Source organism: Sphingomonas sp. GM_Shp_1, assembly GCF_026540895.1.
In the GTDB taxonomy this organism is placed as follows: domain Bacteria; phylum Pseudomonadota; class Alphaproteobacteria; order Sphingomonadales; family Sphingomonadaceae; genus Sphingomonas.
On sequence record NZ_JALNUR010000004.1, the window covers coordinates 113,951 to 170,380 of the forward strand.

At 65.3% G+C, this 56,430-nt stretch carries 54 protein-coding genes (2 of these 54 only partly in view); 33 read left to right on the forward strand and 21 right to left on the reverse strand.

The window, feature by feature from the left end; translation table 11 throughout:
* Positions 1-156, reverse strand: the 5' end (the start) of a protein-coding gene (locus OXQ33_RS03925; protein ID WP_267433378.1) for an ATP-binding protein. Its footprint begins 912 nt before the window's first position; the window shows 156 of its 1,068 coding nt (coding positions 1-156); the start codon lies at positions 154-156; the stop codon falls past the left edge of the window.
* Positions 140-1,141 (reverse strand): tRNA dihydrouridine synthase DusB, encoded by a 1,002-nt coding sequence (gene dusB, locus OXQ33_RS03930; protein WP_267433467.1) that lies wholly within the window; start codon positions 1,139-1,141, stop codon positions 140-142. Before dusB ends, OXQ33_RS03925 begins: the two co-directional genes overlap by 17 nt.
* Positions 1,142-1,233: 92 nt before the next feature.
* On the opposite strand from dusB, the gene OXQ33_RS03935 reads away from it, so the two are divergent.
* Genes OXQ33_RS03935 through OXQ33_RS03945 form a run of 3 tightly spaced genes read left to right on the forward strand, consistent with a single transcriptional unit; the run spans position 1,234 to position 3,433 of the window.
* Positions 1,234-2,406 carry a bifunctional 2-C-methyl-D-erythritol 4-phosphate cytidylyltransferase/2-C-methyl-D-erythritol 2,4-cyclodiphosphate synthase gene (locus OXQ33_RS03935; RefSeq protein ID WP_267433379.1) on the forward strand — a complete coding sequence of 391 codons (1,173 nt, stop codon included), beginning with the start codon at positions 1,234-1,236 and terminating at the stop codon, positions 2,404-2,406.
* Positions 2,403-2,933, forward strand: a complete 531-nt coding sequence (locus OXQ33_RS03940) for a hypothetical protein (RefSeq protein ID WP_267433380.1) — start codon at positions 2,403-2,405, stop codon at positions 2,931-2,933. The genes OXQ33_RS03935 and OXQ33_RS03940 overlap by 4 nt, the downstream gene beginning before the upstream one ends.
* Positions 2,933-3,433: a CinA family protein gene (locus OXQ33_RS03945; RefSeq protein WP_267433381.1), complete on the forward strand. Its 501-nt coding sequence runs from the start codon at positions 2,933-2,935 to the stop codon at positions 3,431-3,433. Before OXQ33_RS03940 ends, OXQ33_RS03945 begins: the two co-directional genes overlap by 1 nt.
* On the opposite strand, the gene OXQ33_RS03950 is transcribed toward OXQ33_RS03945, so the two are convergent.
* A complete protein-coding gene (locus tag OXQ33_RS03950; protein ID WP_267433382.1) occupies positions 3,394-3,852 on the reverse strand; it encodes a type II toxin-antitoxin system RatA family toxin in 459 nt (152 codons plus the stop codon). The genes OXQ33_RS03945 and OXQ33_RS03950 overlap by 40 nt on opposite strands.
* Positions 3,852-4,775 carry a lipoyl synthase gene (gene lipA / locus OXQ33_RS03955; RefSeq protein WP_230480649.1) on the reverse strand — a complete coding sequence of 308 codons (924 nt, stop codon included), beginning with the start codon at positions 4,773-4,775 and terminating at the stop codon, positions 3,852-3,854. Before lipA ends, OXQ33_RS03950 begins: the two co-directional genes overlap by 1 nt.
* A 154-nt stretch (positions 4,776-4,929) precedes the next feature.
* Between lipA and OXQ33_RS03960 the strand changes: the two genes are divergently transcribed.
* Positions 4,930-5,580 carry a carbonic anhydrase gene (locus OXQ33_RS03960; RefSeq protein ID WP_267433383.1) on the forward strand — a complete coding sequence of 217 codons (651 nt, stop codon included), beginning with the start codon at positions 4,930-4,932 and terminating at the stop codon, positions 5,578-5,580.
* A 94-nt stretch (positions 5,581-5,674) separates the two neighbouring features.
* Here OXQ33_RS03960 and aspS read toward each other — a convergent pair whose 3' ends face one another.
* Complete coding sequence (aspS, locus tag OXQ33_RS03965; protein ID WP_267433468.1) at positions 5,675-7,489, reverse strand: aspartate--tRNA ligase; 1,815 nt, start codon at positions 7,487-7,489, stop codon at positions 5,675-5,677.
* Positions 7,490-7,625: 136 nt separating this feature from the next.
* On the opposite strand from aspS, the gene rnd reads away from it, so the two are divergent.
* Positions 7,626-8,804, forward strand: a complete 1,179-nt coding sequence (gene rnd, locus OXQ33_RS03970) for a ribonuclease D (RefSeq protein ID WP_267433469.1) — start codon at positions 7,626-7,628, stop codon at positions 8,802-8,804.
* 68 nt (positions 8,805-8,872) lie between these two features.
* Positions 8,873-9,088 carry an I78 family peptidase inhibitor gene (locus OXQ33_RS03975; protein ID WP_267433384.1) on the forward strand — a complete coding sequence of 72 codons (216 nt, stop codon included), beginning with the start codon at positions 8,873-8,875 and terminating at the stop codon, positions 9,086-9,088.
* Here the strand turns inward: OXQ33_RS03975 and OXQ33_RS03980 are convergent.
* Genes OXQ33_RS03980 through OXQ33_RS03995 form a run of 4 tightly spaced genes read right to left on the reverse strand, consistent with a single transcriptional unit; the run spans position 9,075 to position 14,615 of the window.
* Positions 9,075-10,547: a Ppx/GppA family phosphatase gene (locus OXQ33_RS03980; RefSeq protein ID WP_267433385.1), complete on the reverse strand. Its 1,473-nt coding sequence runs from the start codon at positions 10,545-10,547 to the stop codon at positions 9,075-9,077. The genes OXQ33_RS03975 and OXQ33_RS03980 overlap by 14 nt on opposite strands.
* Positions 10,548-10,564: 17 nt before the next feature.
* Entirely contained in the window at positions 10,565-12,706 is a 2,142-nt protein-coding gene (locus OXQ33_RS03985) for an RNA degradosome polyphosphate kinase (RefSeq protein ID WP_267433470.1), read from the reverse strand.
* Between the two features lie 44 nt (positions 12,707-12,750).
* The gene (locus OXQ33_RS03990) at positions 12,751-13,359 is read right to left on the reverse strand and encodes a chromosomal replication initiator DnaA (RefSeq protein ID WP_267433386.1); all 609 of its coding nucleotides are present in this window, start codon (positions 13,357-13,359) and stop codon (positions 12,751-12,753) included.
* Positions 13,356-14,615 carry a heavy-metal-associated domain-containing protein gene (locus OXQ33_RS03995; protein WP_267433387.1) on the reverse strand — a complete coding sequence of 420 codons (1,260 nt, stop codon included), beginning with the start codon at positions 14,613-14,615 and terminating at the stop codon, positions 13,356-13,358. Before OXQ33_RS03995 ends, OXQ33_RS03990 begins: the two co-directional genes overlap by 4 nt.
* Before the next feature lie 59 nt (positions 14,616-14,674).
* Between OXQ33_RS03995 and purM the strand changes: the two genes are divergently transcribed.
* The 4 genes from purM to OXQ33_RS04015 are packed head-to-tail and all read left to right on the forward strand — an operon-like array spanning position 14,675 to position 17,271.
* Entirely contained in the window at positions 14,675-15,808 is a 1,134-nt protein-coding gene (purM, locus tag OXQ33_RS04000) for a phosphoribosylformylglycinamidine cyclo-ligase (RefSeq protein ID WP_267433388.1), read from the forward strand.
* Entirely contained in the window at positions 15,798-16,391 is a 594-nt protein-coding gene (purN, locus tag OXQ33_RS04005) for a phosphoribosylglycinamide formyltransferase (protein WP_267433389.1), read from the forward strand. Before purM ends, purN begins: the two co-directional genes overlap by 11 nt.
* Positions 16,388-16,675, forward strand: coding sequence for an MmcQ/YjbR family DNA-binding protein (locus OXQ33_RS04010; protein ID WP_267433390.1), 288 nt, complete (start codon positions 16,388-16,390; stop codon positions 16,673-16,675). Before purN ends, OXQ33_RS04010 begins: the two co-directional genes overlap by 4 nt.
* Positions 16,672-17,271, forward strand: a complete 600-nt coding sequence (locus OXQ33_RS04015; RefSeq protein WP_267433391.1) for a hypothetical protein — start codon at positions 16,672-16,674, stop codon at positions 17,269-17,271. Before OXQ33_RS04010 ends, OXQ33_RS04015 begins: the two co-directional genes overlap by 4 nt.
* Before the next feature lie 4 nt (positions 17,272-17,275).
* Here OXQ33_RS04015 and OXQ33_RS04020 read toward each other — a convergent pair whose 3' ends face one another.
* From OXQ33_RS04020 to OXQ33_RS04030, 3 genes are all read right to left on the reverse strand, one after another.
* Positions 17,276-17,794, reverse strand: coding sequence for a GNAT family N-acetyltransferase (locus OXQ33_RS04020; protein ID WP_267433392.1), 519 nt, complete (start codon positions 17,792-17,794; stop codon positions 17,276-17,278).
* Positions 17,794-18,216, reverse strand: a complete 423-nt coding sequence (ndk, locus tag OXQ33_RS04025; RefSeq protein ID WP_042482585.1) for a nucleoside-diphosphate kinase — start codon at positions 18,214-18,216, stop codon at positions 17,794-17,796. Before ndk ends, OXQ33_RS04020 begins: the two co-directional genes overlap by 1 nt.
* A gap of 216 nt (positions 18,217-18,432) precedes the next feature.
* A complete protein-coding gene (locus OXQ33_RS04030) occupies positions 18,433-20,559 on the reverse strand; it encodes an AAA family ATPase (protein ID WP_267433393.1) in 2,127 nt (708 codons plus the stop codon).
* Between the two features lie 394 nt (positions 20,560-20,953).
* Between OXQ33_RS04030 and OXQ33_RS04035 the strand changes: the two genes are divergently transcribed.
* The 7 genes from OXQ33_RS04035 to OXQ33_RS04065 all read left to right on the forward strand — a co-directional run bounded on the left by OXQ33_RS04035 (position 20,954) and on the right by OXQ33_RS04065 (position 26,514).
* Positions 20,954-21,352: a glucuronosyltransferase gene (locus tag OXQ33_RS04035; RefSeq protein WP_267433394.1), complete on the forward strand. Its 399-nt coding sequence runs from the start codon at positions 20,954-20,956 to the stop codon at positions 21,350-21,352.
* Positions 21,349-21,834, forward strand: coding sequence for a glycosyltransferase (locus tag OXQ33_RS04040; RefSeq protein ID WP_267433395.1), 486 nt, complete (start codon positions 21,349-21,351; stop codon positions 21,832-21,834). The genes OXQ33_RS04035 and OXQ33_RS04040 overlap by 4 nt, the downstream gene beginning before the upstream one ends.
* Positions 21,835-21,854: 20 nt before the next feature.
* Positions 21,855-22,922: an endo-1,4-beta-xylanase gene (locus OXQ33_RS04045; protein ID WP_267433396.1), complete on the forward strand. Its 1,068-nt coding sequence runs from the start codon at positions 21,855-21,857 to the stop codon at positions 22,920-22,922.
* Positions 22,919-24,085: a glycosyltransferase gene (locus OXQ33_RS04050; protein WP_267433397.1), complete on the forward strand. Its 1,167-nt coding sequence runs from the start codon at positions 22,919-22,921 to the stop codon at positions 24,083-24,085. The genes OXQ33_RS04045 and OXQ33_RS04050 overlap by 4 nt, the downstream gene beginning before the upstream one ends.
* A gap of 2 nt (positions 24,086-24,087) precedes the next feature.
* Positions 24,088-24,573 (forward strand): DapH/DapD/GlmU-related protein, encoded by a 486-nt coding sequence (locus tag OXQ33_RS17430; RefSeq protein WP_346015336.1) that lies wholly within the window; start codon positions 24,088-24,090, stop codon positions 24,571-24,573.
* A 100-nt stretch (positions 24,574-24,673) separates the two neighbouring features.
* Positions 24,674-25,564 (forward strand): glycosyltransferase family A protein, encoded by an 891-nt coding sequence (locus tag OXQ33_RS04060; RefSeq protein ID WP_267433398.1) that lies wholly within the window; start codon positions 24,674-24,676, stop codon positions 25,562-25,564.
* Between the two features lie 5 nt (positions 25,565-25,569).
* Entirely contained in the window at positions 25,570-26,514 is a 945-nt protein-coding gene (locus tag OXQ33_RS04065) for a glycosyltransferase family A protein (RefSeq protein WP_267433399.1), read from the forward strand.
* Positions 26,515-26,887: 373 nt separating this feature from the next.
* On the opposite strand, the gene OXQ33_RS04070 is transcribed toward OXQ33_RS04065, so the two are convergent.
* Positions 26,888-28,072 (reverse strand): sugar transferase, encoded by a 1,185-nt coding sequence (locus OXQ33_RS04070; RefSeq protein WP_267433400.1) that lies wholly within the window; start codon positions 28,070-28,072, stop codon positions 26,888-26,890.
* A 600-nt stretch (positions 28,073-28,672) separates the two neighbouring features.
* On the opposite strand from OXQ33_RS04070, the gene OXQ33_RS04075 reads away from it, so the two are divergent.
* The 8 genes from OXQ33_RS04075 to OXQ33_RS04110 all read left to right on the forward strand — a co-directional run bounded on the left by OXQ33_RS04075 (position 28,673) and on the right by OXQ33_RS04110 (position 37,188).
* Positions 28,673-29,839, forward strand: a complete 1,167-nt coding sequence (locus OXQ33_RS04075; protein WP_267433401.1) for a nucleotide sugar dehydrogenase — start codon at positions 28,673-28,675, stop codon at positions 29,837-29,839.
* Positions 29,840-30,037: 198 nt separating this feature from the next.
* Positions 30,038-32,128, forward strand: a complete 2,091-nt coding sequence (locus OXQ33_RS04080; protein ID WP_267433402.1) for a TonB-dependent siderophore receptor — start codon at positions 30,038-30,040, stop codon at positions 32,126-32,128.
* Between the two features lie 173 nt (positions 32,129-32,301).
* Positions 32,302-33,075, forward strand: a complete 774-nt coding sequence (locus tag OXQ33_RS04085) for an SDR family oxidoreductase (protein ID WP_267433403.1) — start codon at positions 32,302-32,304, stop codon at positions 33,073-33,075.
* On the forward strand, positions 33,072-33,413 hold the full coding sequence (locus tag OXQ33_RS04090) for a hypothetical protein (RefSeq protein ID WP_267433404.1): 342 nt from the start codon (positions 33,072-33,074) through the stop codon (positions 33,411-33,413). The genes OXQ33_RS04085 and OXQ33_RS04090 overlap by 4 nt, the downstream gene beginning before the upstream one ends.
* A complete protein-coding gene (locus OXQ33_RS04095) occupies positions 33,410-33,979 on the forward strand; it encodes a transcriptional regulator (protein WP_267433405.1) in 570 nt (189 codons plus the stop codon). Before OXQ33_RS04090 ends, OXQ33_RS04095 begins: the two co-directional genes overlap by 4 nt.
* 94 nt (positions 33,980-34,073) lie before the next feature.
* Positions 34,074-35,657, forward strand: coding sequence for a Na+/H+ antiporter (locus OXQ33_RS04100; protein WP_267433406.1), 1,584 nt, complete (start codon positions 34,074-34,076; stop codon positions 35,655-35,657).
* Between the two features lie 64 nt (positions 35,658-35,721).
* Entirely contained in the window at positions 35,722-36,342 is a 621-nt protein-coding gene (locus OXQ33_RS04105) for an NAD(P)H-dependent oxidoreductase (RefSeq protein ID WP_267433407.1), read from the forward strand.
* Positions 36,343-36,378: 36 nt separating this feature from the next.
* On the forward strand, positions 36,379-37,188 hold the full coding sequence (locus tag OXQ33_RS04110; RefSeq protein WP_267433408.1) for a transporter: 810 nt from the start codon (positions 36,379-36,381) through the stop codon (positions 37,186-37,188).
* Between the two features lies 1 nt (position 37,189).
* Here OXQ33_RS04110 and OXQ33_RS04115 read toward each other — a convergent pair whose 3' ends face one another.
* A complete protein-coding gene (locus tag OXQ33_RS04115) occupies positions 37,190-37,867 on the reverse strand; it encodes an anti-sigma factor (RefSeq protein ID WP_267433409.1) in 678 nt (225 codons plus the stop codon).
* Positions 37,857-38,429, reverse strand: coding sequence for a sigma-70 family RNA polymerase sigma factor (locus OXQ33_RS04120; RefSeq protein WP_267433410.1), 573 nt, complete (start codon positions 38,427-38,429; stop codon positions 37,857-37,859). Before OXQ33_RS04120 ends, OXQ33_RS04115 begins: the two co-directional genes overlap by 11 nt.
* Before the next feature lie 62 nt (positions 38,430-38,491).
* Between OXQ33_RS04120 and OXQ33_RS04125 the strand changes: the two genes are divergently transcribed.
* Positions 38,492-39,412 (forward strand): Gfo/Idh/MocA family oxidoreductase, encoded by a 921-nt coding sequence (locus tag OXQ33_RS04125; protein ID WP_267433411.1) that lies wholly within the window; start codon positions 38,492-38,494, stop codon positions 39,410-39,412.
* Here OXQ33_RS04125 and OXQ33_RS04130 read toward each other — a convergent pair.
* On the reverse strand, positions 39,398-39,778 hold the full coding sequence (locus OXQ33_RS04130) for a helix-turn-helix domain-containing protein (protein WP_267433412.1): 381 nt from the start codon (positions 39,776-39,778) through the stop codon (positions 39,398-39,400). The two genes, OXQ33_RS04125 and OXQ33_RS04130, sit on opposite strands and share 15 nt — an antisense overlap.
* A gap of 91 nt (positions 39,779-39,869) precedes the next feature.
* On the opposite strand from OXQ33_RS04130, the gene OXQ33_RS04135 reads away from it, so the two are divergent.
* A complete protein-coding gene (locus tag OXQ33_RS04135) occupies positions 39,870-40,931 on the forward strand; it encodes an SDR family oxidoreductase (protein ID WP_267433413.1) in 1,062 nt (353 codons plus the stop codon).
* A gap of 116 nt (positions 40,932-41,047) precedes the next feature.
* Positions 41,048-43,231: a catalase gene (locus OXQ33_RS04140; RefSeq protein WP_267433414.1), complete on the forward strand. Its 2,184-nt coding sequence runs from the start codon at positions 41,048-41,050 to the stop codon at positions 43,229-43,231.
* A gap of 49 nt (positions 43,232-43,280) precedes the next feature.
* Here OXQ33_RS04140 and OXQ33_RS04145 read toward each other — a convergent pair whose 3' ends face one another.
* The 3 genes from OXQ33_RS04145 to OXQ33_RS04155 are packed head-to-tail and all read right to left on the reverse strand — an operon-like array spanning position 43,281 to position 45,958.
* Positions 43,281-44,597 carry an MFS transporter gene (locus tag OXQ33_RS04145; RefSeq protein WP_267433415.1) on the reverse strand — a complete coding sequence of 439 codons (1,317 nt, stop codon included), beginning with the start codon at positions 44,595-44,597 and terminating at the stop codon, positions 43,281-43,283.
* 1 nt (position 44,598) lies between these two features.
* Positions 44,599-45,810 (reverse strand): D-mannonate dehydratase ManD, encoded by a 1,212-nt coding sequence (gene manD / locus OXQ33_RS04150; protein ID WP_267433416.1) that lies wholly within the window; start codon positions 45,808-45,810, stop codon positions 44,599-44,601.
* Between the two features lie 10 nt (positions 45,811-45,820).
* Complete coding sequence (locus OXQ33_RS04155; protein WP_267433417.1) at positions 45,821-45,958, reverse strand: hypothetical protein; 138 nt, start codon at positions 45,956-45,958, stop codon at positions 45,821-45,823.
* Between the two features lie 115 nt (positions 45,959-46,073).
* On the opposite strand from OXQ33_RS04155, the gene OXQ33_RS04160 reads away from it, so the two are divergent.
* Complete coding sequence (locus tag OXQ33_RS04160) at positions 46,074-48,167, forward strand: alpha-glucuronidase family glycosyl hydrolase (protein ID WP_267433418.1); 2,094 nt, start codon at positions 46,074-46,076, stop codon at positions 48,165-48,167.
* 526 nt (positions 48,168-48,693) lie between these two features.
* Positions 48,694-51,840 (forward strand): TonB-dependent receptor, encoded by a 3,147-nt coding sequence (locus tag OXQ33_RS04165; RefSeq protein WP_267433419.1) that lies wholly within the window; start codon positions 48,694-48,696, stop codon positions 51,838-51,840.
* A gap of 52 nt (positions 51,841-51,892) precedes the next feature.
* On the opposite strand, the gene OXQ33_RS04170 is transcribed toward OXQ33_RS04165, so the two are convergent.
* Complete coding sequence (locus tag OXQ33_RS04170; protein WP_267433471.1) at positions 51,893-53,470, reverse strand: amidase; 1,578 nt, start codon at positions 53,468-53,470, stop codon at positions 51,893-51,895.
* A gap of 216 nt (positions 53,471-53,686) precedes the next feature.
* Here OXQ33_RS04170 and OXQ33_RS04175 point away from each other — a divergent pair, with 216 nt between their 5' ends.
* The 3 genes from OXQ33_RS04175 to OXQ33_RS04185 are packed head-to-tail and all read left to right on the forward strand — an operon-like array spanning position 53,687 to position 56,371.
* On the forward strand, positions 53,687-54,556 hold the full coding sequence (locus OXQ33_RS04175) for a CDP-alcohol phosphatidyltransferase family protein (protein WP_267433420.1): 870 nt from the start codon (positions 53,687-53,689) through the stop codon (positions 54,554-54,556).
* Positions 54,553-55,644, forward strand: a complete 1,092-nt coding sequence (locus tag OXQ33_RS04180; RefSeq protein ID WP_267433421.1) for an inositol-3-phosphate synthase — start codon at positions 54,553-54,555, stop codon at positions 55,642-55,644. The genes OXQ33_RS04175 and OXQ33_RS04180 overlap by 4 nt, the downstream gene beginning before the upstream one ends.
* Position 55,645: 1 nt before the next feature.
* The gene (locus OXQ33_RS04185; RefSeq protein WP_267433422.1) at positions 55,646-56,371 is read left to right on the forward strand and encodes an NTP transferase domain-containing protein; all 726 of its coding nucleotides are present in this window, start codon (positions 55,646-55,648) and stop codon (positions 56,369-56,371) included.
* A 28-nt stretch (positions 56,372-56,399) separates the two neighbouring features.
* Here OXQ33_RS04185 and OXQ33_RS04190 read toward each other — a convergent pair whose 3' ends face one another.
* Positions 56,400-56,430 carry the end of an oxidoreductase gene (locus OXQ33_RS04190; RefSeq protein ID WP_267433423.1) on the reverse strand. It continues 815 nt past the right edge of the window, so only the last 31 of its 846 coding nucleotides appear in the window; its start codon lies off the right edge, out of view — the gene reads right to left on this strand; it ends in the stop codon at positions 56,400-56,402.

Genomic DNA, 56,430 nt, shown 5'->3' on the forward strand with positions numbered 1-56,430 from the left:
CAACCGCTCGGACAGGTTCAGCAACTGTTCGGCAAGCCCATTGGCATGCGCGATCCGATCCTCCGGATCGACCACCACGACCGCGACCGGCAGGGCGGCGAACAATGCCGCGAAACCCGGTCGACCATGGCGCGTCGTGTCAGGCCGCGGCTGCAAGCTCGATCTGCGGCATGTAGAAGTCGTACAGCATCGCCTTGACGCGATCGGCACTGGCTTCCTGATTGACCTTGTTGCGGAACTCGGCGGAGCCGTGAAGCCCGCGCGTGTACCAGCCGATATGCTTGCGGGCCATGTTGACGCCCGTCTCGGTGCCATAATGGTCGAGCATCGCGTCATAATGTTCGGCAACGACGCGATATTGCTCGTCGAGCGGCGGATCCTCGCGGCGCTCGCCGGTGGCGAACCAGTGCATGACCTGCCCCAACAGCCAGGGGCGGCCATAGGCGCCACGCCCGATCATCACGCCGTCCGCGCCCGACTGGTCCAGCGCCATGTCGGCATCGTCCACCGAACAGATGTCGCCATTGGCGATGACGGGAATGGACACCGCATCCTTCACCTGGCGGATGAAGGCCCAGTCCGCCTGCCCCTTGTACATCTGGTTGCGGGTGCGGCCATGGACGGTGATCATCTTGACCCCGATATCCTCGGCGATGCGCGACAATTCGGGGGCGTTCAGGCTGTCATGGCACCAGCCCATCCGCATCTTCAGCGTTACCGGCACATCCACCGCGTCCACCGTCGCGCGGATGATCTCCGCCGCCAGCTTCAGGTCGCGCATCAAAGCCGAGCCCGCATCGCCGTTGACGACCTTACGCACCGGACAGCCCATATTGATGTCGATGATCGCCGCGCCGCGATCGGCGTTCAGCTTGGCCGCCTCGCCCATTTCATAGGGCGTGCAGCCGACCAACTGCATGGACACCGGCTCCTCCAGCGGATGCCATGCGGCCTTCTGGATCGACTGACGCGTCTCGCGGATGGCGGCCTGGCTGGCGATCATCTCGGTCACGTTCAGGCCTGAACCATAGCGGCGGACCAGCGTGCGAAACGGCATGTCGGTGACGCCGGTCATCGGCGCCAGAACGACGGGGCTATCGATCGTCACCGGACCGACCTGGATGGGGGCGAGATTACGCATCATACTGCCTGAAAAATAAGCAGCGCTGTACGCGAACATGGATCGAGAGGCAAGATTGGCGACACCCCCTAAAAGCCGCTAGACGGCGCGGCATGAGCGAGAATGGAAAGATCGCCGCGCTGATCGTCGCGGCGGGGGGCGGCAGCCGCATGGGTGGCGGTGTCCCGAAGCAGTTTCGCGACCTGGGCGGTCGGCCCATGCTGGCGTGGAGCCATGCCGCCTTTGCCGGCCATCCCGCGATCGGCCCCGTTCTGATCATGGTCGCGCCGGACCAGTTGGAGACGGCGCGCACCATTCTGCCGGACGCCCGGTGCGAGGCCGGTGGCGCCAGCCGCCGCGAATCGGTGGCGAACGGTTTGCGGCAGCTCGCCCTGGCCGGGGTCGAAAAAGTGCTGATCCACGACGCCGCCCGCCCCTTCCTCTCGCGGGACGTGATCGACCGCGTTCTGGCCGGACTGGAAACGACCGATGGCGCGATGCCGGTGCTGCCGGTCGCGGATACGCTGGCGCGGGAAAGCCTGCGGCCGGACGGCGTCCATCTGGGCGACACCGTGCCGCGTGACGGCGTCGTCCGGGTGCAGACCCCGCAGGGCTTTCACCTGCAATCGGTCATCGCCGCCCATGCCGCCTGGCCCGCCGATGCCGAGGCGACCGACGATGCGCAGATGGTGCGACGGCTTGGCGGGCGCGTCGCTTTGGTGCAGGGCGATGCCATGCTCGAGAAAATCACCTATCCCGACGACTTGGCCGGCGCCGATATGCGACTCGCATGGGAAACCCGGACCGCGATGGGTTTCGACGTTCACCGTCTGGAAGATGGTGAGGAACTCTGGCTGGGCGGCGTGCTGATCCCGCATCATCAGGGGCTGTCGGGGCATAGCGATGCCGATGTCGCGCTCCATGCGCTGACCGACGCGCTGCTCGGCACGATCGCTGCGGGCGATATCGGTACCCACTTCCCGCCGAGCGATCCGCAATGGAAGGGGGCCGAGTCGGGCCAGTTCCTGCAACACGCGGCCAAGCTGATCGCCGACAAGGGCGGGCGGATCGATTTCGTCGACCTGACCATCATCTGCGAAGCACCCAAGATCGGCCCCCACCGTGCCGCGATGGTCGAGCGGATCTCGGGACTGCTGAACATCGAACAGAGCCGGGTCAGCCTGAAGGCCACGACCACCGAACGCCTGGGCTTCACCGGTCGCGGCGAAGGCATCGCGACGCAGGCGGTCGCTACCGTGCGCCTTCCCGGGGGAATGCCCGCATGAAGCGCCTGGGTCTGATCGTCGCGCTTGCGGCATTGATCGCACCGGAGATCGCGAGCGCTCAGGCCCGCTCCTGCATCACCGCGTCCGAGGCGGAGGCGATGACGCTGGTCGCCCTGCCCGACATATTGCGCGAAACCGGTCGGGTATGCGGGGCACGACTGCCCGCCACCAGCCTGATCCGGGGTGGCGGAACCCTGATCGCCAAATATGAGAGCGCGGCGGATCAGGCCTGGCCTGCCGCCCGTGCCGCGATCGTCAAACTGTCGGACCCGGCGATCGATACGCTGTTGCAGTCGGATTACGCCCGTCCGCTGCTAACCTCGCTGCTCGTGCCGTTCATCGTCGGGCGGATCGGGCTGGAGGATTGCGGGACGATCGACCGTCTGGTGACGCAGTTGGCCCCCTTGCCCCCGCGCAACATGGCGTCGGTCGTCGTGACCGCGCTGCAATATCTCAAGACGGAAAAGGCACGAGGGCGGCAGGTGGCCGTGCCCGATCTGCCGCTTTGCACGAACGGGAACCGCTGATGGACGTGCTGCTGCCGCGCGAATTGATCGCCCTGGCCGAACGGGTCGTGACCGAGAACCGCGCGGCGGGTCGCCGCGTCGCCTTGGCCGAAAGCTGCACCGGCGGGCTGGTGTCCGCCGCTTTGACGGAAATTCCGGGATCGTCCGACGTGGTCGAGGCGGGGTTCGTCACCTATTCGAACCAAGCCAAGATCGCGATGCTCAAGGTCAACCCCGAGGTGATCGAGACGTTCGGAGCGGTATCGACGGCGACCGCCTGGGGCATGGCGCAGGGCGCGCTGGCGGCCAGCGAGGCCGATGTGGCGGTGGCGATCACGGGCGTGGCGGGCCCCGGCGGCGGCACGGCGAAGAAGCCGGTCGGCACCGTCGTCTTCGCCCGTGCGCTACGTGACGGCGACCCCGAGGATGTGAAGGCCGAGCGCCACGAATTCGGCGACATCGGGCGCGGCGCGATCCGGCTTCAGGCGGCGCTGTTGGCGCTGGAGTTGTTGCTGCCGTAAAGCTTGGCGGCGCGATCCTCGAACGCACCGATCATGCGGCGGAGCGCGGTGCCGAACACCTGCCCCGCCAGCATCTCGAACACCCGGTTCTTGAAAGCGAAGTCGACGGTGAAGTCGACCGCGCACCCCTGTTCCTCGGGCCGGAAACGCCAGTTGTTGCGTAGATATTTGAGCGGCCCGTCCAGATAGTCGACGTCGATCGATTCGGGGCGGGTCTTGGTCACGCGACTGGTGAAGGTTTCGCGCAGCCCCTTGAAGCCGACGATCATGTCGGCCACCGTCTCGCTATCCGAGTCCGACCGGACGCGCATGGCGGAGACCCAGGGCAGGAACTCCGGATAGCGCGCCACATCGGCGACCAGATCGAACATCTGCTCCGGCGTGTAGGGCAGATGCCGTGTCTCGCTATGCTTGGGCATCAGCGCTTGGCTGCCAGCTTCGCCTCGCGCGCCGCCCGCAACCGTTCGAAATCGTCGCCCGCATGATAGCTGGAGCGCGTCAGCGGCGAGCTGGCGACCAGCAGGAAGCCCTTGGCGCGCGCGATCGAGGCATAGGCGTCGAACGCCTTGGGCGTGACGAACTCCGCGACCTTGGCGTGGCGCGGCGTCGGCTGGAGATACTGGCCCATGGTCAGGAAATCGATGTCGGCCGAGCGCATGTCGTCCATCACCTGATGCACTTCCAGCCGCTCTTCGCCCAGGCCCAGCATCACGCCCGACTTGGTGAAGATCGACGGGTCGTGGCGCTTCACGCTCTCCAGCAGGCGCAGCGACGCGTAATAGCGCGCACCCGGCCGGATCGTCGGATAAAGCCGGGGGACCGTTTCCAAGTTATGGTTGTAGACATCGGGCCGCGCCTCGACGATCGACTCGATCGCGGCCTGCGCCTTGTTGCGGAAGTCCGGCGTCAGGATTTCGATGGTCGTGTTCGGCGTGGTGCGGCGCAGCGCCTCGATCACCTTCACAAACTGCGATGCGCCGCCATCGGGCAAGTCGTCCCGGTCGACCGAGGTGACGACGATATGATTGAGCCCCATCTGTGCGGCGGCATCCGCGACATTCTGCGGCTCCATCGCGTCGACCTTGCGCGGCATGCCGGTCTTCACGTTGCAGAAGGCGCAGGCGCGGGTGCAGGTGTCGCCTAGGATCATGACGGTCGCATGCTTCTTCGACCAGCATTCGCCGATGTTCGGACAGGCGGCCTCTTCGCAGACGGTCGTCAGGCTCTTGGCCCGCATCAGCTCGCGCGTGGCGGCGAACCCGGCGCTGGTCGGAGCCTTGACGCGGATCCAGTCCGGCTTGCGCGCGCGCACCGGCGCGACCAACGGTGTCAACTCGTTCATGCCCCGCGAAATAGCGATGGTCCCCGCCGGACACAATGCCTGCTATGCGCATCCGGGGTATCGCGCGACAGACACAATTTGATATGGAACCGAAACGGCCACGCTCGGGTTCGCCTGCTAGAGCATCGTTTCCTAGACTGGATAAGAGAGAGCAATGACCGACTTTAACGACCTCGTGGATGGCTATCAGCGCTTTCGGACTTCCGATTGGCGTCGCCAGCGCGACCGCTGGGCCGAATTGAAGGAAGGCCAGAGCCCCAAGGTAATGGTGATCGCCTGCTCCGACAGCCGCGTCGATCCGGCCCAGATCTTCGACACGCTGCCCGGCGAAATCTTCGTCGTGCGCAACGTCGCCAACCTTGTGCCGCCGTTCGAGACAGGCGGTGGTCATCACGGCGTGTCGGCGGCGCTGGAATTTGCGGTGACGCAGCTCGAAGTGACCGATGTGGTCGTCATGGGCCATGGCGCGTGCGGCGGCTGCAAGGCGGCGTTGACGCAAGGTTTCGCACACGCCCCGCAGGGTGAAGGGGGCTTCGTCTCGGACTGGGTGAGCCTGCTCGACGGAGCCCGCGAAAAGGTCATCGCCAAGCACGGCGACGGTCCCGACGCGATGCGTGAGATGGAACTGGAGTCGGTGCGCACGTCGATCGCCAACCTGCGCACCTTCCCCTTCGTCACCAGTCGCGAGGAAGCGGGCAAGCTGACCCTGCGCGGCGCTTATTTCGCGATCGCCGACGGCGTGCTGCACATCATGGACGAGCAGGGCGAATTCAAGCCCGCTACGCCGGCGCTGGCCGCGGCTTAAGGGAGTCGGTTCGGGCCCCTGGCCCGGACACGACACGGAAAGGGCGGACGCCGAAACCGGCGCCCGCCCTTTTTACGTGGCGATGGTAACGGGGTCAGCCCGCCGAAGGGGCGACGACCTGGTCCACGTCCTTTTTCGGCTCGGCCGTCGAGCGCAGCGACAGCTCACGCATCTGCTTGGCGCTGGGAAGGCTGGGCGCGCCCATCAGCAAATCCTCGGCCCGCTGGTTCATCGGGAACAGCGAAATTTCGCGCAGGTTCTGCGCGCCGCAGATCAGCATGACGATGCGGTCGACGCCCGCCGCCATGCCACCGTGCGGCGGCGCGCCGTACTGGAAGGCGCGGTAGAGACCGCCGAAGCGCTCCTCGACATCCGCCTTGGACAGGCCGACCTTCTCGAACGCAGCGACCATCAGTTCGGGCGACTGGTTGCGGATCGAGCCCGAGGCGATCTCGAAGCCGTTGCAGACCAGGTCGTACTGGTATGCCTTGAGCGACAGCGGATCGGCGGATATGAGCGCCTCCATGCCCCCCTGCGGCATCGAGAAGGGGTTGTGGGCGAACTCGACCTTCTTCTCGTCCTCGTCCCACTCGTAGAAGGGGAAGTCGACGATCCAGCACAGACGGAACGCGCCTTCCTCGATCAGGCCGAGCTGCTCGGCAACGCGGGTGCGCGCGAGCCCTGCCAGCTTGGTCGCCGCCTCGACCTTGCCCGCCGCGAAGAACAGGCCATCATCGGGACCAAGGCCTAGCGCGGCATAGATCGCCTCCATGCCCTCGGTGCCGTGGTTCTTGGCGATCGGGCCGCCGAACTCGCCGCCCTTGCGGGTGACATAGCCAAGACCCGCATGGCCCTCGGCGCGCGCCCATTCGTTCATCTCGTCGAAGAACTTGCGGCTCTTCTCGGCGGTGCCCAGCGCCGGGATCGCGCGGACGACGCCGCCCGAGCCGACGATCTTCTCGAACAGGCCGAAGCCCGACGTCGTGAAATGCTCCGAGACATCGGTGATGATCAACGGATTGCGCAGGTCGGGCTTGTCGTTGCCGTATTTCAGCATCGATTCCGAATAGGGAATACGCGGAAACTGGCCGATCGGGGTGACGGTGCGGCCATCCGCGAACTTCTCGAAGATGCCGCCGATCACCGGCTCCATCGTCTCCCACACCTCTTCCTGGGTGACGAAGCTCATCTCCAGGTCGAGCTGGTAGAATTCGCCCGGCAGGCGATCGGCGCGCGGGTCTTCGTCGCGGAAGCAGGGTGCGATCTGGAAATAGCGGTCGAAGCCCGCGACCATCAGAAGCTGCTTATATTGCTGCGGCGCCTGGGGCAGCGCGTAGAACTTGCCCGGATGGATACGGCTGGGCACTAGGAAGTCGCGCGCGCCTTCCGGCGACGAGGCGGTCAGGATCGGGGTCGAATATTCGGTGAAGCCTGCCGTCTCCATGCGGCGGCGCATGTCGGCGATCACCTGGGTCCGGCGGACGATGTTCGCATGCAGCGTCTCGCGACGCAGGTCGAGGAAGCGATAGCGCAGGCGGATATCCTCGGGATATTCCTGCTCGCCCGCCACCGGCATGGGCAGTTCCTCAGCGGCGGAAAGGACGGTCGCGCCGCGCGCGAACACCTCGATCTCACCGGTTGCGAGGTTCGGGTTGACGGTGCCCGCCGAACGCGCCTTCACCACGCCGTCGATGGTCACGACCGACTCGACCCGGACGCTTTCCAGGATGGCGAGCGCGGGCGTGTCGCTGTCGGCGACGATCTGGGTGATGCCGTAATGGTCGCGCAGGTCGACGAACAGCACGCCGCCATGATCGCGCTTGCGATGGACCCAGCCGGACAGACGGACCGTCTGGCCCACGGCTTCGGCCGTCAGCGCGGCGCAGTTATGAGTACGATAGGCGTGCATGGCGAACATTCTCTGAACGTCTGGAAAGCCCAGCCGCTTCCCCGCCTACCCCCCTTTTGTCAATCCCAATGTGCCCGAATGGGCCGCCCACGCGTTCCTCTTTGTCAACCCGCGCGGGCCGGGCTATGTGCAGGCGATGCACGTTCATCCGTTGATTACCGACAGCGCCACGCTCGCCAATCTCTGTGCCCGCCTGTCGCAAGCCGACTATGTCATGGTCGATACCGAATTCATGCGCGAGAGCACCTATTGGCCCGAGCTCTGCCTGATCCAGATCGCCGATACCGAGGAAGCCGCGGCGATCGATCCGAAGGCGCCGGGGCTGGACATGACGCCGCTGCTCGACCTGCTGGTCAACAATGACGCGGTGCTCAAGGTCTTTCATGCCGGTGGGCAGGATATCGAGATCATCTACAATCTGACCGGCAAGACCCCTCACCCGCTGTTCGACACGCAGATCGCGGCCATGGCGCTGGGTCAGGGCGAGCAGATCGGTTATTCGAACCTGGTCGACAGCTGGCTGGGTATCCAGGTCGACAAGGGCGCGCGCTTCACCGACTGGTCGCGCCGTCCGCTCGATCAGCGGCAGGTCGATTATGCGATCGGCGACGTGACGCATTTGTCGGCGATCTTCCCCAAGATGCTGGAGCGGCTGCGCAAGACCGGGCGCGGGGCATGGCTGGATCAGGAAATGGAGCGGCTCGCCGATCCGTCGCACTATGCCAACGATCCCGACTGCGCCTGGAAGCGGGTGCGCGTATCGGGCCGCAAGCCGGACATGCTGGGCCGCCTGAAGGCGCTGGCCCGTTGGCGCGAGCTGGAGGCGCAGGCCAAGGACCTGCCGCGCGGCCGGATCGTCAAGGACGAGACGCTGGCCGATCTGGCGGGCCATCCGCCGCGCAAGCAGGCCGATCTGGCGAAGGTGCGCGGGCTGTCGGCGACCTGGGCGAGCAACGATATCGGCAGTCGCCTGATGGATGCGCTGGAAAGCGCCGCGCCGCTGGGTGCCGACGAACTGCCCGCGCGCGACGACCGCAAGCCGGGCATGGGGCGCGAGGGCGCACTGGTCGCCGATCTGCTCAAGCTGCTGCTGAAGATCCGCGCGCGCGACATCGATGTGGCACCGCGCCTCCTCGCGCGCGCCGACGATCTGGAAATGCTCGCGGCGGGGGTTCGTAGCGGCCTTTCGGTGCTGGAGGGCTGGCGCTTCGAGCAATTCGGTCGCGATGCGCTCGATCTGGTGGAAGGGCGGACCGGCTTCGTCGTCAAGGGCGGCAAGTTGAAGATGGTCCGCACGGCGGAGGAAGAAGCATGATGCGCGTCGTTGCTCTGGCCGTTTCGTTCGGCCTCGCCGCTTGTGTCCCTACCCCGAAAACGGAAACCATGACCGACAATCGGGGCTGTGGTGATGGCAAGGTCGCCCGGCTCGTCGGCAAGGTCTGGGCCGAATCGATGCGCGATCAGGTCATGAAGACCTCCAGCGCGCGCACCCTGCGGGTCATTGCGCCCGACACGATCGTCACGATGGACTTCCGGCCCGACCGGCTGAACGTCGAAACCGACGCGCAGGGGCGGATCACCCGCTTCAAGTGCGGCTGATCCGCTCCGCCGTTCTTCCCAGCGCCGTGGCCAATGCGGCGTGGCGGCGCTCGACCGCCTCGCCGTAAAAGCCCCGATCCTCATCCCGCATGGCGAGCGCGAGCGTCGTGTCGCCCATGACCAGCCCGGTCCGCTCCAATGGTCCGGCCAGCCCGCCGCTCAGCCGCTGACCCAGCCGGATCGCCAGGCCCCAGTTCGTCGCCTGTTTCAACTGCGCCGGGGTCGCCAGTTCGGTCAGCGGCACGGGCACGGCCAGTCCGCCGCCCAGACTGGTGTGAAGCGCCTGTGCGAGCATGGCGCGCCCGGTCGCGTCGATCCCCACCCAATTGCCGTGCAGGGCGATCTCCACGCCGCGTTCGGCGCGGAACTCGGGGTTGGCGCGCCAGCCGACATCGGCGAGCAGACAGGCAGCATGACGGAGCCGGGCATCGGCCGCCGCTTCCTCCTCGAACAAGGGGGCGATCCAGCCGTCGAGCAGATCGCCATGCTCGGGAAAGCGACCCAGCAGCCGCCCTTCCTCGCGCGCCGCGACGATCAGCGGATCGAGCGAACGGGTCCGGGCATCGAGTGCCCCGAACAACAACCCTTCCCGCAGACCGAAGGCGGAGACGACCGTGGTGCTGCTCCCCAGATGCTTGAGCAGCACGCTGAGCAGCGCGGTCGCATCGCCCAGCGTGGCGGCGCGGCTCGAGGACAGGCCCTGCACTTCACGCAGGCGAGCCTTGCCGAGATGCGGGATGGTCCGCGACAGACGCAGGATATCGACCGGCGTCAGTTCGTAATGATGAAGCACCGGCAGGGGATAATCGGCCAGCGTCATGTCCAGCCGCGCCAGCGCGCGCCACGACCCGCCGACCATATAGAAGGGCAGCCCCCTGCCCCGGCCTTCCCAGCCCGCATCCTCGATCAGCCGGGCGATATGCCGCTCGAACGTCTTGCCGCCGCGTTCGCGTAAGGCGGGAATACGCAACACGCCCAGCGGGAAGGACACCCGGTCCTCGACATCGCCTTCCCGGACGCGAACCAGTTCCAGGCTGCCACCACCCAGATCGCCGACGATGCCGTCCGCGTCGGGAATGGCCGACAGGACACCCTCGCCCGCCGCGTTGGCCTCCTGCTCACCGGACAGCAGTTCGACGTCGAGCCCCAACGATTCGGCGCAGGCGATCAACTCGCCGCCATTGGCCGCATCGCGCACCGCTGCGGTCGCCACGGTGCGAAGGCTCGTCACCCCCATTTCCCGCGCCAGCATGGCGAAGCGCGCCAAGGCCACCTGCGCCTTGGCAAGAGCCGCGGGATCGATCGACCCCGTAGCGGCCAGACCGCGTCCCAGCCCGGCCATCACCTTCTCATTGAACAGGATCGCGGGCAGTCGTGCCGGTCCCTGATAGACGACCAGGCGGACCGAGTTGGACCCGATGTCGATGATCGCCGTGCGCGGCGCGCGAGGTCCCGCCATCGATCAGCGAACCCGCATCAACGTTGCCGCCGGAGCGACAGGGTCGGCACCGCCTTGCTGGTGTCGAGCGCGGCGCCGCGCCCGGATAGGGAAGGATTGGTCATGAAATACCGATGCAGGTTGAAGGGGCGCTGGTCGCCCGGCTCTTCGCGAACATAGCTGCCGTCCGGCTCCAGCTCCCAGCTCTGTTCATTGTCGAGCAGATTGGCGACCATCACCTGGTCCAATATCTGGTCATGGACGGTCGGATTGAGGATGGGCAGCATATACTCGACCCGCCGGTCGAAATTGCGCGGCATCCAGTCGGCCGAGGAGATGAAGACCTTGGCCGCGTCGTGCGGCAGCAGCTTTCCGTCGCCGAACGCCCAGATGCGGCTATGCTCCAGGAAACGGCCGACGACCGACTTGACCCGGATATTCTCCGACATGCCGGGAACGCCGGGGCGCAGGCAGCAGATGCCGCGCACGATCAGGTCGATCTCCACCCCCGCACCGCTCGCCTCGTACAGCTTTTCGATGACCTGCGGGTCGACGAGCGAGTTGACCTTGGCCCACAGGCTGCCGGGGCGACCGGCACGGGCATGGGCGATCTCGGCATCGATCAGGGCCATCAGATTGTGGCGCAGGTCGCGCGGCGACAGGCTGACCCGGTTCATGGCCGCCGGTTCGACATAGCCGGTGATATAGTTGAACATCTGCGCCGCATCGCGCCCGATCAACGGGTCCGCGGTGAAGAAGCTGATATCGGTATAGATGCGCGCGGTGATCGGATGATAATTGCCGGTGCCGAAGTGGCAATAGGTGCGGAAGTCGTTCCCCTCGCGCCGCACGACCATCGATACCTTCGCATGGGTCTTCCAGTCGATGAAGCCATAGACGACCTGCACGCCCGCCCGTTCCAAGGCGGAGGCCCAGTAGAGATTCTGCTCCTCGTCGAACCGTGCCTTCAGTTCCACGATGGCGGTCACCGATTTGCCCGCTTCGGCCGCGGCGATCAGTGCGTTGATCACCGCCGATTGCTTGCCCGCACGATAGAGCGTCTGCTTGATCGCCACCACATCGGGATCGGCGGCGGCCTGTTTCAAATAGGCGATCACCACCTCGAACGTCTCGTACGGGTGATGGACGACGATGTCCTTGGCCTTGATCGCGGCGAAGCAATCGCCCGCGAATTCGCGAATCCGCTCGGGAAAGCGCGGCGCATAGGGCGGGAATTTCAGGTCGGGCCGATTCTCGTCGACCAGCATATCGAGGTCACCGATGCCCAGCAGATTGCCGCTTTCGGTAATGATCGCGCCGGTCCCGCCCAGCTCATCGCGAAGCACATCGGCCAGTTCGTCCGGCATGCCCGTCTCCAGCTCCAGCCGGATCACCCGGCCGCGCCGACGCCGCTTGATCGCATTGACGAAGTAACGGACCAGATCCTCCGCCTCTTCCTCGATCTCGATATCGCTGTCGCGCAGCACGCGGAAGGTCGCGGCACCGTTGACGACATAGCCGGGGAACAGCAGCCCGGAGAAGCGCCGCAGGATCGTCTCGATCGCGACATAGCGCGCGCCCTCGCCCGGCAACCGGACGAAGCGCGGCATGGTCGCGGGGATCATCACCAACTCGCGAATCGGCGCCTTGTCCGACACGCGGGTCAGGTCGAAGATCATCGACAAACCCTTGTTGGGAATGAACGGAAATGGGTGAGCCGGGTCGAGCGCCTGGGGCGTCAGGATCGGGAAGATCTGCTCCCGGACATGGGTTTCCAGCCAGGCGCTGGCTTCCTGGTCGATCGCGTCACGCCGCAGGACGAAGATCCCCGCCTCATCCAACAAGACGCGCAGGTCCCCCCATACTTCCTGCTGGCTGGCCATCAGGCGATCCGCCTCGGCGACGATCCCGCTCAGCTGTTGCGCCGGGGTCAGCCCGTCGACCGAGCGCTGCTCGACGTCCTGCGCCTGCTGTCCCTTCAGCCCCGCGACACGGACCATGAAGAATTCGTCCAGGTTCGACCCGGAGATCGACAGGAAGCGCAGACGCTCCAGCAGCGGATGCGCGCTGTTGCACGCCTCTTCCAGCACGCGGCGGTTGAACGCCAGCCAGGAGAGTTCGCGATTGAAATACCGCCCGTTGGGCTCAGCCGCGAAATGGTCGTCGTCCGGTTCGGACATTTGCGCGATATGGGCTGGACGGGTCATCTTTGCTCGCTTGCGGCTTACGGCTCGGCGATCAGGCCAGCCGCGGTCAGGGTGGATCGTGCAAGAGGAATGGACAAGCGCGCACGCCGTTCCATCGCCCCCTGATCCAGCATATCCACTGCTCGGATGACAGAAAGGTGACTACGCTCGATCCGCAGCGTCAGCCACTCGATCAGATCGGGACGGGCGTCCAGTCCGCGCCGCTGGAAAAGCAGCTCGAACAGCGCCGCGACCAGTTCGTCGTCGGGTGCGGCGATCTCGGCCAGGCTGCTGTTGGCGAGGCGCGAGCGAAGGTCGGGCAGCTTGACCTGCCAGCGGGGCGGCGGCGCGTCCGCGACGATCAGCAACGGACGACGCTCCGCCTGGGCATTGTTCCAGGCGTGGAAGATCTGCACTTCCGGCACGCGTTCGGCATCGTCGATGATCGTGCCGCCGCTGCGGGCGGCGAAGATGCGGGCGAGCAGCGACCGGCCCGACTTGCGCGGCCCGGTCAGGATCGCCGCCATGGTGGGCCACGCCTCCCACTGGTCGAGCATCCTGGCCGCCATCCGGTTCGAATCGGTCAGCAGAAACGCATCTGATCGGGGGTCCGCCGGCCATTGCAGCGGCAACGCCATCTGGTTCATCCGGTAATCGCATTATCCGAAGGGAGCGCGGGCGCGGGCACCTGGGCCGCGCGCCGGATGCGCAAGGTCGTGCCCGAGCCGGACACCTGCAATCCGCGTTGTTCCAGCGCGCGGCGAAGCTGCTCGGGATCACCGTCATAGGTGACGGCCATCAACGATACACCGCCCAGCGCCAGGCTGGTCGTGCCTGCGCGCACGACGCCAGGAATGGAGCGGATAAGACTTTCCGCGTTCGCCACCGCACTGGCACTGGGCGTGTCATATTGCAGCGTGACGGCGATCCCCGCACCCGTCGAGCCGATGACCGCATCCAGTCCGGCGATCGGCTCCTCGCCCGGCGACGTGTCGTCGATCACCGTTTCCTCGGGCTTCGGCGGCGGGTTCAGAGTCGCGTCGGGATGCAGCATCCCGCTGGCCAGCGCGCGCTGATAAATGCCGTCCAGGCGGGCCACGCCGGTATCGAGCAACTGGTTGATCGCGTCCGTGCTCCCGACCCGCAGCGTCACTGTTTCGATCAGGGCATTGTCGGGCCCGTGCCGCGCCTCGAACACACCGATCACCGGGCCGCCGGGCCATTGGCGATAGACATGAACGACGGGGATCAGGATGTCCGACGCGCCATATTGGTCGAGGATCGTCCGCCACCAGCCCCGCGACCGCCGCCCGATCTGCCCGGCATTCAGCAGCAATGGGTCCGAACCCGTGCCCGATGGCCGGATATAGTCGATCGAGCTGTTGCCCGTGCGGAAGCGTGCCCAGGCCTGTTGCCAGGGCGTCCGTGCCTCGAACATCTGCGACGTGCCGCCCGACACCTGAAGCGGCAGGACCAGCATCGGCGGCGACCGGTCGGCATAGGCGGACACGCCCAGCACGCCCGCCGCCCGTGTCCGGTCGAACAGTACGCCCAGCCGCGCGACATAGCGAGTCGGGCCGATCTGCTCATTCTCGACGACGATGCCGCTGACCAGCGAATCGAGCAGGCCATCGGATGCGCCGATGCCGCCACGCCCCAGCCGCTGCGCCAGCACGGTCCAGGCCTTGCGCTGCGCAATCCGCCAGCCGCCCAGACGCGCCGCCTCCGCCGTCTTGCCCGACACGTCGACGGACACGCCGGTCACCTCATAGGCGCCGCCACTGTCGATCGGGGTGACGCCGCGCGCCTGCCCCTCGATCTGGGCAAGCACGGCACCGCCCCCGACGCCTAGGCCGGCAAGAGCGGCCAGACCGAACATCACGGAGGGCAATCGCAAACGCATCGCGGCCTTTTGGCGAAGCAGGCGTGGAAATCCAAGCGCGATATAGCTAACGGGCAAACATGACCGACAACAGCACGCCGTCCGCCACTCCGTCGCCCGCCGCTTCCGGCACGTCCTACACCTATGCCGATGCGGGGGTTTCGATCGCCGCGGGCAATGCGCTGGTCCGCGCGATCGGCCCGCTGGCCAAGGCGACGCGGCGGCCCGGAGCCGATGCGGACCTGGGTGGCTTCGGCGGTTTCTTCGACCTCAAGGCGGCGGGTTTCACCGATCCGCTGCTGGTCGCGGCGAATGACGGCGTGGGCACCAAGCTGAAGCTCGCCATCGAGCATGACCGCCACGACGGCGTCGGCATCGACCTGGTCGCCATGTGCGCCAACGACCTGGTGGTCCAGGGCGCGGAGCCCTTGTTCTTCCTCGATTATTACGCGACAGCCAAGCTGGAGGGCAATGTTCCCGAGCGGGTCATCGCTTCGATCGCCGAAGGCTGCCGCATCGCGGGCTGCGCGCTGATCGGTGGCGAAACCGCCGAGATGCCCGGCATGTATGCCCCTGGCGATTACGATCTGGCGGGCTTCTGCGTCGGCGCAGTGGAGCGGACCCAGGTCCTGACCGGGGCGAGCATTGCCGATGGCGATGTGATCCTGGGCCTGGCCTCGTCGGGTGTCCATTCCAACGGCTTCTCGCTCGTCCGGCGGCTGGCGGGGGACAAGGGGTGGAAGCTCGATCGCCCGGCGCTGTTCGATCAGGAACGGTTGCTGATCGAGGCGCTGATGGCCCCGACTCGCATCTATGTCCGTTCGCTGCTCCCTTCGCTCAAGGCGGGGACGATCAAGGGGCTGGCCCATATCACCGGCGGCGGGCTGCTCGAAAATATCCCGCGTGTCCTGCCCGTGGGGGCTCACGCGGTGGTCGATGCCGATGGCTGGGAACAGCCGCGCCTGATGGCCTTCCTCCAGGCCCAGGGCGGGATCGAGCCCGAGGAGATGGCGCGCACCTTCAACTGCGGGATCGGTATGGCGGTGATCGTGGCCGCCGATCAAGCCGAGGCGCTGGCCGAAACGCTGCGCGCGGCGGGTGAGACGGTCGTGACGATCGGCCGGGTCGAGGCAGGCGAACGCGGCTGCACCGTCAAGGGCTCGGCAGGCACCTGGAGCGCCAAGGCCGACTGGACGGCGACCCATGCGGCCTGACACGCCGGTGCCTGACTTGCCGGTGAGGGTCGGCATCCTGATTTCGGGGCGCGGCTCCAATATGCAGTCGCTCGTCGCCGCCTCGCAGGCGGAGGACGCGGCCTATACCGTGGCGCTCGTCGCTTCCGACAAGCCCGATGCGGCGGGTCTCGCCTGGGCGGCGGAGCAGGGCATCGCGACCTTCGCCCTGTCGCCCAAGGGAATCGGCAAGCCCGCTTATGAGGCCGCGATCGACGCCGCGCTTCGTGACGCGGGCGTGGAGGTGATCGCGCTGGCCGGTTACATGCGGCTCTTGTCGGGCGATTTCGTCGCGAAGTGGCGGGGACGGATCGTCAACATCCATCCGTCGTTATTGCCGCTGTACAAGGGGCTGGACACCCATGCTCGCGCGATCGCGGCGGGCGACGACAAGGCGGGATGCTCGGTGCATATCGTGACCGAGGAACTGGATGATGGCGAGGTGTTGGGCCAGGCGGAAGTGCCGATCCTGCCCGGTGACGACGCCGATGCCTTGGCGGCGCGCGTGTTGGTCGAGGAGCATCGCCTCTATCCTCGCGTCCTGACGGAGTTTGTGCGCCGATGACCGATCACCTGTCCCGCATCCGTGACATCGCCATGTTGTTGCCCGGTACGACCGAGGACATAACGGATGGCGAAGCCTGTTTCCTGGTCGAGGGAGAGGCGTTCGTTCGTGTGCCGACCGAAGCGGCCGCACTGCACGTCTGCACCGCCGATCCCAGCAACGAGCCGTGCTGGGCAGACATTCCGTTGAGCGGCGATGTCGACTGGACGTCGATCGAGGATCGGATCGCGCGGAGTTGGGAATTGGTCGCACCGACCGCGCTGCTGGAGGCGGGCGGACGATGAGCGACAAGGCCGGGGACGCATCGTCGCCCGGCGCGCGGTCGCGGCGGCGACTGTTGACGCTGGCCGAGTTCGTGGCGGTGGCGGGCCTGATGGTCGCCGCGCTGACCCTCTATCTCAACTGGTCGCAGCGCCGGAGCGACGCGGCGGACAAGGCGGCGACCGCCAGCGCACAGCGGCATGAGCGCGGTCGGCTGGATTTGCTGGCCGATGTCGAGCAGGGCGGACGCCGTATCGCACTTCGCGATCCCCGCCATGATCTGTCGGACCTGACCATCGAATTTCCCAAGGGTTCCGGGATAGAGCGTCAGACGCCCCTCTCCGCCCCCGCAATCGAAGCGGCACCGATGGCGGCACCTCTGCTGGCGCTGACCGATGGCGGGTCGGACGAACGCGAAGGGCGTTTGCCGGTGCTGATCACCGCGCGTTACTGGGACGGCGATACCGCACGGACGGCGACGGGCCTCTATGACATCATCTGGCGGACCGAAGGACGCCTGCTGCGCGGTCGCACGCTACGCCTGGAGGGATTGCGGCTGCGGGACCGGGTGGGCACGCCCGCCAAGCTGGCGGCGGCATGGACCAGCGCGCGTCCCTGAACGATCAGATGGCGCGGGCGTAGATCGCGTCGTCAAAAACGGTGTCGCCGACCCGAAAGTGGCGCATGCCCGCCAGCTCGAAGCCTTCCCGCTCGTAAAAGGCGCGCGCGACATGGTTGATGCCCAGCACGCCCAACAGCATCCGCTTGCCCGCCAACGCCCGTGCGTCATCGATCGCCCGAGCCATCAGGGCATGGCCAAGCCCGGTGCCGCGCGCGGGCAGCAGCGTATAGATGCGGCGCAACTCGATATCGCGCTCGTAAGTCTCGATGGGAAGGTCGGGCGGGGTCAACAGCGTATAGCCGACGGGCGCCGCGCCATCGCGATGTTCGGCCAGCGTCGCCACGCATTGCGGATCGGCGATCCATTGGTCGAACTTGCTCGCCGAGCTGTTCGTCGAACAGTGGCGGACCATGTCGGGACCGGCGATGATCCCGACAAAGGTTTCCAGGAACGTCGCGGCCGCGACGAACGACAGGACGGGCGCATCGCCCGCCTCCGCCCGTCGCAGCCGCCATTCCATCAGCCGACGATCTCTTCCGGCTTGAAGAAATAGGCGATCTCGATCGCCGCATTCTCATCCGAGTCCGAACCATGGACCGTGTTGGCCTCGATCGACTCGGCCAGTTCCTTGCGGATCGTGCCCGGCTCGGCATTGGCGGGGTTGGTCGCGCCCATGATGTCGCGGTTGCGCTGCATGGCGTTCTCGCCCTCCAGCACCTGCACGACGACGGGGCCCGAGATCATGAACTCGACCAGGTCGTTGAAGAAGGGACGCTCCTTGTGGACCGCGTAGAAGCCCTCGGCCTGCTCGCGGGTCATCTGGATGCGCTTCGAAGCGACGACGCGCAGGCCGGCTTCCTCCAGCATCTTGGTGACGGCGCCGGTCAGGTTGCGACGGGTCGCATCGGGCTTGATGATCGAAAAGGTACGGTTCGCGGCCATGATGGTCACGCAGCTCCTGATAGGGGGTTGGCTGGAAGTGGCGTCGCCCTAATCGGGGCGTGCACGCATTGCAACGCCTTATGCGGCAAGGGGCGTCCCGGATAGGGCTGGGGTCGCCCGAACCGGCCGGTGCCGGATAGCGAAAAGCCGCCGGTACCATGAAGGCACCGGCGGCTCTGCAAGTCGGATCGCTGCCGATCCGGCGGGTCGCAGGGATCAGTTATAATAGCTCGAATAACGATCATAATAACGCAGCTCGTCACCGGCACCCGCGCGACGCTGCGCCTTCAGATCGACCATGGTCATCAGGATACCGCCGATGCGCGCATCCGCCATCGACAGATGGTCCAGCGCCAGCCGCACCGCCGGAGCGGGCGTCTTGCGCCACCGGACCGCAAGCAGCGCGACATCCGCCATCGAGGCAATGGCACGGGAGTCCGCGATAGCCAGCAACGGCGCGGTGTCGAGGATCACCAGATCGAAACGCTCGCGAAGTTCTTCGACCAGATTCTGCATCGCACTGGACGCGATCAGGTCATAGGCGGTGTCGCCGTTGGTCGGACGCTGCGGCAGCAGGAAGGCCCCGCTGGCGCTGTCGCGGACCAGCACCTGATCCAGCGTCGCTTCGCCGCGCAGCAGGTCGGCGAGCCCGTACTGGATCGCACCTTCCATCTGGCGGCTGGTCGCCTGGCGTCGCAAGTCGCAATCGACCAGCACCGTCGTGATGCCCGCCAGCGCCGAGGAACGGGCGAGCGAGAAGGAGGTCGAGGTCTTGCCTTCACCGGGCAGCGCCGAGGATATGGCGACGACCTTCACCGACTGCTCCTCACGTCCGACCTTCAACGCGGTCCGGATCGAGCGATAGGCCTCGGAGAAGACGCTGCCGGGATGCTCCACCAGATGATGGCTGATCGTCGCCGGGGTCGGCGACTTGATCCGGTTGCGATCGAGCGTTCGCAGGTCGGGGATCGACGCGAGCACCGGCAGGCCGAGTGCCCGCTCCACCTGGCGGCGCGTGGTGAAGCCATTCTCCGCCATTTCGAGCCCGGCAAGGACCACCGCCCCCGCAAGCATCGCGGCGAGCAGGCCACCGCCGCCATAGACGATCTTTTTGGGGCTGTCCGGCTTTTGCGGAACGAAGGCGCGGGCGATGATGTACGCCGCGCTGCGCTCGGTGCCCTGGCGGGCAACCGCCTGCTGATAACGCTCGAGCAGCGCCTCGTAGAGGCCCTTCAGCGTCGTCGCCTTGCGCTCCAGTTCGCCAAGACGGACAGAGGCGGCATTGCCCTCCAGCAACTGCCCCTTTTGCGCACCCAGCGACGAAACGATCGAGGACGTCCGGCGACGCGCCACATCCGCTTCGGCGGCGAGGCTTTGGCGCACCCGTGCGGTCTCGCTGGTGATCTGGCGGCGCGTTTCGCGCAGCTTCTCGTTGATTTCGATGACCTGCGGATGGCGGTCGCCGTAACGCTCGGACAGCGACGCCTGCTGCGCGCTCAGAGCCGCTTCTTCGGTACGGAGCTGCTGCAAGACCGGCGAGGTCACGGCCGAGCCCGCCCCGGCGCTGCTGGCGCTGCGCGCAGTGTTGCGCGCTTCCGCCACCGCCTGTTGCGCCTGCGCGTCGGCAAGCTGCTGGTTCAGCACGGCGATCGACTGCTGCGCATTGGTGCTCTGGTTCTGGATATCGACCAGGTTCGTTGCGGCACGGAAACGGGCGACCTCGGTTTCGGCACCCTGCAATTCGCCGCGCGCGCTGGCGATGCGCGAGCTGAGCAGGGCGATTTCCTTGTTCCGCTCGTCACGCTTCTGGAGCTGCTGACGGTTCAGATACTCGTCCATCACCGTGTTGACGATCTTGGCCGCCAGAACGGGGTCGGTCGACGAAAAGCTGACGTCGATCGCATAGGAGGTGCCCGCACGCTTCGCCGACAATTGCCCGGTCAGCGCGCCGATCGCGTTGTTTCGTGCGGTCGTCGGATCGAGCGGATCGGTGCCGACGAAGTTCGGGTTCTTCGCAAGACCGAGCCGGTCGACGACGCGGCCCAGCGTCTCGGGCGAGAGGATCTGCGCGACTTCGGTGTCGACGGAGGAGGAATCGGTGGTCAGCGGCTGCTGGCGCTGATCCTGTTGCGCATTGACGATTTCCTCGTTGGTCCGCTCGATGCCCACCTGCCCTTCCGCGCTATAGCGCGGGGTGGCCATCTTGTAGCTGATCGCGGTGAGCACCAGGACGATCGCCATCGTGATCGCGATGGGAATGATACGCCGACGGACCGCATTCATGACCGCGCCGATGTCGATGATCTTGGCCGAATCCTGTTCGACAGGCACCAGCGGGTTCATACTCGTATCTCCGTCCCGACCATTTGATATCCTGCGCCGTGGTTGGTCATCCGGCTGTGTACCGGTGTCTCCGACCCTGACGCAAGGTAATGCGCATCGTCCCCCGGAACGCCACCGATCCGTGATAGGACAGGCGGGCCCGTACAGCCGACACCGTCTTCGGGCAAATTTTGCTGCACTGCAACTGTCCCATAAATGTTGGCTTTTGCGGGTTACGAAGCACCTGATATAGGCTACCGCCTCAAAGACACGCCGCATGTCGCGGGGCGTCGGGCGAACGGGATCGCCCTTTGCAATGGGAGGTTGCGAGATGGCTTTGAATGGCAAATCCGCAGACGGCCGATCAGGCCCTCGGGTTCTCGCGGTCGCATCGCAGGGCGGCCATTGGGAGCAGATGATGCTGCTCCGCAGCATGCTCGACGCCCATGCGACCCGCTTCGCGACGACCGAGCCGGACCTGCTGGAAAAGGCTGGGATCACCGACGGGATCGTCCTGCCCGACTGCAACCGCAACGAGCCTCTTCAGAGCCTCAAGTGCCTCATCCGGTCGTTCGGCACCGTGTTCTCGCTGCGTCCCGCCGTCATCATCTCGACGGGCGCGGCCCCCGGTTTCTTCTGTCTTCTCGCCGGACGTCTGATCGGGGCACGGACCGTGTGGATCGACAGCGTCGCCAATGTCGAGCAACTGTCCAAAAGTGGGACATTGGCGCGATTCGTCGCGACCGAATGGCTGACCCAATGGTCGCATCTCGCCAAGCCGAACGGGCCGCATCACGCGGGGGCCGTACTGTGATCTTCGTCACCGTCGGCACGCAACTGCCCTTCGACCGGCTGATCGAGGCGATCGACGGCATCGCCCCGACCCTGGACGAGCCGATCTTCGCCCAGACCGGCAAGTCTACCTATGTCCCCCGCAATATCGAATGGAGCCCGCGCATCCGTCCGCTGGATGTCGACGCCTATTTCGGGCGCGCGCGGGTCGTGGTCGCCCATGCCGGTATCGGTACGATCCTGACCTGTCAGCGGGTCGGTCGCCCCGCCATCCTCTTCCCGCGCCTCGCCGCGCATGGCGAACATCGCAACGATCACCAGATGGCGACCGTGTCGCAGCTGGAGGGGCGGCCTGGCCTCTATGTCGCGCGGACCGCGGAGGAGCTTCACACGCTTCTCGCCAGCGATCTCGCCCCGCCCCCCGGTGGCGACGTGGTCCCGCCCGGACGCCAGCGATTGATGCAGCATCTGGACTCGATCATCCGCAGCGCCGGGGCCCGGTAATGGCGAAGGGTGCAGAGGACATGGCTTTCACCCGGCGTGGACTGCTTCTGGGTGGTGGTGCAACCGTGCTGACGATGGGGATGCCGAGTGCGGCCGCCGACGACCTCAGCCTGCGCAATCTCACGCGCGGCATCCGGTTCGGCGCGGCCATTGATATCGAGGATTTGCGCGACCCCGCCATGCGCGAATTGTTTCGCCGCCACTGCTCGTCGCTGACCCCGCGCAACGCCTTGAAATGGGTGGGTACCGAAAAGCAGCCGGGCCATGTCCAGTTCAACGATGCCGACAAGATCGCCGCCTTCGCCAAGGAGATCGGCGCGGGTCTCTATGGCCATACGTTGATCTGGTACCGCGTGCCCCGCTGGGTCGCCGCGATCACCGACCCTGCCGAGCTGCGCGACACGATGAACCGTCATATCGACCAGACGGTCGGCCATTTCGCTGGCCAGGTCTATGCCTGGGACGTGGTCAACGAGGTGATGGAATATGACTCCGCTCAGTGGCGGTCGTCGGTCTTCTATCGCCTGCTGGGCAAGGACCATGTGCGTGAGGCGTTCGAGCGCGCGCACCGGGCCGATCCGAAGGCGACGCTCGTCATCAACGAAACCCATCTCGAAAAGGCGGGCGCCAATTACGATGCGCGGCGGGCGATGATGCTCGACATGTTGCGGGAATTGCGCGCCGCCAATGTCCCAGTCCACGCCATCGGCCTTCAGGCCCATTTCCGTCCCGGTTTCGACCGCCTCGACGCACCCGCGCTGAGCGCCTTCCTGCGTGAGACCAAGCGGCTGGGTCTGGGCACCTACATCACGGAGATGGACGGCTCGTGCAAGTTCGCGCATCGCCTGCGCGATCCCGATCCCGACGTCTATGGCCGGACCTTTGCCGACCTCGTTCGTACCGTATCGGCCTCGGGCACGTTGCGCGGGGTGACGACCTGGGGTCTTCGCGAGAAGTTCAGCAAGGCCGAGGCGGCGCAGGGCCATGGCTGTCGCGCCCGCGCGTTGCTCTATGACGAGAACATGGTGCCCCTGCCCGCGCTCGATGCGCTGGCGGGCGCGCTGCGTCAGGCGGGGCCCAGCCGATGAGCGCCGTGCCTAGCCGTGACGGCAAGCGTGTCGCGATCTTCGTCGAGCGCTTTCTTCCGCCCAGTCAGGCTTTCGTGCTGGCGCAGGCGCGGGGCTATGAACGCTATTCGCCCGAGTTTCTGGTCGGCCAGCGCATGGGTGACGGGCATGGCGCGGAAACCGACCTGCCCGTCCATTCCATCGCGAATTCGCCGCTGATGAAGGCGGGGTCGCTTCTGTTGAAGATCCCACGCATCGCGGCACCTGCCCTGTTTCCCCCGCTGGCCCGTGCCGATCTGATCCATGCGCATTTCGGCAAGAACGGCTATGTCCTCTCCCCGCTCGCCCGAGCGATGGACAAGCCGTTGGTGACGACCTTTCACGGCTTCGACGCGACCTATCGCGGCGATCCAAAAAAGCCGGGCGGGTTCAACCAGGTCCGCTTCTTCGCCAAGGGGCGCGCGCAGATGGCGCGCGGTGGCGGCTATCATATCGCGGTTTCGGACTTCATCCGTGACCGGTTGCTCGACCTGGGTTTCCCGGCGGAGTCCATCCATCGCCACTATATCGGCGTCGACCGCGGCCTGTTCCGTCCCGATCCCAGCCCCCGCATTCCGGGCCGCGTGGTGTCGATCGCGCGCTTCGTCGAGTATAAGGGCTATCGGTACATGATCGATGCGCTGGCCCGCGTCGCGGCTCGGGGTGTTCCGGTCGATTATGTGATGATCGGCGACGGCCCCGAAGCGGCGGCGACGCTGGACTATGCCCGGGTCACCCTGCCACGCGTGTCCCATCACGCTCGCCTTAGCCAGGACGCGATCCGGGCCGAGCTGGGCCAGGCGCAACTCTATCTGCACGGCAGCGTGACGCTGGACAACGGCCATGCCGAGGCGTTCGGGATCGCCAATCTGGAGGCGCAGGCGGTAGGCACCCCGGTGGTCGCCTTCCGTTCGGGCGGCGTCGGCGAGGCGGTCGAGGAAGGGCGTACCGGACTGCTGGCGGAAGAGCGGGACGTCGCCACGATGGCCGACGCCATTGGCGCCCTATTGTCGGACGACGACCGCTGGCGTGCTTTCCATCGGCGGGCGCCGGATTGGGTGGCGGAGCGTTTCGACCTGCATGTGCAGACCCGTCTGCTCGAAGACTATTACGACCGCGTCCTCGCGGATTATCGGAGGAATTGATCGTGGCACGCACCAGCGGAGCCAAGCCGCAATGGGGCCTCAACCGCCTCAAGAAGCTGCGCAACATTTTCGTGGAAGCCAAGCGTTTCTGGTATGTCCGGTTCTGGGGGATGGACATCCATCCGACCGCGCAATTCTCGCTGTCGGCGAAGTTCGATCGGACGAACCCGAAAGGGCTGCATATCGGCGAAGAGAGCTACGTCGCGTTCGACGCGGCGATCCTGACGCATGATCTGACCCGCGGCCTGTATCTGGACACCTGGATCGGCCGTCGTTGCTTCATCGGTGCGCGCAGCATCATCCTGCCGGGGATTCGGATCGGCGACGAATGCGTCATCGGTTCGGGATCGGTGGTGACGAAGGACGTCCCCCCCAATTCGCTGGTTGCTGGCAATCCCGCGCGCGTCATTCGCAGCAACCTGCGCATCGTCGCCCGTTATGGCCGGATCGGTGCCGACGAGGCGGTGGTGGCGGATCAGCCGGAATGAATTTTCTTATGGGACAGCAATGGTTCGTCATCGCGGACATGCGCCCGCTTATGCTAATGCTGCATAGCGACATGTTTTTGAGGGCAAACGGGGAAGTGCAATGAAGCTGTCGGTCCTCATCAACAATTACAATTATGCCAGATATTTGCGTGCGTGCATCGACAGCGTGCTGTCGCAAAATCACCTGGGCGCGGAAATCATCGTGGTCGATGACGGATCGACCGACGAATCCCGTTCGGTGATCGCCAGCTATGGCGATGCGGTGACGCCGGTGCTCAAGCCGAATGGTGGACAGGCCTCCAGCTTCAATGCGGGCTTTGCGGCGTCGACCGGCGACGTGCTGATGATGCTCGACGCGGACGATTTCTTTCTTCCCGGCAAATTGGCGCGCATCGCCGACATCTATGCCCAGCGGCAGGTCGGCTGGTGTTTCGACCGCGTGACCAATGACGATGGCGGGGCGGTTCCCGACGACATCGCGATCACGCCGATCGACAAGCGCGAGACGATGCGTGCGGGCGGCTTCCCGACCCTGCCCGTTCCGACGTCCGGCCTGACCTTCCATCGGTCGATCCTGTCGCAGATCCTGCCGATGCCGCTGGCCGATGACGTCGTGCTGAGCGACAATTACCTGAAGTTCGCGGCGGCCTATCTGGCACCGGGCGTGCTGGTCGAGACCCCGCTGACCTTCCAGCGGCTGCACGAGAATAATCGCTACACCAACACCGATCGCGCCAAGTCGCTGAAGCCGCAGATCATGATGGCGACTGGGCTGCATCTGGCGCGTCGGTTCGACGGACTGGGGCGGATGGGCAAGAGCCTGGTCACCGGCGGCATAGCCGATGCGCATCTGGGCATTACCGACACGCTGGCCGAGATCGATCGCGTCGCGCGCGAGGCACGGGGCATGGGCTGGACCCGGCAGAATCTGACGACGCAGGTCATCCGCAAGCGTATCACCGGCGCGGCCCGGTCGCTGCTGGGCCGGTGAGCGCCATGTCCGCCGAACGCGCACCGATCCACATCACTCTGGGCGTGCTGACCTTTCGGCGACCGGAGGGGATCGACAAGCTGCTTCGCGTCATGCGGAATCAGCATTGCGACCCCGCACGGCCCTGGCGGCTCAGCATCGTGGTCGTCGATAACGATGCGTCGGGTAGCAGCCGGGAGGCGGTGATGGCCCATGCCGGTCACCCCGAATATGACCTTCATTATGTCGTCGAGCCGCAGCAGGGCATCCCCATCGCCCGCAATCGCGCGATGGACAGCGCGCCCGAGGGGACGGAGCTTTTCTGCTTCCTGGACGATGATGAATGGCCGGTCGATGGCTGGCTCGATTCGATGCTGCGGACACGCGAAGCGACCGGCGCCGATTGCGTCTATGGACCGATCGAACCGGTCTTCGAGGGGCCGGTGGACGACTGGCTGCGTCGCAGCCGTCTTTACGACCGCAAACGCTATGCCGAAGGCGAGAAGCTGAATTTCGCCGCATCGAACAACGTCATGTTCGATCTGGCGCGGTTTCGCGAACTCGATCTGCGCTTCGATGCGCGGATGCGGTTTACCGGCGGCAGCGACTATCTGTTCTTCAACCAGGCCTGGCGACGGGGCATCCGAATCCATTGGTCGGATCAGGCGCTCGTCTACGACATGTTCCCGGTCAATCGGCTGACCATGAAGTGGCAGCGCCAGCGCCAGTATCGGCTGGGCAATACCTTCGCCGTCGCGACCCGGATCGAGGGATCGCGTGGGGAGAAGGCCAAGCAACTGGCCCGTGGGCTGGTCCGCATGGGCCTGGGCGCGGCGATGTCGCCCGCGATGCTGGTTTCGCCCTATTGGGGCGGACGGGCGATGGTCCACCTGCTGCGGGGGGCCGGACTGACCATGGGCATATTGGGCCATTCCTATCAGGAATATGCGCCGTCGAAGCTCAAGGGGTAATGCGCGCCCCTTTCTCATTGGGAACCCGATCAGTCAAAGAATGCGATTTCCCTCATTGGCCTATGGACGGAAGGGTAGCGACACGTCCGTGCCGGATCGGCCATCGTCGTCGATCACCCAATGACGACGGGGTCTCGCTTAGCGCGGATCGACATTCAGGCTGCACAATCCTTATTCCTCCCCTGCACCGGGAGGGGGACCATGCGAAATATGGTGGAGGGATGTAGCCAGCCGTGAGTTTGGTCGATCTCTCCAACTGGGACACCCCTCCGTCAGGCCTTCGGCCTGCCACCTCCCCTTCCAGGGGAGGAATAGAGCGAATGTCGATCGGGGCCGGGCGAGGCCTTTCATACGGAGAGCGCTGCCGCAGTCCTCAATAGGCGTTGCGGTGGAGCAGAACCTGGAACGTCTGAAGCACGATCCGTATGTCGCGCCAGATCGACCAATGCTCCAGATATTCGAGATCGGCTTGCAGGCGGTTGCGCAGATCGTCCTCGATCAGGGTGGCACCACGATACCCCCGCACCTGCGCCAGACCGGTCAGGCCCGGCTTGACCGAGTGGCGCTGCCAATAGCGGCCATCGACTTCCCAGAACAATTTCTCGGCCGCGCGCGAACCCAGCGCATGGGGGCGCGGGCCGACGATGCTCATATCGCCCTTCAGCACGTTGATGATCTGGGGAAGCTCGTCCATGCTCGTCATGCGGATGAACCGCCCGACGCGCGTGATGCGGTCGTCGTCGCGCGAGGCGGAGCGATGGCCCGCCCCATCGCTGCCCTCGACATACATGCTGCGGAACTTCAGGATGTGGAACATCTCATTGCCCCATCCGATGCGAACCTGTCGGAACAGGATCGGCCCCGGGCTGTCCAGGCGAACGAGCAGGGCAATGATCCCGAGCACCGGCGCGAGCAGAAATAGCGCCAGTCCCGACACCACGATATCGAACAGACGCTTCAGAAAGCGATCGAACAGACCCAGCGGTCCGACGGCCACGATCATGGTCGGCGTCGCGGCATAGGAAGAGATGCCCAGCGGCGCGAGTTGGCTGAGTTCGGGTACGAAGATCTCGCTCTGGACACCCGTCCCCTTCAACGCATTCGCCCAGGCGATCCGCGTATCGGGCGCACATGCCACGACGACGCGATCCGCACTGGCGACCAGCCGGGCGAGGCGATCATACATGATCGGGTCGTGCAGATTGGGGTCGAAGCGATCGCCGGTTTCGATGACCTGCGAAAACTCGCCCTGCGGAATCGGCGAGCGACCGTCGTGAAGCAGCATGACGGTAAAGGGGTTGCCGCCGATAACCTGTGCCATATTTCGGACGAAGGCATAGCGCGCGAAGGCGATCAGCAGGGTTCCGATCAGCGCGCCAAGGGCAATGACGACGCGCGGGAAATCTTCGCTCGCCTGAAAAACGAAGGCCACCAGGATGACCGCGCAGACCGAGAGCAGCAGCGCCTTGACACCTTGCGCTGCAGCATGGCGCGGATTGGTCAGGTTTTCCTGATCATAGGCACGGATCGAGAAGGATGTCAGGAAGTAAACTGACAACAATGTCACAATCGCAAGCGTCCAGCGGGTATGCCCGAGAAGGACGAAACGGAAATAGGCGGCTCCAGCAAAACCTGCTGCGACACAGATCAAATCTATCAGGATAAGGGTAATGAGCGCCCGAAAGCGCAATATCGAAGCTGGAATACTCAAGCGCCTTACCCTCTGCATCGGCGCCTTGCTATGGAATCTTCCCATATCCATGATAGCCGACCTGCCCTGATTTCTTTGAACGAGACAGAATGTAGCCCCAAGGCCGCTGCGGGACTAGATATTTTGCGCCGCAGCAGCGTCTCACCGTGGAATAGGTGCGAAAGCCTGAATTTCTGGCAACACGCCGTTAATCACCCGTCCACCAACGCTAAACCATCGCGCTTTCGCGCTCCTCTGTAAATGTCAAGGTTGCATCGCACTGCAGCATCAATTATTTTCCGTGGGTGTGGGACAGGGGTTAAGCGCTTAACGATAAAAGTCCCACGCTTGGGCAAATTGCCTGTCTTTCGCGTCATGAATGGGGTTGTGGTCGATCGACCGGGACGGCTAGTCGCAGTGACGTACCGGACCTGAACGGGCTCCACCCACTGATATGGGGTTTGACGAATGAAGATCGCTGTTTTCGGCCTCGGCTATGTCGGCATGTCCAATGCCGTTCTCCTGGCGCAGCATAATCAGGTCGTTGCGGTCGACATATCGGAAGAGCGCGTGGCGCAGGTCAACGCGCGCATCTCCCCGATCATCGACGCCGAGTTGGAGGAGTTCCTGACCAACCGCACGCTGAACCTGTCGGCGACCACCGATGCGCGTGAAGCGCTGGCGGCTGCGGAATATGTCATCGTGGCGACGCCGACCAACTATGACGTCGAGACGAACAAGTTCAACACCGGCTCGGTCGAGGCGGTGATCCAGCTGGCGAAGGAGCATGCGCCCGACGCGACCGTCATCGTCAAGTCGACCATCCCGGTCGGCTTCGTCGACGACGTCCGCGCGCGCCTGAACACGACGCAGGTGATCTTCAGCCCGGAATTCTTGCGCGAAGGCCGGGCGCTGTACGACAATCTCCATCCGTCGCGCGTGATCGTCGGCGAACGGTCGGAGCGGGCACGCATCTTCGCCGATCTGCTGATCCAGGGGGCCGAGAAAAAGGACGCCCCGGTCCTGTTCACCGATGCGCGTGAGGCCGAGGCGATCAAGCTGTTCGCCAACACCTATCTCGCCATGCGCGTCGCGTTCTTCAACGAACTCGACAGCTATGCGATCGCGGGCGGCATGGACACGCGCCAGATCATTGAGGGCGTCGGCCTCGACCCCCGCGTCGGCACGCACTACAACAATCCGAGCTTCGGCTATGGCGGCTATTGCCTTCCCAAGGACACCAAGCAGCTGCTCGCCAATTATTCCGAAGTGCCGCAGAACCTGATCCGCGCGATCGTGGACGCGAACCGCACCCGCAAGGATTTCCTGGCGGATCAGATCATCGCCCGCGCGCCGCGCAAGATGGGCGTCTATCGCCTGACCATGAAGGCCGGATCGGACAATTTCCGCCAGTCCTCGATCCAGGGGATCATGAAGCGGGTCAAGGCCAAGGGCATCGAAGTGATCGTCTACGAACCCGCGCTGGAGGAAGACCAGTTCTTCGGATCGCGCGTGATCCGCGATCTCGACGCGTTCAAGGCGGAGTCCGATGTCATCATCGCGAACCGCAACGCGCCCGAGCTCGCCGACGTCCCCGAAAAGCTGTTCACGCGCGATATCTTCGGCTCCGACTGACGGCGCTCGCTTCAGACGACACATGACGATGGCTCGGTTTTCGCAGGAAAACCGGGCCATTATCTTATGGTTCGACCGGCAAGCCCCACCTTCCTGCCTCCAAATTGAGCAGTTGATTTGCCACGCTCGCTGATTATGAGACGTTGCAACATACCCTTGTATCGAGGGGTAGCCGACACTTCCCTATCTGGAGCATCCATGTTCACTGCACTGGCCAGTTCGCGTTTTCGTATCTCCGCTTTGGGCTTGGCGATGGCATGGTGCGCGGCCCCCGCGCTGGCGGAGCAGAAAGAGGTCGAAGGGCCCGAGGATGCCGAGACGCGCAGCGATATCGTGGTGCTCGGCACACGGAGCACGATCGACCGCACCCTGTCCTCCGATCCGGCGACCGAGCGCATGTCTCAGTCGAGCCGATCGCTCGAGCAGGATGTGTTGCAGGCGGCCGGAACCTATCGGCTGAACGACGCGCTGGAACTCGTCAGCGGGTTCAGCCAGCAGAATAATCGCGGCGGCGTGCTCGACAATTTCGCGATCCGGGGCTTTCTGGGCACACCCGATGGCGGCGCGGAATTCTATGTCGACGGGTTCACCGCCAATCGCGGCATGGTGCCGCCGCGCGATCCGGCGACCGTCGAGCGGATCGAAGTGCTGAAAGGTCCGGCGGGGGCGATCTTCGGCGACATCGATCCGGGTGGCCGGGTCAACATCGTGTCCAAGGTACCGCGCTTCACGGCCGCCGCGCGTGCCACGATCACCTATGGCTCGTTCAATACCCGGCGGGCGGAGATCGACTCCACCGGGCCGCTGTCCGACAGCCTGGCCGCCCGCATCGTCGTTGCGGCGGAAGATAGCGACGGGTGGCGCGACACGGTGACGCTGCGCCGCCGGGTGGTGTCGCCCTCGCTGACCTGGCGACCCAGCGACGCGGTACGGCTGACCTATCTGGCCGAGTTCATGCAGTTCGATACCCCATTCGACCGGGGTATTCCGGCGGTCGGCAACGATGCGAACGCCCTGCCCCGCTCCAACTATTATGGCGAGCCGTCGAACGGCCTCACCCGCTTCCGCAACGAGCGGCATCAATTGACGGGGCTGGCGCAACTGGGTGACGGCTGGACGCTCAATGGCGGCATCGTCTGGCGTACCGGATCGCTCAAGGGCTTCTCGGCGGATCAGTCGCGGATCGTCGGCACGCAGGTCTGGCGGCAGCGGCGGTCGCGGGACTTCGCGATCGACGATCTGGCGGCCCGGATGGAACTGGCCGGTCGCATCGGGCGGCACCAGGTCAGCCTGGGCCTCAAGGGCTATCGCATGGCCTATGGCGAGCGGTGGATGCGACGCAATCCCTCCGCCGCGGCGCCCTATGCCGTCGATCTCTACGATCCGGCGTCCAGCTACGGTGGCACCGCCGCGCCGCTGCTGCCCTTCACCAACAATGATGAGAACCGCTGGGCGGGGACCATCTATGTCCAGGACATGTGGGCGGTGACCGACCGGCTGACCCTGGTGGGCGGTGCGCGGGTCGATCCCTATCGGCAGAAGATCGTCAACAACCAGACCGGCGGCGTCGGCCGGATCGTCGAGCAACCGCTCAAGTTCCGGGCGGGCGCCCGCTATGCCGTGGGCGACCATATTTCGGTCCATGCCAATTGGGGCGAGTCCTTCCTGCTGAATTCCGGGACCGGGCGGACCGGGGAAGGTTTCCGGCCGGAGGAAGCGCGTGGCTATGAAGTCGGCATCGCCGGACGCTGGGCCGGACTGGATGTCGGCATGACCTGGTTCAACATCTCCAAGAGCAATATCCTGACGACCGATCCCGTCGATCCGGGCTTCAACGCCCCGGTGGGCCAGTTGAACAGCCGGGGGATCGAGGCGGATGCGTCGCTGCGCCTCGGCAATCGCTGGCAGGTCATCGCGAATTATAGCTGGGTCGATGCGCGCAACGACGACAAGAGCTTCGCCACGCCCGCCGTTCTTGGCGTGCCCGAGCATTCAGGCACCATCCTTGTCGTCCATCGCCTGCCCTTTGCCGGACGAGAATGGCAGTTGAGCGGCGGTGTCGCCTATGTCGGCGACCGGGCCGGATCGCTCGACGCCCAGCCACTGGTCCTGCCCGAATATGTCAAGGCAAAGGCGGCCATCGAAGCGCCCGTGACCGACAGCTTGCGGTTCCGTTTGGAGGCCGACAATTTGTTCGACGCGCGCTATGCCGCCAGTTCCTACAGCCGGTTGTGGATCTATCCCGGTGCCCCCCGTACCGTCCGCGCATCGCTAAGGCTGGAAATCTGAGCGCCGGGGGGCAGCAGCGTGGCAAATCGTGACCGAAAATTCACGCAACCGGAACGTGCCTTTACCGCTTGAGTTGACACGCCATCGACCCGGCCAGGGGGCTGCATCATCGCGATTGGTGAACCACCGCCCCTCGGTCGAGACAGCGCGACAGGAATTGGGAGCGATCCAGCATGAAGACCAGCGGCAACACCATCCTGATGACCGGGGGCGGAAGCGGTATAGGCGAAGCGCTGGCCCATCGTTTCTATGATCGGGGCGACACCGTGATCATCGCCGGACGGCGTCAGGACGCACTGGACAGGGCCGCCGCCGGGCGAGAGCGTATCCATACCGCCGTTCTGGACGTCGAGGATGCCGATGCGGTCGATGCATTCGCTCGCAAGATCGTCGGCGATTTCCCCGCTCTGAATGTCCTGTTCAACAATGCCGGGATCATGAAGTTCGAAGACCTGACGCATCGCCGCGACCTGTCCGATGCCGAGGCGACCCTGGCGATCAACATCCTGGGCCCCATCCGCCTGACCAACGCGCTGGTCGACCATCTCGTCGGCGTTCCGGACGCCGCGATCGTCAATGTCACGTCCGGGCTCGCCTATGTGCCCCTGGTCGCCGCGCCGACCTATTCGGCGACCAAGGCGGCCATCCATTCCTACACCGTGTCGCTGCGGACCCAGTTGGCGGGCAAGGTCGAGATCATCGAGCTGGCCCCGCCGGGCGTTCAGACCGACCTGACACCGGGGCAGGCCAACCGGCCCGGCTATATGCCGCTCGACGCCTTTGCCGATGCCGTGGCGGCGCAGTTCGCTCAGTCGCCGACGCCGTCCGAGATCCTGGTCGATGAGGTCCAGTTCCTCCGCCAGGCCGAGCGCGAGGGACGCTTCGACGAGACGCTCAAGACCCTGACCGAACGCGCCGCCCAACAGCGGGAGGCCGGCAACCGGTGACACGGGCGGTCGATGGTGCGCCGCCGACGACACCGGATGGCCGTTACGTCGTCGTCCGGGGACGCTTGTGGCGTACGAGCAATCCCCATCTGGGTGCCGAAGAACGGCAGGCGCTGGTCGACGACCTCATGGATGCGCGGCGCGCGGTGCGTGGCGCGATGCAAAAGGGCGATGACGGGGCGCTCCGCCTGGCGCGGTCGAGGGTCCAGGCCGCCAAGACGGCCATGGGCGAACGCGGCCCGGTCTGGTGGGACGATGGTAGCCCGGACCTGAACCGCCGGATGGCGCGGAACACCCGCTATGCGCCCTGGTATGCAGGCTTGGAGGAAGACCGATGAATGTCTTTCTGGATTTCGAGGCATCCTCGCTTTCCGACAAGAGCCACCCCATCGAAGTCGCCTGGATATTCGAGGATGGCCGGTCGGAAAGCCACCTGATCGCCCCCGCCCCGACCTGGGACGACTGGGATGAGGCGGCAGAGCGTATCCACGGGATTTCGCGTGCAACCTTGAACAGCGAAGGCGCGCCCCATGACATGGTCGCGCGCCGAATGCTGGAACAGCTTTCCGGCCATGATCTCTTTGCCAGCGCACCGTCCTGGGACGGGAAATGGCTCAGCCTGCTGCTGCGCACGGCGGGACTGCCCCGGCACGCCCTGCGACTGAAGGATACCGATGTCGCTTTGCGGGAGAGTGCGATGCGCATCCTGCGTGACGTGGTGCAGCCCGATCGGCTGGAGCCGGTGACGACGGATCTGATCGCATGGGCGACCGCCAGCAAGCAAGCCACGCCGGACCATCGCGCGCTGGCCGACGCGGCGGAAGAGCGTGCCGTCTGGCAAAGGCTCGAAGACCGCGCGCGGACGATCGCGAGCGGCCAGGCCTCCGATCGGGCGGGCCCGTAGTCGAACTTCCTCCTCTGGGATGAGCGCGTATCCATATTGATTAGGCGGGCTTCTTCCGCTTTGCCCGGATAAGCCAGATCGGGGGAGCGGCGATATGCATGCAGCGGCAGGTTTCGAGTTGATCATCGCGATGTTTCTCGTGGTGATCGGCCTGCACTATCTCGCGCACCGCCTGTCATTGCCGCCCGCCGCTGCCCTGATCCTGGGCGGCGGGGCGATCGCGTTCGTTCCCGGCCTGCCGAGCATTGCGATCGATCCCGAACTGGTGCTGGTCCTCTTCCTGCCGCCGCTGCTGATGGACGGGGCCTGGTTCACCGCCATCGCCGCGTTCCGCCGCCATATGGTGGGGATATTGTCGCTGGCCGTGGGAGCGGTCTTCTTCACCACGGCGGTCGTGGCGGTGGTCGCCAGATTGCTGGCGCCCGATCTGCCATGGGCGGCCTGCGTCGCATTGGGTGCGATCCTCTCGCCCCCCGATGCGGTGTCCGCCCGCGCCGTGCTTCAGCGCGTGCGGCTGCCGCGAAGGCTGTCGACCCTGTTGGAGGGGGAAAGCCTGTTGAACGATGCCGCAGGGCTCGTCCTGTTCCGCTTCGCGGTCGCCGCCGTGCTGACGGGGACGTTCAGCCTGGGTACGGCGACCGGCAGTTTCTTCCTGCTGGTCATCGGTGGCGTTGCGGTCGGCGCGGCGATCGGGACGCTGTGGGTACTGTTGCTCCGCCGTCTGGGCGACGACACGCTGATGATCGCGGCGACTTTGCTGGTATGCTGGAGCGCCTATATCGCGGGGGAGTTGCTCCATGTATCCGGCGTCATCGCGGTGGTGACCGCCGGGCTGACCTGTGGCTGGCACCAGCATGTCGTCTTCAGTGCGAGCGTCCGGATCCGCGCGCTGGCCTTCTGGCAGGTGCTGGTATTCCTGCTGGAGGCCGCGGTGTTCACGCTGATCGGCCTGTCCTTGCGCGGCTTGCTGGAGCGGGTCGGCGATCCGGCGCTGTTCCTCGAGCGGATGGCGGGGCCCGTGCTGTGGATCGTGGCGGCGGTGGTCGTGGCGCGGTTCCTGTGGATTTTCGGCATCGACGCGATCGTCGCGGCCCTGCGCCGGATGGGATGGAGAAATGCCCGCCCGCTCGGACCTCGCGCGGCGCTGGTGATGAGTTGGGCCGGGATGCGCGGCGTGGTGACGCTTGCCGTCGCATTGTCCCTGCCCGAGACCATGCCCGCCCGCGACCTGATGCTGGTGACCGCCTTCGTGGTCATCCTGGTCACCGTGTTGGTCCAGGGCACATCGCTCGGCTGGATGATCCGGTGGGCGAAGCCGGCCGAGGACGTGGCATCCCGGCCGCCGCTCGATCTTCATGCCGCCGAACATGCGATGTTCCGGGCCCAGTTGGCGGCGGTGGAGCGCGAGGCGCATGACGCCGAGGGACAAGTCGTCCATCCGCAATTGCTCCGCCGATATCGCACGCGCGCAACGGCCGGCGAAAATTTCGAAGGAACGGCGGAGGAGCGCACCGTCGCGATCGAAAGCCATTTCAACGTCATCATCGCCGCCGTCCAGGCGGGACGCGCCGAACTGGTCCGTCTGCACCGCGCCGGGCGGATCGATGACGAAACGCTGCATGATCTGGAACATGATCTCGATCTGGAGGAACTGGGGGCGATCGCGGCGAAGGGGTGAGCCTCGCGGGATCGTCCGACGCGCGTTGGCGTTGATCCTGTCGTTCCACGACCCGAGGTGAGCGATGGCCGACCGCATTCTGATCTTCTATGGCTCCTACCGCTCGGATCGACAGGGTATCCGCCTGGCGGATTACCTCGTCCGCTCCTTTGCGGAGCGCGGCGCGGAGCCCGAACTGATCGACGCCAAGGCGGTCGGTCTTCCGATCCTGGACCGCATGTACAAGGAATATCCGAAGGGCGAAGCGCCGGAGGCCATGGAGCGGCTGGCGGGCAAGATTCGCGATGCGGACGCCTTCGTCTTCGTGACCGGCGAGTATAATTGGGGACAGCAGCCGGGCCTCAAGAACCTGACCGACCATTTCCTGGAGGAGTGGTTCTGGCGCCCCGCCGCGATTGCCAGCTACTCGGCGGGGCGGCTGGCGGGGGCGCATGCCAGCGTCGCCTGGCATGGAACGCTGTCGGAGATGGGGATGGTGGTCGTCTCCAGCACGCTGACGGTCGGCGGGATCGGCCAAACACTGGATGCGGAAGGAAAGCCGACCGGCGATGGCGGAGCCGCGCTGACCCGCGCCTTTCCCCGCTTCGCCGATGATCTGGCTTGGTGGACTTCCGCCGCGCGAGAGCAACGCGCCCGGACATCCCGCCCTATTGATGCGTTGGACGGTGACGGGACAAAAGGCTAAGTCGTATTTCAAATGGTTGGGGGGAAGATGATGCGGGTGGCACGTACGATGATGGCGGCGGCCGGCGTCATGGCGATCCTCGCCGCAACGCCCGTGTGCGCCGAGGATGACGAGCCCCGCTTCTGCCCGACCCGCCCCAGTATCGGCGGCTCCAGTTGCACCACCGAACCCGGACGCGTCCATGTCGAGGTTTCGACCCTGGACTGGCAACGCGACGATCAACCCGATCAGCGGGAGGACCGGATCGTCACCGCCGATATCCTGACCCGTGTCGGCGTCGGCAAGAATACCGAGCTGCAACTCGACTGGGTCGGTTATGGGCGCGATCGCACGCGGGACAAGGCCGATGGCAGCATCGATACCGTGACCGGCACGGGCGATCTGACCTTCGCGATCCGCCAGCATCTGGCCGGGCAAAAGGGCAAGGCCTTTTCCGCCGGTGTCCAGGCCTATGTCACCGCCCCTACCGGCCGCTATCCCGTTGGTGCGGGGACTTGGTCGACCGGCGTCATCATTCCGGTCCAATATGACCTGACCGAGAAACTCGCCGTCGCTTTGACCGGCGAGGCGGATGCCGCCGCGAATCAGTCGGGAATGGGTCGGCACCTGGCCTATAGCGAGATCACCGGGCTGCGTTACAAATTCACCGAAAAGGTCACCGCGACCGCCGAGCTATCGCTGGAACGCGACAACGAACCCGATCAGCACGATACGATGGCGCTGGCCGCGCTGTCCGCCGCGTGGCGACCGACAAAGGTCATGCAGCTGGACGTTCTGGCCGTCGCGGGCCTCAATCACGCTTCACCCGGCCTGCGCCTTGTCACCGGCGGGGCGCTGCTCTTCTAGATCAGGTCGCTGCGAGCGTGCCGGTGGCGACGACCGGGCCGGTCGGCACCGGCTTGGGTGATCCGCCCGGCGGCTCGATCGAGATGGCCAGCACGGCCCCGCTCCGAAGGTTCGCCCGCTCGCCGCTGGGAAGTGCGATCCGCGTCGCTCCCGCCCGGTTCAGCAGCCCTAGCGAATATGGCGTGCCATCCCGAATGATCCAGAGCTGTGCCGCCCTGTCCTGCGGGGCCAGTTCGGTCGCGGCGACACGGATCTCGCCCCGATCCGCATCGACCGTTGCACCGATCGGGGTGAGGCGCTTGTCGCTGGGCGCCAGCGCGGCGATCATGACGTTCGAGGATGGAGCCTCGGGCCGGGGCAGCGACGCCGGCTCCGGCCGCTGGAGTACGAGAAGCAGCAGGACCGCCGCGATCGCCACCGCCCCGGCGACCGCCGCCCATAGCGGGGCCCGTGAGGCGGAAGGCGGCGGTGCCACGATCCGATCGACGATGTCATGCGGTGCCGCGACCGGGCGATACTCGTCGAACAGCTCATCGAAATGACGACGCCACCAATCGACCTCCCGCGCGAAATCGCGATCCGATAGGACGCGACGAAGCGCCGCCGCCCGCTCCTCGCCGTCGAGCAGACCGAGCACCAGTTCGGCGGCCATCATGTCGGGATCGGGCTCAGTCGTCACCGACGCACCCCCGCAACTGCATCAGCCCGCGCCGGACCCAGCTCTTCATCGTACTGAGCGGCACTCCCTTGGCATCGGCCAGTTCGGCATAGGTCTTGCCATCGAAAAAGGCGGTTCGGATGGCGTCCCTTTGCCGCCCCTCCAGCGCCTCCAGGCATTCGTGCAGGCGCCGTGCGGTTTCGGTCCGCTCGGCGGTCAGGGACTGGTCGGGTGTCTCATCCGCGATCTCCGCCGCCTCATCGATCGGCGACGTGGGACGTTTGCGCCGCGCCCGGACCCAATCGATCGAACGGTTGCGCGCGATCGTCGCCAGCCAGGCCATCGGGCTTGCGGGCCCTGGCTCATAGGCCCCGGCCCTTTTCCAGATCGTCGCATAGACATCGTGAAGGACATCCTCGGCCGCGCTGCGATCACCGCAAATGCGCAGGCAGATGCCGAACAGCCTGGCCGATGTCATCCGGTAAAGGTCGCTCAGCGCATCCCGGTCCTCTGACCCGATACGCCCCAGCGCGTCGCACAATTTGACGCGCGCCTCGACGGGATCGGATGGGACAGGATGCACCCGAATTTGGTAGACATTCGCGATAGGTGGCGCAATCCGTCATGATGGCGAGGGAGATGGAAATGCGCGTGCTGGTCATCGGTCTGGGCGATATCGCGCGCAAGGCCTATCTGCCTATATTGGGCACCCGGCCCGACATCGAACTGCATCTGGTGAGCCGCAACGCGCAGGCGCTCCACCATGCGGCCCAGGCCTTCCACGCCGCATCCATGCATCACAGCCTTGCGGATGCGATCGATGGCGCGGACTTCGACGCCGCCTTCGTTCACGCCGCAACCGAAGCGCATCCCGCATTGGTACGCACATTGCTGGAGCGTCGCATCCCGACGTTCGTGGACAAGCCGCTTACGGACAATCTAGCGGAGGTCGAGCAACTGGTGGCCCTGTCTCAGCGACAGCAGACGTTACTGACCGTCGGCTTCAACCGACGCTTCGCCCCCAGCTATGCCGCGCTTCGGGGATCGGCGGCGAACCTGATCGTCATGGAAAAGCACCGCCATCGACAGCCCGACACGCCACGCCGCGTGATCTTCGACGACTTCATCCATGTCATCGACACGCTTCTCTTCCTGGCGCCGGGGGTGGTGGAGCGTCAGTCCATCGAAACTCAGGTGGAGCGCGGAATGCTGACGGCGGTCACCCTGATGCTGGCGGGTCGGGACTTCACCGCGATCGGGACCATGCACCGGGACAGCGGGCTGAACGAAGAGCGGCTGGATGTGATGGGGAACGGCATGCGGCGCTCCGTTCTCAACATTTCCGAGCAGGTCCATATGGACGGCACCGAGTGCCGCCATCGCCGGGGGGACTGGACGCCGGTCGGGCAACAGCGGGGATTCGAGGCGATGTGCACCGCCTTCCTGACGGCCGTACGCGACGGTGGCCGAACCCAGGCGGATGCGATCATCGCCACCCACACCCTATGCGAAGCCGTGACGCTGCATGCCGAGCGTTCGATCGAAAGGCCGTTAACCGCGTCGTGAACCGGGGCGCGGTAATAACCGGTCCAACGCGTCGGCATTGTCCCGGCCCCAGCCGTACAGAAGTTCGACCGGCTCCACGAAGCGTCGGCCCAGTTCCGTCAGACGATATTCGACCATCGGCGGGATCGCGCTTTGGACATGGCGGCTGATCAGGCCACTCGTCTCCATGTCGCGGACGGTCTGGGTGAGCATCTTCTTGGAGATACCCGGCAGGCTGCGGAGCAATACGCCGGTCCGCGCCGCGCCCTGATGACGGGCATGGAGGGTGTGCAGCACCATGCTCGTCCATTTGGTGGCGAAAAGTTCCAGGACGCGCCGGGGCGCGCAGTCTTCCCGCCATTCGTCGTCCGCCGTGCCTGGCTTCACATGGTTACTCCCTGGTACCCAGGGCACCAGATGGTGCCTTCTGGAACCTCTGTCCAGCCATGCCTAACTCCCCGGTGACAAGGAGTTCTTCATGACGAAAACGGCATTGGTGGTGGGCGCGAGCGGTATCGTGGGCAGCGCGACGGCGAAACTGCTCGTGGAACAGGGTTGGGACGTTCATGGCCTCGCCCGTCGCCCTCGCGAACAGAACGGCGTCCGTCCGGTCGCGGCCGACCTGCAGGATGCGACCGCCACGGCCGAGGCGTTACGTGTCCTGAACCCCGACGCCGTCTTCATCACCACATGGCTGCGCCAGGACAGCGAGGCGGAGAATATCCGCGTGAATGGCGCAATGGTCCGCAACCTGCTCGACGGCCTCCCCAAGCCCAAGGGGCCGCGCCATGTCGCGCTGGTCACCGGGCTCAAGCATTATCTCGGCCCGTTCGAAGCCTATGGGAAGGGCACGTTGCCGCAGACGCCTTTCCGCGAGGAGCAGGGCCGGCTGGACGTCGAGAACTTCTACTATGCGCAGGAGGATGAGGTCTTCGCCGCCGCCGCCCGCGACGGTTTCACCTGGAGCGTCCACCGGCCCCATACGGTGATCGGGCTGGCTGTGGGCAATGCGATGAACATGGGGACGACGCTCGCCGTCTATGCGACGCTGTGCCGCGAGACGGGGCGGCCCTTCACCTTTCCGGGCTCCGCAGCGCAGTGGTCCGGGCTGACCGACATGACCGACGCCGAACAGCTCGCCCGCCATCTCCTCTGGGCGACCGAGACGGAAGCAGCGCATGACGAAGCCTTCAATGTCGTCAACGGCGATGTCTTTCGCTGGCAATGGATGTGGGGCCGTATCGCCGAGTGGTTCGGGGTGACGCCTGCCCCCTTCGACGGCACGGTCCGTCCTCTGGAACAGCAGATGGCGGACGAGGCGGCACTCTGGCGTCGGATCGCCGAGCGTGAGGGGCTGGTCGAGACGGATCTCAACCGGCTGGCCTCGCCATGGCACACCGACGCGGACCTCGGCCGCCCGATCGAGGTGGTGACCGACATGAGCAAGAGCCGTCGGCTGGGCTTCATCGATTATCGACCGACCGACGATGCGTTCTACGCCCTGTTCGAGCAACTCCGCCAGGATCGCCTGATCCCCTGAACCATCCCGGTCCACTGCCTAACCCGACTTGACGCATATCAATCATTTAATTGTCGGGCGAAGTGGGGGTTCGCGCGTTGACGGGATGACCCCGATCAATAGCGAAAGAGAGCAACATGGCGACTAAAAGCAGCAAGGGCGATGCCGGAAAGCTCAAGGGCGAAACGCCCGCCAAGGCCCCGCCCCTCCCCGCCGGCGCCGAGATGCCGACCCATTACGCCGAACCCCAGGGTCATGGCGGGGAGACGCATCAGACGACCGAGGACCCGGCACGGACGATGACCACGCAGCAGGGCGTGCCGATTGCCGATGATCAGAACAGCCTGCGCGCCGGTGAACGCGGCCCGACGCTGCTCGAAGACTTCATCCTGCGCGAGAAGATCTTCCACTTCGATCATGAGCGCATTCCCGAACGCGTCGTCCACGCGCGCGGTTACGGCGCGCACGGTGTGTTCGAGCTTACCGACAGCCTGGCCGACTATACCCGCGCCGATGTGCTGAGCGAGGTGGGGCAGCAGACCGAGGTCTTCGTCCGCTTCTCGACCGTGGCGGGCAACAAGGGATCGATGGACCTCGCCCGCGACGTGCGAGGCTTTGCCGTCAAATTCTACACGAAGCAGGGCAACTGGGATATCGTCGGCAACAATATCCCGGTGTTCTTCATCCAGGACCCGATCAAGTTTCCCGATCTCGTCCATGCCGTGAAGCAGGAACCCGACCGCGCCTTTCCGCAGGCGCAGTCGGCGCATGACAATTACTGGGACTTTGCGAGCCTCAGCCCCGAGGCGTGGCACATGGTGATGTGGCAGATGTCCGATCGGACGATCCCCCGCTCGTTCCGCACCATGGAGGGCTTCGGCGTCCACAGCTTCCGCTTGGTCAACGCAGAGGGCAAGTCGACCTTCGTCAAATTCCACTGGAAACCGCGCCAGGGGCTGCAATCGGTCCTGTGGAACGAGGCGGTCAAGATCAACGGCGCCGATCCCGATTTCCACCGCCGCGACCTGTGGCAGGCGATCGAGGGCGGCGACTTCCCGCAATGGGATCTGGGCGTGCAGCTGTTCGATCAGGAAACGGCCGACAAGCTGCCCTTCGACCATCTCGACTCCACCAAGCTGATCCCGGAAGAGGATGTTCCCGTCCGCATCATCGGGACGCTGACCCTCAACCGCAATGTCGACAATTTCTTCGCCAGCACCGAACAGGTCGCCTTCTGTACCCAGAATGTCGTGCCGGGCATCGACTTCTCCGACGATCCGCTGCTGCACGGGCGTAACTTCTCCTATCTCGACACGCAATTGAAGCGGCTGGGCGGGCCGAACTTCACCCATATCCCGGTCAACGCGCCGCGCTGTCCGGTGATGAATTTCCAGCAGGACGGCCATATGGCGATGCACAACCCCAAGGGACGCGCCAATTACGAGCCCAATAGCTGGGGTCCGGACGGCGGTCCGCGGGAAAATCCGACCATCGGCTATCGCAGCTACCCCGCCGAGGTGCAGGGTACCAAGCAGCGCATCCGGGCGGAGACCTTCTCCGACCACTATAGCCAGGCGCGTCAGTTCCTTGTCAGCCAGTTGCCGATCGAACAGAAGCATATCGGCGATGCGCTGGTGTTCGAGCTGTCGAAGGTCGAGCGCGTCGATATCCGCGCCCGTGCCGTCTCCCACCTGCGACTGATCGACGAAGGTCTGGCAGCGACGGTGGCGGATGGCCTGGGGCTCGATCTGCCCGAACCCGCCAAGGCGGCCAAGCCCACGCTCGAACTCTCGCCATCGCCCAAGCTGAGCATCGTCGCCAACGGTCCGAAGGACTTCAAGGGGCGCAAGATGGGTATCTTGCTGACCGATGGGTCGAGTGCAGAGCTCTTCGCCGGGCTGACCAAGGCGCTCGACGCCGTGGGTGGCCTGTGGGAGGTCGTGGCACCCAAGATCGGCGGCGTGACGCTGGATGACGGGACCAGGGTCGCGGCCAAGCAGAAGATCGATGGCGGCCCCTCGGTGCTTTACGATGCGGTGGCGGTCTTGCCGTCCTCCGCGGGAGTGGCGATGCTGGCCAAGGATGCGACCGCCAAGGACTTCGTCGCGGATGCCTTCGCGCATTGCAAGTTCATCGGTCACAGTGCCGATGCAGAGGCGCTGTTCCAGGCCGCCGGTGTGACGGACCGCGACGAGGGCTTCATCGCGCTCGGCAAGGCGAAGGAGGCCAAGGCGTTCGTCGCGAAATGCGGCGAGTTGCGCTTCTGGCCGCGTGAGCTGGAAGTCGATCTAGACGCCGCGTCGCTGAACGTCAGCGCCTGACGTTCGCTCAGGACAGGATCCCGGCCCGCCGCCGGGATCCTGTCCTTCCTTATGTCGCGATCCGCACGTCCCGGTAGCGCGGGTTGAGCAGATGGAAGATCAGCAGCGCGACCAGATAGGCGACGCCGCACGCGATGAAGAAGGGCTGATAGCTGCCCACCCGGTCGAGCAGGACGCCCAGCGCCTTCGACGCGATGAACCCGCCCGTCGCCCCGGCGAAACCGCCCAGCCCGATCAGCGTCCCTTGGGCATAACGCGGGAATTGATCGCCCGGCAGTGCGAAGAGATTGGTCGAAAACCCCTGGTGCGCGGCACAGGCCAGACCGATCATCGCCACCGCGATCCAGATGCTGCTGGCCTGTGCGGCGAACATCACCGGCAGCGCGAACAGGGCACAGACGAACATCGCCCGCTTGCGCGCCCGACCGGTCGCGATCCCCTGCTTGAGCAGGCGTGAGGAATACCAGCCGCCGACGATCGCCCCGACATCGGCCATGATGTAGATCGCCACCAGAGGCGGCCCGAAGCTCTTCAGGTCGTATCCATAGCGGCTGTGGAAGAAGTCCGGCAGCCAGAAGAGGAACGTCCACCACACCGGATCGATCAGGAAGCGCCCTGTCATATAAGACCAGGCCTCGCGATGCCGCGTGACGGTCAGGAACCCCGCGCGGCCCGTGGTCTCGACCGGCTCCGCCTCGATCCAGGCGCGTTCCTCGGGCGTGATTCGCGGATGGGCGTGCGGCGGATGATAGAGCCGCCACCACGCGGTCAGCCAGACGAGGTTGAACAAGCCGGTGATGACGAACGCCCAGCGCCAGTCGAGCACCAGATCGGCAATCAGGAAACCGATCAGCAGCGGCGTGACCACCGCCCCCACATTCGCCCCGGCATTGAAGATACCGATCGCAAAGGCCCGTTCCTTCTTGGGAAACCATTGCGACGCGGCGGCCAGCGCGGAGGGAAAGGTGCCCGCCTCGCCAAAGGCCAGCGGAATGCGCGCGATGGCGAAACCGGTGGTCGAGGTGACCAGCGTCTGGGCGAAATGCCCGACCGTCCACGCCCCCATCGCCACCAGATAGCCCGCACGCGGCCCGGTCCGGTCGATCAGCCAGCCGAACAACAGGAAGCCGAAGCCATAGGCGACCTGGAAATAGCCCGTGACGTCGCCATAGCCGCTATTGGTCCAGCCATAGAGCACGGTCAGCTGCGGCTTGAGCACCCCCAGCACCAACCGGTCGATATAGCTGAGCACCACCGCCGCGAAGAGCAGGCCGCAAATCACCCATCGCACCCGACCGCGCGGCGGCGGTACGGCGTGGGCGGCGGTGTCCGGCGCGGTCTCGGCCGCCTGGGTCAGGTCGCTCATATCACCAACTCCACAGCGTGCCGTCTTCCAGGCGGTTCACCGGCAGATAGGCGCGCTTATAGGGATAGGTCGCCGCCAATTCCTCGTCGATCTCGACCCCCAGGCCCGGCGCGTCGCCCGGGTGCATCATGCCGTCCTCGAACCGGTAATGATGCGGGAAGACCGCATCCGTCTCCTCGGTATGGGGCATATGTTCCTGAATGCCGAAATTGGGCACGGACAGGCCGAAGTGCAGCGCCGCCGCCATCGTGACGGGCGACAGGTCGGTCGCGCCGTGACAGCCGGTGCGGACCTGATAGAGATCGGCCAGTGCGGCGATCCGCCGCAAATGGGTCAGCCCCCCCGCATGGACGACGGTCGCGCGGATATAGTCGATCAGTTGGTTCTCGATCAGATGCTTGGCGTCCCAGATCGAATTGAACACCTCGCCCACCGCGATCGGCGTGGTGGTATGCTGGCGGATCAGGCGGAAGGCGTCCTGATTTTCGGCAGGGGTCGCGTCCTCGATCCAGAACGGGCGATAGGGCTCCAGGTCCTTGCCCAGTCGCCCGGCCTCGATCGGGGTCAGCCGGTGGTGGACATCGTGGAGCAGATGCACGTCCCAACCCAACGCCTCACGCGCGGCGGCGAACAGTTCGGGTACGATCCGCAGATATTTCTCGGTCGACCAGACGCTCTCGCTCGGCAGATCGGCATCGGCCGGCTCGTAACGCTGCCCCGCCTTGGCGACGCCATAGGTCGATGCGAGCCCCGGCACCCCACATTGCAGACGGATCGCGCGATAGCCCTCGTCCCGGTGGCGGATCGCGGTGGCGATCGTATCCTCGATGGTAGTGCCGTTGGCGTGGCAATAGACGAGGCACGCCTCGCGCGATGCGCCGCCGAGCAGTTGGTAGACGGGCATTCCGGCGAGCTTGCCCTTGATATCCCACAGCGCCATGTCGACCGCCGCGATCGCCGTCATCGTCACCGGGCCGCGCCGCCAATAGGCGCCCTTATAGAGATACTGCCAGATATCCTCGATCCGATGCGCGTCGCGACCGATCAGGCAGGGAATGACATGATCCTGGAGATAGCTGGCCACGGCGAGTTCACGACCGTTGAGCGTCGCGTCGCCCAGGCCGGTGGTGCCATCGTCGCATTCGATCTTCAGCGTGACGAAATTGCGCCCCGGCGAGGTCACGATCAGGCGGGCGGCGACGATTTTGGGCATGAACGGTCCTTCAGGCGATATCGATGACGACGACTATGGCGTCGCCGCAAACGGCATCGAGAAACCCATTGGCGGATGGTGCGCTAAGGGCATGCGCGGGGGCGTTCATCGCCGCCACCCGGTGGGGCAGGTCCGATTTATGGGCCATCACACCCTCTCCTCTGTCCAAAAGTCGTTCAATCGACTTGCCAATTGGTCTGATAGCGGTACCGTGATGATCAAGCGCCAGCTTGTCAATCGGCGGTGCAGCGGGAGAGAATGGCATGAACCGGATACGCCTATTGCTGGGAGCGCTGTCTATCCCGCTGGCAATACTGCCGATTTCAGCGCACGCGGATGACGGTTACGCCCTTTGGCTGCGCACGGCCGCCTCATCGGTCGGACAGATAAATATAAAGCGGTTAGGCGACACCCCCACCCTCCGCCTGGCGGAGTCGGAGCTTCGCCGCGACATTTCGGCCGTTACGCCACCCATCGTCATCGCCACCACCTCCGCACCCGGTCTTCAGCCGCTGCACCTCGCCGCCGAGGATTTAGGCGATGAGGGCTATCTGATTCGCAATGTGACACTGGACGGGCAGCGGGTCCTCCTCATCGCGGGCAATAGCGACCGCGGCGTCCTGTACGGGGCGTTCGCGCTCATCCGCCATCTTGCGGCGGGCGGCAAAGCTGACGCCCTTTCGCTCCGTTCCAGCCCTAAGGTGAAACTGCGCGTCCTCAACCATTGGGACAATCTGGATGGATCGGTGGAGCGTGGTTATGCCGGGCAATCGCTCTGGGATTGGTGGACACTCCCGGACTTTCGTGATCCGCGCTATACCGACTATGCCCGCGCCAATGCGTCGATCGGGATCAACGGCACGGTCCTCAACAACGTCAACGCCAAGGCCGATAGCCTGACGCCCGCCTATATCGCCAAGGCGGCGGCGCTGGCGGAGGTGTTCCGGCCATGGGGTATCCGCGTCTACCTGTCGGTGCGCTTCTCAGCGCCGATCGAACTCGGAGGACTGAAGACCGCCGACCCGCGCGATCCGGCGGTCGCCGCCTGGTGGAAGGCCAAGGCGGACGAAATCTACCGCGCCATTCCCGACTTCGGCGGCTTTCTGGTCAAGGCCAATAGCGAAGGCCAGCCGGGTCCGCGCGATTATGGCGCCACCCATGCCGACGGCGCGAACATGCTCGCCGCCGCCGTGCGCGACCATGGCGGCATCGTAATGTGGCGGGCCTTCGTCTATGCCGAGACCGACCCCGAGGATCGCGCCAAGCAGGCCTATACCGGATTCAAGCCCCTGGACGGCAAGTTCGCCGACAATGTGCTCGTTCAGGTCAAGAACGGCGCGATCGATTTCCAGCCGCGCGAGCCTTTCCACCCCCTGTTCGGCGCGATGCCGCGCACGCCCCTGATGATCGAGTTCCAGATCACCAAGGAGTATCTCGGCTTCGCGACCCACCTCGCCTATCTCGGCCCGCTCTTTACCGAGACGCTCGACGCCCGGACCGGGCAGAAGTCGGGTGAGACGGTGGCCGATGTCGTCGACGGGCAGGCCGAGCACCACAAGCTGTCCGGCATGGCGGGTGTCGCGAATATCGGGCGTGACCGGGACTGGAGCGGATCGACGTTCAACCAGGCCAATTGGTATGCCTTCGGCCGCCTTGCCTGGGACCCCGACCTGTCGGCGGAGGCGATCGCCCGCGCCTGGGTCGCGCAGACCTTCGGCACCGATCCGCAGATCGTCGACACGATCACTGCCATGATGATGGGATCGCGCGAAGCGGTCGTCGACTATACCGGCGCCTTCGGGCTGGCGCATCTGATGGCGACCGGCCACCATTACGGACCCGGCCCCTGGGTGTCCGAGCTGGCGCGGCCGGAATGGAATCCCGTCTATTACCACCGGGCCGACGCCGCCGGGATCGGCTTCGACCGGACCGTATCGGGCAGCAACGCGGTCGGCCAATATGCCGGCCCCGTCGCCAAGGCATTCGCCAAGCCGGAGACGACGCCGGAGTCGATGCTCCTCTGGTTCCATCACGTGTCATGGGACCGGCGCATGGCCGACGGACAGACCCTATGGACCAACCTGGTCGCGCGTTATGATCGGGGCGTCGCCTATGTCGAGCAGATGCAGCGGCAGTGGGACAGCCTGCGCGACCGGATCGATGCGGAGCGCTGGCAGAAGACCGCGACCTATCTGGCCGTGCAGGAGCGCGAGGCGCGCTGGTGGCGGGATGCGAGCCTGGCCTATTGGATGTCGGTCAACCATCGCCCACTCCCCTCAGGCGTTCGGCCGCCCGAGCATGATCTGGCGTGGTACAAGGCGCAGCAATTCCCCTATGCGCCGGGCCAAGCTCATTAGAGATGGGGCTATGGACGGCCGACCGACCGCTCCCTCGCTCGAGTTGGTCGGACGATTCTCCATGCTGGTTCAAATGACCAACGATTGCATTTTGGTCCGTCCGATTTTTCATTTCGATTCGAACGCCGAGGTAAGGGACGCTTCTGGCACCGGAAGGAGCTGGGTTGGCTCTAATGAAGGCTATCCTCACCGCTGATGATGAATTTGCCGTCATTCATTCCGGCCTAACCAATTTGCATTTGACTTCCTGACCGATAGGCATATCGATAGCGCTATCAATAAAACCGCGTCAGACGGTCATGAGGGGAAGCGGAATGGTTTCCATGGCAATAGCATCTCCGGCTTCGTCGGACATGGCGCTCGGCGCGGTGGAGACCTGCGGCTTCTTCGCCGCTGCCCGATGCAGCATACCCCATCGACGGCACCCTTCCTATTCCGCCTGACTGAGGCGCTTCCGCCATCATCATCACATGAATGCCCCCGCATGCCGCGACGAACGGCAGCGGGCCGACAGAGAGGACCTGACATGAAATCCACGCCCAACATCCGCCTGTGCCGCCTGACGCTTCTGTGCGCCACGGCGGTCGGCGCGATGACTGCCTCCACGGCGCTCGCCCAGGCGGTTCCCCCTCCCCAGGAACAGGTTCCGGCCGATGGCCAGGACAATGGCCCCTCGACGCCGCCGGCGCCGCAGACCGACCAGACCCAGGGCACGCCGAGTGAGGATATCGTCGTCACCGGCTATCGTTCCAGCCTTGCCAAGTCGACCAATGCCAAGCGCGCGTCGACCGGCTTCACCGACTCGATCTTCGCTGAGGATATCGGCAAGTTCCCCGACACGAACATCGCGGAATCCTTCAACCGCATTCCCGGCGTGACCATCACCCGCGACGTGACCGGCGAAGGCACCAACGTCGCCATTCGCGGGCTCGGCTCGAACTTCACCAACGTCACGCTGAACGGCGCGCCGATCGCCGTCGCTTCGTCGGGCGCGACCGATGCGCAGGGCACCGACCGCTCGGTCGACCTCAGCTTCTTCCCGACCGACTTGTTCACCAAGCTGACCGTGAACAAGAGCTACACCGCCGACCTTCTGGAAGGCGGCGCGGCGGGCAATATCGACCTGCGCTCCGCCCGGCCGTTCGATCGCAACGGCCCGTTCCTGGCCTATAATATCCAAGGCACCAAGCAGACGCCGGAAGACCGGATCGGCGCACGCGGATCGCTGATCGGCAGTTGGCGCAACGATACGTTCGGCATCCTGGCCGGCGTCTCGGCGCAGCGCATCTTCACCGATACGCGCGGGTATGAGACGATCGGCTACACCAACCCCGCGCTGACCGCCGCGCAGTGCGGCGCGACGAGCGGATGCAACAGCACCGGCGGCGGCAACTGGACGATACCGGCGGTGGTTCCCAACGGAGCCGGGGCCGGGCTGGTCCCTGGCACGACGATCGACCGCGCCTTCCTGCTGGCCAACAATCCCGGCGCGACGATCCAGCAGATCGACAACGGCCTGTTGCCGCGTCTCGGTCGCTTCACCAGCATCCGGGGTCCGCGCGACCGCGTCAACGCGATCGTCAGCGCGGAATATCGCCCGACCGATACCCTTCACTTCTATGTCGACGGGCTCTATGGCTACAAGAAGAACGAGCTGACCCGTGAGAACATGGCGTGGATCGTGCGCAACGGCGCGATCATTCCCACCAACCTGACCTTCGACAAGGCGGATTGCAGCGCGGGCTGCACGGTCACCGGCGGCACCTTCGCCAATGTCCAGTTCTTCAACGAATTCCGCCCCTATACCGAGACGACGCATCTCTGGAGCGTCAATCCCGGCGGCGAGTGGGAGATCGCCGACAAGCTCAAGCTCAACTTCCAGGGCAATTACGCGCGCTCGACCTTCCACCGCGAGAGCCCGACCGTCGGCATGACCACGCCGCTGGGCGTCGGCAATACCGTCACCTATTCGAACGATGGCGGCCTGCCGACCATCACCAGCGCGCTGGACCTCAACGATCCGAAGAATTTCGGCTGGTATGCGGGCAGCCGCGTCAATCTCCAGGACGAACGCCGCCTCAACATCAACAAGGGGTTCCGGGGCGATCTGACCTGGGGTGACACCGCGCTGAACCTGAAGGTGGGTGGTGCCTATGACAACACGTCGCGCCAGATCCGCGGTTTCGACAACAGCCAGTTCTGGCAGAATGCGGTGTGCGGCAACAATCCCAACGTCGCCGTCCCCTCGCCCAATTCGCAGCCGCCGTGCGAAGGACTGAACGCCCCCGGCGCGGCGCCCGCCGGTTACCCGACCTATCCGGGTTATGGCACCGGCTTCAGCGCGGGCATGAGCGGCCCGGTCAGCTATGGCGGATCGCTGATCCCCAACAGCGCCGCCCCCAGCTATCTGAAGCCGGGCCGCGCCGGGTTCGTGACGGTCGACTGGCCCGCCTTCGCCGCCGCCAGCAACTACCAGTATTTCCATGACACCGCGCCGGAGAGCGGGGGTGCGAACACCGGGGCCAGCGGCGGCTTCATCCGCGAAGTCGTCAAGTCGGCCTTCGCGACCCTGAACGGCGCGCAGGACCTGGGCGGCAACACGCTGCGCTTCAATGTCGGCCTGCGCTACGTCAACACCATCCAGACCATCTCGGGCCGCGTCTCTCTGCCCGATCCGCGCAACGCGCCGGCGGGTGGCGGATCGCTTCCGGATGGCAGCCGCTATCCGAACATCGTCAACATCGCCCAGACGCGCAACGTCTATTCCGAATGGCTGCCCGCCGCGACCTTCGCCTATGATGTCGGCGAGCATGCGGTGGTCCGCGTCGCCGGATCGCGCACCATGACCCGGCCCGATCCTTCGGCTCAGCTTCCGGGCGTCAATTTCGGCGCGCCCTCGGCAGATCAGGCGTCGATCGGCAACCCGGCGCTGGCGCCCTATCTGTCGACCAATCTCGACCTGGGATTCGAATATTATACCGGTCGGGAAGGCGTGATCAGCTTCAACGCCTTCCGCAAGTCGATCGAGGGTTTCACGACGACCGCGATCAACACGGTGCCCTTCTCCAACCTGGCGCAGTACGGCATCACCTATGACACGCTGAACCCGACGCAGCAGATCGCGATCAACGCACGCGGCGGGCCCAGCCAGGCGCAGGTCCAGGTCACGTCGCAGGTCAACGTCCCCAACAAGCTGACGATCAACGGCCTGGAATTCCAGTGGGTCCAGCCGCTCGACTTCCTGACCCGCGCGATCGGCATCACCGGCTTCGGCTTCAACGCCAACGCGACGATCGTCGACCAGCGCAGCGACGGCCCGGCCATCGCCTTCGGCGTCGCGCCGTTCACCTACAACATCACCGGTTATTACGAGAAGAACGGCGTGATGCTGCGCGTCGCCACCACCTCGCGTCAGGGATCGCAGAACAGTGGCGCGGCGCAGAACGGCATTCCCGCCGCCGCGCTGTTCGGGACCGACTATACCACCTACGACTTCTCGTCGGCGTTCGACCTCGACAAGATTTTCGGTATCCCCGGCGCGCCGCAGCTGACCATCAACGTCGCCAACTTCACCAACGCGACGCTGCGGTCCTATTTCCAGTTCGAGAATGCGACCTTCACCCAGTACAAGCCCGGTCGCCAGTTCCTGATCGGCCTGCGCGGAACCTTCTAACTTCGCCTCGCACCGAACGAGAAAGGCCCCGGTTTCCGCCGGGGCCTTTTTCTTACCGTCCGTCCAACCCGTTCCCCACATCGGCCTGCGGCAGATAGCGCGGCGCCTGCCGGGCCCCGGCACGCTGTTCATAGGCATAGCCAGCCCCCAGCACTACCGCGTCGGCATCTCGGGTCGCGATGAAGGACAGGCCGACCGGCATTCCCCGAACCAGCCCCATCGGTACGGTCAAATGCGGATAGCCCGCCACCGCCGGCAGTTCGGAGGCCGAGGGTCCGTCATACTGATCGCCCTGGATCGGATCGCTCAGCCATGCCGCGCCATAGGTAGGCTCGACCAGCACCTGCACACGCGCCGTCTTCAACATCGCGTCGATGCCGTCCTCGCCCGCCAGCCGCAGGGATGTCCGCCGGGCTTCGAGATAGGCGGGATCGTTCAAGCCCTTCGTCTTTACCGCCTGCTCGAACAATTCCTGTGCGAAGAAGGGCATTTCCTCGGCCGCGTGTTCGCGATTGAAGGCGATGACCTGATCGAGCGTCCGTGTCTTCACGGCGGCGGGCGTGGTGGCGAGATAGGCGTCGAGATCGGCCTTCAACTCGGTCATCAGCACGGTCTGTTCGGCATCGCCCAGCCCCTTCAGTTCGGGCACCGTCACATCGACCAGAATGGCACCCGCCGACCTGAGCGTATCCAGCGCCTGATCATATCGCTCCCGTAAAGGGGCCGACATCGACTTTGGCCGGATCACCCCGACCCGCATTCCCGACAAGGCGCTGGTCGACAGGCCCGTCGTATAGTCGCGGGCCATGGCCTTCGCCGTCGCCGGATCGGCGGGATCGCGGCCCACCATGGCCGACAGCATCGTCGCGACATCACGAACGCTGCGCCCCATGGGGCCCGGCGTATCCTGGCTATGGCTGATCGGCACGACATGGGTGCGACTGACCAGGCCGATCGAGGGCTTGAACCCGACCAGGCCGTTGACCGATGAGGGGCAGACCACCGATCCATCGGTCTCGGTCCCGACCGCGGTCGCCGCGAAGCTCGCCGCAACGGCAGCCCCCGAACCCGACGACGAGCCACAGGCGGTACGATCGAGCGCATAGGGGTTACGCACCAGCCCGCCGACCGCGCTCCAACCGCTCATCGAATGGGTCGAGCGGATATTGGCCCATTCCGACAGGTTCGTCTTGCCCAGGATGACCGCCCCCGCCCGCCGCAGCAGCGCGACCACCGGCGCATCGCGGCCGGTGACGTTGTCGGCCAGGGCAAGGCTGCCCGCCGTCGTCGCGACCCGGTCGGCGGTCTCGATATTGTCCTTGATCAGGATCGGAATGCCATGAAGCGGTCCGCGAACCCGGCCGCGCCGTCGTTCCTCGTCGAGTTTGCGGGCCTGCGCCACGGCATCGGGGTTGAGCGCGATGACGCTGCGCAAGGTCGGGCCTTTGCGATCCATCGCCGCGATCCGGGCCAGATAGGCTCGTGTGATATCGGCGCTGCTCGCCTGCCCCTTGGCCATCATCGCCTGCAACTGGTCGATCGATACCTCTTCGACCTTCACCTGCCGCGCCGCCGCGGGCTGAGCCAGGACCGAAGCCGTGATCGCTAGTCCGAGCATGAAGTCGCGCATCATCGTCCCCCTTTGTCCGCCGCCCAAGCTAACGGCGACGGCACCTCGCACAAGTCGTTGATTGTTCGCGGCCTTCACGAAAGCGAGCTTGGCGGATGGCGCTGGACGTCCCTCGGCGCCATCGCGCGCCTGAAAAGCGACGCAGGCGGTCTTTTTATTGGAAGTGCAGGCAAATCGCTTGCCGGACCTCGCGGAGGCGCTGTATGTGACATGTGTATGACACGTCCTCCACCGGACCGGTCGCGGGATCGCCGGATCGAGGATCCGACCAATCTCTGGATCGTACACCCAGCGGCCGATTTGCTGCTGCCTTGGTTCGTCGCCCGGCGAATATCGGCCAATATGGTGTCGGGCGGCGGCTTGCTCCTAGGCGCCTTGGCGGCGCTCAGCTATGCCCAGTGGCAGGATTGGCGTTTCGTCCTGCTCGGCCTGATCCTCTCCATCTGCTGGCTGATCGCCGACGGGCTGGACGGCATGATCGCCCGCGCGACCGGCACCGCCAGTCCGCTGGGCCGGGCGCTGGACGGACTGTGCGACCATGGCGTCTTCGCGCTGATCTATATCGTTCTGGCCTGGTCGATCGGAACGACGGGCGGCTGGCTGCTCGCGATCGCCGCCGGGGCGGCCCATGCGGTCCAGTCCAATTATTATGAAAGCGAGCGGGCGCGCTTCCACCGCCGATGCAAGGGGCTGACCGCCCCCGCCGCCTTGCCGCTCAGCCGCAACCCGCTGGTGCGCTGTTATGACTGGGTCGCGGGCACGCTGGAACGCTTCGCCGGACGCTTCGACGTGGCGTTGGGGCGCCAGAGCGATCCCATGTCGCTCGCCACCACCTATGGCGTCGCGGCCGTCCCGCCGATGCGGTTGATGAGCCTGCTGAGCGCCAATGTACGCGTCTATACTATCTTCCTGGCCTGTCTGGCGGGCGATCCCCGCTGGTTCTGGTGGGTCGAAATCGGGCCGCTGACGGTGATCCTGCTCATCGGGCTGGTCTGGCACCGCCAGGTGGAGCGCCGCCTGATCCGTTCCGACACCCCTTTCCATCAACAAAACCTGATCCACTCGAAGGATATGAACACCCAATGACGAGCATCAATATCGCTGTGGTCGGCGTCGGCAATTGCGCCAGCTCACTGGTCCAGGGACTGTCGCACTATCGCGACGGGGCGAATGATACGATCGGCCTGATGCACTGGGACCTGGGCGGCTACCGGCCCAGCGATATCAAGGTCGTCGCGGCCTGGGACGTCGACACGCGCAAGGTCGGCAAGGACGTGGCCGAGGCGATCTTCGCCAAGCCCAACTGCACCGCCATCTTCTGCGAAACGATCGAGACGACCGGTGCGACCGTGCGCATGGGCAAGATCCTGGACGGCGTGGCCGAGCACATGTCCGAATATCAGGACGACCGCACCTTCATGCTCGCCGATGCGCCCGAGCCGACCAAGGAAGAGGTCGTCGCCGCGCTGCGCGAGTCCAACACCGACGTGCTGATGAACTACCTGCCGGTCGGCAGCCAGAAGGCGAGCGAATTCTACGCCGAATGCGCCCTGGAAGCTGGCGTCGCCTTCGTCAACAACATCCCCGTCTTCATCGCCAGCAACCCCGAATGGGCGGCAAAATTCGAGGCGGCGGGCGTGCCGATCATCGGCGACGACATCAAGGCGCAGTTGGGCGCGACCATCGTCCACCGCGTGCTGACCGACCTGTTCGCCAAGCGCGGCGTCAAGCTGGAGCGCACCTATCAGTTGAACACCGGCGGCAATACCGACTTCCTCAACATGTCGAACCATCGCCGCCTCGCCTCGAAGAAGATTTCGAAGACCGAAGCGGTTCAGTCGGTCGCCGCCGAGCGTCTGGACGACGAGAATGTCCATATCGGCCCCTCGGACTATGTGCCGTGGCAGAACGACAACAAGGTCTGCTTCCTGCGCATGGAAGGGTCGATGTTCGGCGGCGTGCCGATGAACCTCGAACTCCGCCTCTCGGTCGAGGACAGCCCGAACAGCGCGGGCGTCGCCATCGACATGATCCGTTGCGCCAAGCTGGCCAAGGATCGCGGCCTGGCCGGTCCGATCGATGCGGCATCGGCCTATTTCTGCAAGCACCCCCGCACCCAGATGACCGACGATCTCGCCGCGCAGGCGGTCGAAGACTTCATCACGATCCAATAAGATGATCGACACCGCGATCCTGCTGGCGGCGGGCGAAGGCAGCCGCCTGCGCTCCGCCGCCCCGTACAAGCCACTGTGCCATGTGGGCGGCCGGGCGCTGATCGACCATGCGCTGCACGGGCTAGCAATAGCGGGATTGCGGCGCGCGGTGGTGGTGCTCGGCTATGGTGAGGAGAGCATCGAGCGCCACCTCGCCACCGGAAACTGGCCGATCTCCGTGGAGACGGTGCGGGTGGCGGATTATCGCAAGCCCAACGGCGTATCGTTGCTCGCGGCCGAACCTCGGCTCGCTGGCCGGGATGCGCTGCTCGCCATGTGCGACCACCTTGCCGATCCCCAACTCTATCGGCGAACCGCCGAAGCGGGTTCGGGCGGTGGGGCCCGGCTGGCGATCGATCGTCGGATCGACAGCGACTGGGTCGATCTGGAGGACGTCACCTGCGTCCGAACGCAGGGCGAGCGGATCGTCGCGATCGGCAAGGGCTTGGGCGACTATGACTGTTTCGACACCGGCGTCTTCGCCATCGGGCCCAGCCTGTTCGACGCTCTCCACGGGCTCGATGCCCCCTCGCTGACCGAAGGAATGCGTGTCTTGGCCGAGCGCGGGACGGCCCGGACGCTGGATTGCAGCGATGTCGACTGGATCGACGTGGACGACCAGCCCGCCCTGGCCAAGGCGGAGGCCTGGCTTCATAGTGGGACCCCGGCCAGCCGCCGCGCGGCATGACGCCCCGGCGCCCTTGACCGCCCAAGCCTCAGCTTTCCGGAAAATCGGCACCCAGGCTG

What these genes read in the sequence shown, in the direction of transcription:
- OXQ33_RS03990 (WP_267433386.1), bottom strand. Translation starts at nt 13,359, where the DNA reads ATGAACCAGATGGCGTTGCCGCTGCAATGGCCGGCGGACCCCCGATCA.
- OXQ33_RS04145 (WP_267433415.1), bottom strand. Translation starts at nt 44,597, where the DNA reads ATGAGCGACCTGACCCAGGCGGCCGAGACCGCGCCGGACACCGCCGCC.
- OXQ33_RS04185 (WP_267433422.1), top strand. Translation starts at nt 55,646, where the DNA reads ATGATCGACACCGCGATCCTGCTGGCGGCGGGCGAAGGCAGCCGCCTG.
- OXQ33_RS04015 (WP_267433391.1), top strand. Translation starts at nt 16,672, where the DNA reads ATGAGCGACAAGGCCGGGGACGCATCGTCGCCCGGCGCGCGGTCGCGG.
- rnd (WP_267433469.1), top strand. Translation starts at nt 7,626, where the DNA reads ATGCACGTTCATCCGTTGATTACCGACAGCGCCACGCTCGCCAATCTC.
- OXQ33_RS04165 (WP_267433419.1), top strand. Translation starts at nt 48,694, where the DNA reads ATGAAATCCACGCCCAACATCCGCCTGTGCCGCCTGACGCTTCTGTGC.
- OXQ33_RS04020 (WP_267433392.1), bottom strand. Translation starts at nt 17,794, where the DNA reads ATGGAATGGCGGCTGCGACGGGCGGAGGCGGGCGATGCGCCCGTCCTG.
- manD (WP_267433416.1), bottom strand. Translation starts at nt 45,810, where the DNA reads ATGCCCAAAATCGTCGCCGCCCGCCTGATCGTGACCTCGCCGGGGCGC.
- OXQ33_RS03985 (WP_267433470.1), bottom strand. Translation starts at nt 12,706, where the DNA reads ATGTCCGAACCGGACGACGACCATTTCGCGGCTGAGCCCAACGGGCGG.
- OXQ33_RS03940 (WP_267433380.1), top strand. Translation starts at nt 2,403, where the DNA reads ATGAAGCGCCTGGGTCTGATCGTCGCGCTTGCGGCATTGATCGCACCG.
- OXQ33_RS04170 (WP_267433471.1), bottom strand. Translation starts at nt 53,470, where the DNA reads ATGCGCGACTTCATGCTCGGACTAGCGATCACGGCTTCGGTCCTGGCT.
- OXQ33_RS04125 (WP_267433411.1), top strand. Translation starts at nt 38,492, where the DNA reads ATGCGCGTGCTGGTCATCGGTCTGGGCGATATCGCGCGCAAGGCCTAT.
- OXQ33_RS04100 (WP_267433406.1), top strand. Translation starts at nt 34,074, where the DNA reads ATGCATGCAGCGGCAGGTTTCGAGTTGATCATCGCGATGTTTCTCGTG.
- OXQ33_RS03935 (WP_267433379.1), top strand. Translation starts at nt 1,234, where the DNA reads ATGAGCGAGAATGGAAAGATCGCCGCGCTGATCGTCGCGGCGGGGGGC.
- OXQ33_RS04135 (WP_267433413.1), top strand. Translation starts at nt 39,870, where the DNA reads ATGACGAAAACGGCATTGGTGGTGGGCGCGAGCGGTATCGTGGGCAGC.
- OXQ33_RS04060 (WP_267433398.1), top strand. Translation starts at nt 24,674, where the DNA reads ATGAAGCTGTCGGTCCTCATCAACAATTACAATTATGCCAGATATTTG.
- purN (WP_267433389.1), top strand. Translation starts at nt 15,798, where the DNA reads ATGCGGCCTGACACGCCGGTGCCTGACTTGCCGGTGAGGGTCGGCATC.
- OXQ33_RS04075 (WP_267433401.1), top strand. Translation starts at nt 28,673, where the DNA reads ATGAAGATCGCTGTTTTCGGCCTCGGCTATGTCGGCATGTCCAATGCC.
- OXQ33_RS03960 (WP_267433383.1), top strand. Translation starts at nt 4,930, where the DNA reads ATGACCGACTTTAACGACCTCGTGGATGGCTATCAGCGCTTTCGGACT.
- OXQ33_RS04035 (WP_267433394.1), top strand. Translation starts at nt 20,954, where the DNA reads ATGATGCTGCTCCGCAGCATGCTCGACGCCCATGCGACCCGCTTCGCG.
- OXQ33_RS04010 (WP_267433390.1), top strand. Translation starts at nt 16,388, where the DNA reads ATGACCGATCACCTGTCCCGCATCCGTGACATCGCCATGTTGTTGCCC.
- OXQ33_RS04050 (WP_267433397.1), top strand. Translation starts at nt 22,919, where the DNA reads ATGAGCGCCGTGCCTAGCCGTGACGGCAAGCGTGTCGCGATCTTCGTC.
- OXQ33_RS04085 (WP_267433403.1), top strand. Translation starts at nt 32,302, where the DNA reads ATGAAGACCAGCGGCAACACCATCCTGATGACCGGGGGCGGAAGCGGT.
- lipA (WP_230480649.1), bottom strand. Translation starts at nt 4,775, where the DNA reads ATGAACGAGTTGACACCGTTGGTCGCGCCGGTGCGCGCGCGCAAGCCG.
- OXQ33_RS04105 (WP_267433407.1), top strand. Translation starts at nt 35,722, where the DNA reads ATGGCCGACCGCATTCTGATCTTCTATGGCTCCTACCGCTCGGATCGA.
- OXQ33_RS04160 (WP_267433418.1), top strand. Translation starts at nt 46,074, where the DNA reads ATGAACCGGATACGCCTATTGCTGGGAGCGCTGTCTATCCCGCTGGCA.
- OXQ33_RS03980 (WP_267433385.1), bottom strand. Translation starts at nt 10,547, where the DNA reads ATGGCGGGACCTCGCGCGCCGCGCACGGCGATCATCGACATCGGGTCC.
- OXQ33_RS04155 (WP_267433417.1), bottom strand. Translation starts at nt 45,958, where the DNA reads ATGGCCCATAAATCGGACCTGCCCCACCGGGTGGCGGCGATGAACGCC.
- aspS (WP_267433468.1), bottom strand. Translation starts at nt 7,489, where the DNA reads ATGCACGCCTATCGTACTCATAACTGCGCCGCGCTGACGGCCGAAGCC.
- OXQ33_RS04180 (WP_267433421.1), top strand. Translation starts at nt 54,553, where the DNA reads ATGACGAGCATCAATATCGCTGTGGTCGGCGTCGGCAATTGCGCCAGC.
- OXQ33_RS04065 (WP_267433399.1), top strand. Translation starts at nt 25,570, where the DNA reads ATGTCCGCCGAACGCGCACCGATCCACATCACTCTGGGCGTGCTGACC.
- OXQ33_RS03950 (WP_267433382.1), bottom strand. Translation starts at nt 3,852, where the DNA reads ATGCCCAAGCATAGCGAGACACGGCATCTGCCCTACACGCCGGAGCAG.
- OXQ33_RS03995 (WP_267433387.1), bottom strand. Translation starts at nt 14,615, where the DNA reads ATGCGTTTGCGATTGCCCTCCGTGATGTTCGGTCTGGCCGCTCTTGCC.
- OXQ33_RS04140 (WP_267433414.1), top strand. Translation starts at nt 41,048, where the DNA reads ATGGCGACTAAAAGCAGCAAGGGCGATGCCGGAAAGCTCAAGGGCGAA.
- ndk (WP_042482585.1), bottom strand. Translation starts at nt 18,216, where the DNA reads ATGGCCGCGAACCGTACCTTTTCGATCATCAAGCCCGATGCGACCCGT.
- OXQ33_RS04030 (WP_267433393.1), bottom strand. Translation starts at nt 20,559, where the DNA reads ATGAACCCGCTGGTGCCTGTCGAACAGGATTCGGCCAAGATCATCGAC.
- OXQ33_RS03975 (WP_267433384.1), top strand. Translation starts at nt 8,873, where the DNA reads ATGACCGACAATCGGGGCTGTGGTGATGGCAAGGTCGCCCGGCTCGTC.
- dusB (WP_267433467.1), bottom strand. Translation starts at nt 1,141, where the DNA reads ATGCGTAATCTCGCCCCCATCCAGGTCGGTCCGGTGACGATCGATAGC.
- OXQ33_RS04080 (WP_267433402.1), top strand. Translation starts at nt 30,038, where the DNA reads ATGTTCACTGCACTGGCCAGTTCGCGTTTTCGTATCTCCGCTTTGGGC.
- OXQ33_RS04045 (WP_267433396.1), top strand. Translation starts at nt 21,855, where the DNA reads ATGGCTTTCACCCGGCGTGGACTGCTTCTGGGTGGTGGTGCAACCGTG.
- OXQ33_RS04095 (WP_267433405.1), top strand. Translation starts at nt 33,410, where the DNA reads ATGAATGTCTTTCTGGATTTCGAGGCATCCTCGCTTTCCGACAAGAGC.
- OXQ33_RS04175 (WP_267433420.1), top strand. Translation starts at nt 53,687, where the DNA reads ATGACACGTCCTCCACCGGACCGGTCGCGGGATCGCCGGATCGAGGAT.
- OXQ33_RS03945 (WP_267433381.1), top strand. Translation starts at nt 2,933, where the DNA reads ATGGACGTGCTGCTGCCGCGCGAATTGATCGCCCTGGCCGAACGGGTC.
- purM (WP_267433388.1), top strand. Translation starts at nt 14,675, where the DNA reads ATGACCGACAACAGCACGCCGTCCGCCACTCCGTCGCCCGCCGCTTCC.